Raw genomic sequence first — 57,671 nt, 5'->3', positions numbered from 1 at the left:
TATAAAAGATGTAATAATTGACTCGCTAGCTTTATCAGGTTTAAATTCAAAAGGCAAAAAGCCTGCTTTTAAATTTTTAAACGATATAATTCCGGCCTCAATAGGCATTCCATTCGCCAATTCTTGATACATAAAAGCATACGCTAAAACCTGAATTATTTTTTCGTTTTTAATATCCTCTGTCAAACCTTCCCATGACTTTAAAACCATGTTGCGTTTTTCTACTTTCCCCGTTTTATAATCCACAATTCGCAACTTCCCATTGCGTTCTTCAATGCGGTCGACATTTCCTTTTATAATAACCGGAAATGGCAAATCGGGGTGCAATAATTCTCTTTCGTATGTTTGCTCAAGCGCTATAATTTTAATCATCTCTCCATCGCGAATACTCTTTAATTCCAGATTTAAAAAATTGGTGATATTTCGTTTTGCAACTTCAAAAGCCAATAAATTTTTGCCTTTATTAATTTCACCTTCTTTGTAAACCAATTTAAACTGCTCTAGAACCTCTTTTTCTAATAAAGAAAAACACTGTTGAATCGCTTTTTCGGTTAATATTTGACCGATAAATGGTTCGAATAAAACCTTTAAAGATTCGTGAATGATGGTTCCTAACGTATTTAATGCGATATTTTCTTCCACTTCATCCACTTCTTTAATTTGCAAAATTCGTTGCAAATAAAACTGAATTGGATTTCGGATATAAGTGGTTAAAGAAGAAGGCGAAAAACCTTTTTTAGCAATTTCAAACAAACGTTCCATCACTTTTGATGTTTTAGAAATTACCATGGGAGAACTAGCTTCCTCGGGCAAATTGGGATATAAAAAAGTAGTTTTCAACGCATGATTTGGCTGTTTTTCGACTTCTAATTGGGTGATAAATCGGCTTTTTTCACCAGCATCAATACCGTCGCTTTCGGTGTTATACAAAAGATAAACATTAGAAGCGCGTTGTAACAAATGATAAAAATGATACGTATAAATGGCGTCTTTTTCCTTAAAAGTAGGCAAATCATATTCACGTTTAACATCATAAGGAATAAAGGAATTTTGCGATTTACCAGCAGGAAATTTCCCTTCGTTCATTGAAGTTATAATCACCGTATCAAAATCCAAAACACGGCTTTCCAGAACCCCCATTATTTGCAAACCATCCAGAGGTTCCCCTTCAAACGAAACTTCAGCTAACTCAATAACCTGTTTGTAAATAGTATAAAGTGTATCTATTTTATTAATGACTTGGTACTTGGAAAAATAAGTAGTTAGTTTATTAATCACTTTAAAAACAGAATAAACAAACGTTTTAAGTATAACATCATCTTTAGAATCGTTACTTAATTTTTCTTTAATCTGTAAGAGCAAATCCGAAATAGATTGTAATACCGCAACACAATCGGCATCCCATTTTTTAAAAAGGAGGATAAACATTTCTGAAGACCCCGTATATAATTCGGTAATTTTACGCTGTGTAATAAAGGTATAATTGTTTTTATTAATGAAATCTACAAGTGTTTGTGCTTGCGCGTAAGGTGCAACTAACGGATGATTCAAAACATCCAAAACATCTTTATAATAAAACAAATACGATGCATTATCTCTCGCCATAGCATTGGTATGCATCTTAAAAAACTTATTAACCAAAATCTGAACGGGATTATTCTTACTCGAATACCCCATCGTTATATTGAGTTTTTCGACACTATTAGGTAGCGAATGCAAAACAGGAAGTAGTAAATGCTCATCGCCTAATACTATGGCTGTTTTTTTTAAGGTCGCTACTCCAAATTCAGCAATCCGTTCCTTTACAATTGACCCCACAATTTTAGCTTGTCCAATCGTTTTAGGAGTTCCAATAACCTGAATGTTTTTAGGTTGAGCAAAATCATTCATAATCCATTCAAAAGGATGTGTTTTATACTGTTTCCACTTCGATTTGAATCGATTTATAAACAAACTCGCATCGTGTTGCGGATCATTTAAAAAAACCTGATCTATATCCCAATAAATGCTCGCTTTTTGAAGACCAATTAAATGCTGGATAATTTTTTCTTCTGCTGCATTTAAAGCATTAAAACCAGCAAAAAGAAAATATTTTTGTCCCAATTTTTCTGTAAATTGCTTAAGATTGCCAACTGCCTCCCTATAAATCAAACCTTGATAGCCTACATTATTACTCTTAAGATGTTCATACAATTGGTCATAATACAGTGGTAATAATTTCCAAAAATCAATATAATTCTCCAGTAATTGGGTTTTGTTTTCCACCGTAACTCCCCATCTTTTGATATCTTCAATATCTTTTAAATACGAAAGTATGTGCTGTGGATTTAGCAAATAGCGATCAATTTCATTAAAGTCTTGCAACAACATTTTTCCCCAATTCGCAAAAGACTCAAAAGTTTCTTGCCTTTCGATTGGAGTTATCTGAAGGTAAACCTGAAAAAACTCAAACAACAATTCGATAGAATCAATTGCCCGAATAGTTGCGACCTCTTGAACAAAGTCTTCTACACTGATTATTTTAGGAGCCAAAATATTAGACTGTATCTGCAAGGAAAGTGCTTCCATTAAAAAAACCTTTGCCCTTTTATTTGGCAAAACCACTACTAAATCAGCTAATTTATCGGCATGAAGTTCTAAAATTGTTTTTGCAATTTTATCTAAGAATCTATTATTTGACATAAGTATAAAAATAAAAAAAGCCATTCAATTAAGAATGGCTTTTTAAAATTATTTAAAACTGTATATTACAATTTTCCTTCATATTTAGAACCCACGTGAACAACTTCTGTTCTTCTGTTTTGAGCTCTACCAGCAGCAGTTTTGTTAGTTGCAACTGGTTTAGATGAACCATATCCTTTAGCAGATAAGTTTTCTGGATTGATTCCTCTTTCGATTAATGCATTCATAACAGCCTCAGCTCTTTCTTGAGAAAGTTTGTCATTGATTTTTGCAGAACCTGTACTATCTGTGTGTCCTTCAATACTGAATTTCGCGTTAGGATAGTTTTTCAAGATTTCTTTCATTGCATCTAATCTTTGTGGAGTTTGAGCATCACCTTTTTTGAAGGTAGCTTTTCCTGTATCAAAGTATACTGCTCTAGCGTTGATTTTAAGATCTTCTAAAGCTTCAGTAGTTACTTCAGGACATCCTCTGTTACTAGCTGGACCAGCTACTGTAGGACAGTCATCATCTTTATCAGCAATACCATCTTTATCAGCATCTAAGAAAGGACAACCTTGGTTTTCTTTAGGACCTGCTTCAGTAGGACATTTGTCATCTTTATCAGCGATACCATCACCGTCAGCATCTGGACAACCGTTTAATGCAGCTAAACCAGCAACATCTGGACAAGCGTCATCTTTATCAGCGATACCATCACCATCAGTATCAGGACAACCGTTTAACGCAGCTAAACCAAATACATCTGGACAAGCATCTGAAGCATCAACAATTCCATCACCGTCAGTATCAGGACATCCGTTGAATTGTTTTAAACCAGCAACATCTGGACAAGCGTCATCTTTATCGTAGATTCCGTCACCATCTGTATCTTTTCCTCCAAATTGGAAGATGATACCAGCAGTATGTTGGAAATGAGATGGAGCGTCTGGAGCACCAGCAGCATCTTCTCTATCACCAAAAGACCATTTGTAACGTGTAGCTAACTCAAGACCGATAGCATCAGTAAACCAGAAAGTCAATCCAGCACCTGGGTTAACTGTACCAAAGCTACTATCTCCGAAGAAAGTATAACCTCCACCAACAGATAACGAAGGATCGAACCATTTTGATCCAATTAATTCTTTGAAGCTATATTTAATAGTAGCATCAATTCCATAATACATTAAATCACCTGGATTTTCAACAACCATACCTCTACTGTCATGACCTGGCGCTGTTGGATCAAAAACAACAAATTTATCAATTTTATTAACCGACCCCATTAAACCAACAGAGAACCCAGACCCTACGTATCGAGACACGTTCAAGTAAGACAAAGAAGGAAGTATATTCCAGTTATCACTTACGTCGAATGGTTGAGAAAAATGTTGTTGGAACCAATTAACATGCTCTGGCCCAGCACTTGTTCTAGTATCCACGGCATTTACCCCAAAAGAGATAGCCCAGGGATTATTACTGTCCTGTGCGTGAGAAGAAAATCCCATCGCCATCAATACAGCAACTAAAAGTTTGTTAAGATGTTTCATACTTAATTTTTTTAATTACAATTTAGTTAATTATAAACAAAAGTAAGACGTAATTTTTTAAATACAAAGCAAAATGTTAAAAAAACTTACAAAATTTATCATTATTGCCTTACAAGCTCGAAATTAAGGAGTTACGCTTGTTTTTAACAATTCAAAACAAAAAGAGCTAAAGCAATTAAAAAAACACAATTAAAAACCTCTTTTCAATCAAAAAGAAAGAGATTTTAGCTTTTTTAAGACTTCCCAAGAACCATTTTACCTTGTTAAAACTCAAATCCTAAACTGTTAATTTTTAACAAGATAACCAATGACAAATTTAAACCCCTATCATAAAAAAACCACTTCAATATCTTCCCCAATATACACTAAAGCTTTTTCAACCACTTCGAACCCCATCAGCTCTATTACATCCGCGTATTCTAATAGTTGCGTATTGTATTTTGGATTTGGCTTACCTGTTTTATAATCTACCACATAAGCCTTTTTTAAAGAATCAAAAACCATACGATCTGGTTTTAAAATTTTTCCGTTTTGCTGAATTAACTCTTGTTCATTTAAAACCTGCATTTCATCATCGTAAAAAGAACTTAATCTAGGATGATAGATGATTTTATAAATCGTTTCTTTTACAATTTCTACTTGTTCTAAAATAATCAAACCCAATTCGAGTGCTTTATGCAGCGCCAAATCTACTTCACTTTTATATTTTATGAAGGACAAAATTTCGTGAATCACATTACCGTAAGCAATCGCTTCTCTTTGATGTGTCCCCCACATTAAAGCTTCTTTTTGAGCAATTTTCACTTTATTCAAATCAAAAACATCTTCGGTAAATGGAATAGTTTCTACATCTGAAATCGGATCGGATTTTGAGGAAATCCTGAAAAAAGCACCAAATTCGTACTCTAATTTATCCTCATCAAACTGTTTTTTTTGCTCTAAAAATCGAATAAAAAATGAAGCCATTGTATTCGGCCATTCGCCAGTTGACTTAGTTATAGTTTGCATTTGTGAAATAACATACAACTGTTCTTCAGCCCTTGTTAGTGCCACATATAAAACATTCACATTATCCAAAAGCTCTTCTTGCTTTTTTTGATGGTATAACTCAGAAGCCGAATCACCAAATTCAGCAACAGCACTTGTGTTATCAACCAAAAGTTTTGAAAATTCAAATTCCTCTTCATCTGCATCCAACCACAATTTATCTTTAGGTTTTTTGACATAATCTTCATCTGCAAAAGGCATGATCACTACCGGAAACTCCAATCCTTTCGATTTATGAATGGTCATAATTCGCACCGCATCATTTCCATCGGGAGACGGGATACTGAATTTGCGATTGTTTTTATGCCAATACACTAAAAAGTCCGCTATACCCGCTTGGTTTTTTATATCTTTTTCTAACACTAAATCTAAAAAAAACTGCACGTAGGCATTGTTCGAATGCGGTTTTACCACCTTTCGCAAAATCAAATCTACCGCCTCATATAGTGTTTTTTTTCGGATATCGGAAAATGAAAACGAAATCCCGTAACCCAATAACCAATTTTCGAAGACTACATCATCAGTGCATTGCATTCCTTCAGCAATAAAATCAGCCACTTCTTCAATCACAACAGCAGTTTGCCCTATATAATAAAGTAAATTTGCTTTTGCCTCTAGATTGGCTTTATTATGCAAGTATTCTAAAAAATGAATAATTACCCGAACTTCGGAGGCATTATTTATTAAAAGTGTTTCAGAGGAAATTAATGGGATTTTTTGTTCGGTTAAATAATTAGCAATAGCAACGCCTTGATCTTTTTTACGTGTTAAAATCACAATATCTTTATAATCAAAACCCTCTTTTTTTACTTTCTGAATGGTTTCAACCGTTTTCAACACATATCTTTCTACTTTATCCAACGTATCTTCTTCCGATTCGGTTTCGGACGAAGACAATTTCGGCAGAAAAGAAATATTTACATAACCTCCCTTTTTTGCATTATCTTTCTGAAAACTATGATTTTCATATAAATCTTTATAATCTGGATTATCGAAATGCCCCGAAAGGAAATTAAAAAAATCATTATTAAAATGAATCACCTCACTAAAACTGCGATAATTCGTATCCAAATGTGTTAGCTTTTTGTCGTTGTTGCTAAACGGATTCGAACTCTTACTCAACTCAATAAACTGTTCTGCTTTCCCACCCCTCCAACGGTAAATTGATTGCTTAGGATCTCCCACGATCATCAAAGTCCCTTTTTCTCCCGATTCGTCTTGACCTGCCAAAGCATTATCAATTAAGGGAATCAAATTCTCCCATTGCATTTGCGAGGTATCCTGAAATTCGTCGATGAAAAAATGGCGGTAGCGCTCCCCTATTCGTTCATAAATAAAGGGCGCGGGTTGGTTTTGAATTTCGCGATGGATTATCGCGTTAAATTCGGCAATAGACAAAACATTTTGTTCTTCTTGAATTTTACTTAGTTCGTTACTAACCGTATTCAAAAGCGAAAGTGGCGTAATATTTTTTAAAATAGCTTTATAAAAATGCACTTTATGAAACAAGGCATAAATCACCTTTAGTTTTTGCAACAAATCCGGAATCAAACTTTCGATAGCGTCTCTATCCGTAGCTGTTTTATTGATTTTAACATCTTCCACTTCGTGGTATTGTTTGTTTTTAGGATTAAATTTTCCATCAACAATACTTTGCAAATGTTTTGGAAAAAACCCACCAGAAAACGACTTTAGATCAATGTTATTTTTCTCCAACAACAGCATGGCTTCAGCAGCAATTGAAACGGTTTGTTTTTCAAATGCTGTGATTTGTGCATCAATCTTCGTTTTTACATCCACAAAATCTTCAATGGATTTCTCTTTAAAACTTAAAATCTCATTTCTGTTATTCTCATTAAAAATCAATTTTCCCGTTTCCAGAATTTCCCTTGACACATCCCAAGATTTATCATCATCAATTTTGGTCATTGTAAAATCAACTAAAAGTTTCGTCAATTTATCATCACGACCCGCTTGTGCAATTAAGGCATCAACCGCTTCAATTAACAAACTTTCGGTATCGAGCGTAACTTCAAAAGAAATTGGCAAATTCAAATCGTAGGCAAAAGCCCTAATTACGCGATGTGTAAATTTGTCTATCGTTGAAATATCAAAAGCCGCATAATTGTGAATGAGATGTTTGATGATTTGTTTTGATTTTAGCTGAATTTGTTCAACCGAAAGTTTAAGGTCTGGAGCCAAATCTCGCATCAAATCCAATGCTTTTGAAGAAGGCGTTTCTTTTGCAAATTCGTTCAAATTACCCACAATTCGGGTTTTCATTTCATGAACCGCTTTATTGGTAAACGTAATGGCCAAAATAGAACGGTAAGCATCATTTTTAGTTGATGAAAGAATAATTTTGAGGTATTCTTTAACTAAAGTATAAGTTTTACCAGAGCCAGCCGAAGCATCATAAATTGAAAAAGAAGGTCTTTGCATTATTTTTACATTTTATAACTGTAAAAATAAGACTTACAAAAGAGTATTTTGGAGAAAAAAATTATTTATTAAATGCTTTTTTATTAAAGACAATTAAAATTCCAACACCTGTAGATATGGCTACATCGGCCACATTAAAAATAGCATTGAAAAATTTAAATTCGTTACCCCCAACTATTGGCATCCAATCGGGGAAATAACCATCAAAAATGGGAAAATACAACATATCAACTACTTTTCCGTGAAACCAAGTGCCGTAGGGTGCATCCGAAAAAAGGGTTGCTAAATTGTGCGTGCTATCATCAAAGATAACACCGTAAAAAACCGAATCAATAATATTACCTGCTGCACCCGCAAAAATTAACGCAATGGCAGTAATCAGAAAAGTAGAGCTTTGTTTTTTAACTGAATCAGACAACCAATACGCAATACCAAAAACAGCAAAAATGCGAAAAACAGTTAAGATTAATTTACCATATTCACCTGGAATTTTAGTTCCCCAAGCCATTCCTTCGTTTTCTATAAATAAAATTTTAAACCAGTTAAAAACAGAAACCTCTTCGCCTAAAACAAAATTAGTTTTGATATAAATTTTAGAAAGTTGGTCAACTAATAATATGATAAAAATAAGCAAATACGCTTTTCGTAATGACATTTGAATAGTGTTTAGTGGCGCAAAAGTAACAATTTAATCAAAAAAAACGCTCCAAAAGGAGCGTTAAATATGGATTGGACAAAAAGGATTATCGTTGCATATTTTTAGCCTCGATACTCATTGTAGCGTGAGGCACAATTTTCAATCTTTCTTTCGAAATTAATTTACCTGTAACTTTACAAATTCCGTATGTTTTATTTTCTACTCTAAAAAGAGCATTTTTAAGGTCGCGAATAAATTTTTCTTGACGAATAGCCAATTGCGAATTTGCTTCTTTCGACATGGTTTCACTTCCTTCTTCGAATGCTTTAAAAGTAGGCGATGTGTCATCGGTACCATTATTTAAATCATTCATGTAAGCACTTTTTATCAAATCCAAATCGGCTTGTGCTTTCAGTATTTTATTTTGAATTATCTCTTTGAACTCTGCTAAATCAGCATCTGAGTATCGCGTAATTTCATCTACCATGGTTTATTATTTTGAAATTAATAACATCGTCTTTATCTCATCAAACTCAACTACCGTGCCGTTTTCTAACGCATCTAAGAAAACCAACTCTTCGGTTAAGGTTTCCGATTTTATATAACTCTCATTTTTCAAAATGGCTTCTTCTAAATTACCATTTCGTTTAATCTGAACTTTAATTTTATCTGTAACTTCAAATCCAGAATCTTTACGGATATTCTGAATTCGATTTACCAATTCTCTTGCGACACCTTCACTTTTCAATTCGTCTGTGATTGTAATATCCAGCGCTACTGTAATTCCGTTAGCATTTGCCACTAACCAACCTTCAATATCTTGAGATGTTATCTCTACATCCTCTATTGATAAAGTTACATCTTTTCCAGCAATTACAATATCTAGCGTTCCTTGCTTGTCTAATTGATTGATTTGCTCCGCCGAAAAAGCTTGTATTTCCTTAGAAATCAACCCCATATCTCTACCAAATCGAGGTCCTAAAGCCTTAAAATTAGGCTTAATTTGTTTCACCAAAATTCCAGAATCATCATTTAAAAGAACAATTTCTTTTACGTTTACCTCAGCTTTTACGAGGTCCGAAACCGCTTCAATTTGACTGCGTTGATCTTCGTCAAGTACCGGAATCATTACCTTTTGCAAAGGTTGACGCACCTTAATCATCTCCTTCTTACGAAGCGACAAAACCAGTGATGAAATAGTCTGCGCCTTCTGCATTTTACCTTCTAACGTTTTATTAACAAAGTTTTCAACGTATTTTGGGAATTCGGCTAAGTGCACACTACTGAATTTCTCTGTGTTTGTAGCTCCTGTAAGGTCACGATATAACTGATCCATAAAGAACGGCGCAATTGGCGCACTTAACTTACTTACCGTTAACAAACAAGTATATAACGTTTGGTAAGCCGCTATTTTATCTTGCGCATACTCTCCTTTCCAAAAACGACGACGACACAAACGCACGTACCAGTTACTTAAATTCTCCTGAACAAAGTCCGAAATAGCCCTTGCCGCTTTGGTTGGTTCGTAATCTTCGTAATACGAATCAACCTCTTTAATCAAAGTATTTAACTCTGAAATAATCCATTGATCGATTTCTGGTCGTTCGTTCATCGGAATTTCTGCTTCGCTATAAGTAAACCCATCAATATTGGCATATAACGAAAAGAACGAATAGGTATTATATAAAGTACCGAAAAATTTGCGTCGCACTTCCGCAATTCCTTCTATATCAAACTTCAAATTATCCCACGGATTCGCATTTGAAATCATGTACCAACGGGTTGCATCGGGACCAAATTCTTCTAAAGTTGTAAAAGGATCAACAGCATTACCTAGGCGTTTTGACATTTTTTGACCGTTTTTATCCAAAACCAACCCATTTGACACTACGTTTTTATACGCCACTTTATCAAAAACCAAGGTACCAATTGCGTGCAAGGTATAAAACCATCCACGAGTTTGATCTACTCCTTCGGCGATAAAATTGGCTGGAAAGTCTTTGTTTTCATCGATTTTATCTGTGTTCTCAAAAGGATAATGCCATTGTGCATAGGGCATAGCTCCCGAATCGAACCAAACATCAATTAAATCGGCTTCGCGTTTCATCGGTTTTCCTGATGGAGAAACTAACACCAATGCATCTACTACATTTTTATGTAAATCGACTAAATCGTAATTAGATTCAGACATATTTCCAATTTCGAAACCTTTAAAAGGGTTCTCTTTTTGAATTCCAGCTGCTATGGATTTTTCGATTTCATTGTACAATTCTTCAACCGAACCAATGAGGATTTCCTCTTGTTTGTCTTCGGTTCTCCAAATTGGCAACGGAATTCCCCAATAACGAGAGCGGGATAAGTTCCAGTCGTTAGCGTTTTTAAGCCAATTTCCGAATCGACCTTCGCCAGTTGCTTTTGGTTTCCAGTTGATCGTTTCATTCAACTCGAACATTCTTTCTTTCACCTCAGTTACTTTTATAAACCAAGAATCCAACGGATAATACAAAATTGGTTTATCGGTTCTCCAACAATGTGGGTAACTGTGAACGTATTTTTCAACCTTAAAGGCTTTATTTTCTTCTTTTAAACGAATAGCAATTTCTACATCCACAGAACGTTCTGGGGCTTCACCTTCGTTATAATATTCGTTTTTAACATATTTACCCGACAAATCACCTAAGTCGTTTACAAAACGCCCTTGTAAATCTACTAACGGAACAGGATTTCCATTGTCATCCAAAACTAACATTGGCGGCACTTCTGGAATTGCCTCTTTAGCCACTTTAGCATCATCTGCACCAAAAGTGGGAGCCGTATGTACAATTCCGGTACCATCTTCTGTAGTCACAAAATCACCCGAAATTACTCTAAACGCATTCTCTGGATTTTGATAAGGCAACACATAAGGCAATAATTGTTCGTAACGAATTCCTACCAAATCAGCTCCTTTGGTTTCGGTTAAAACTTGATACGGAATTTTTTTGTCTCCTGCTTTGAAGTTCTCAAAATCGGAAACTTCTTCAGAAGCAAAATATCCTTTACCAAATTGTTTTCCCACTAAATTTTTAGCCAAAACCACATTGATTGGTTCAAATGTATATTGGTTAAACGTTTTTAATAAAACATAATCGATTTTTGGTCCAACCGTTAAAGCAGTATTTGAAGGCAAAGTCCAAGGCGTTGTCGTCCAAGCTAAAATATGAACCGTTCCGAATCCTTGTAAAAAGTCTGGTAACTTTTCATCAATCGCTTTAAATTGCGCAACAATAGTTGTATCTGTAACATCACGGTACGAACCCGGCTGATTTACTTCGTGCGAAGACAATCCGGTACCTGCTTTTGGCGAATAGGGCTGAATGGTGTAGCCTTTGTACATCAAATCCTTATCGTAGATTTGCTTCAATAACCACCAAACCGTTTCCATGTATTTGGATTTGTAGGTAATATACGGATCTTCCATATCTACCCAGTATCCCATTTTTTCGGTCAAATCATTCCACACATCGGTGTAGCGCATTACGGTTTTTTTACAGGCTTCGTTGTATTCTGCCACCGTAATTTTGGTTCCAATATCTTCTTTGGTAATTCCTAATTCTTTTTCGGTACCAAGTTCAACAGGCAATCCGTGTGTATCCCAACCCGCTTTACGCTTAACTTGGTATCCTTTTTGAGTTTTATATCTACAAAAAATATCTTTAATAGCACGCGCCATCACGTGGTGAATTCCAGGCAAACCATTTGCAGAGGGTGGCCCTTCAAAAAACACAAAAGGCTCATTGCCTTCGCGAGTGGTTATACTTTTTTCAAAAATATTTTCTTGCTTCCAAAAATCAAGCACTTCCGACGCTACGGTTGGCAAGTCAAGTCCTTTGTATTCAGTAAATTTTGTACTCATTTTATCCTTTTCTTAATCGAGGTGCGAAAGTAATAAATTTATATCGAAAGTAGAAAATTGAAAGTCGAAAGTTACAGAAAGCGGACATTTTTGTCAGTAATAACAGTCTATTACGAAAAAACCTCTTTTAAAACTTCAAGTGATTTTGGTTTTTTGAATCCGTCTAAATGAAAGTGATAATAATCGATTAGTATTTTGAGCAACAATTGTCTTTCGATTACATGAAACACTTTTGAAGCATCATTCCATTTTAAAGTAATCAATTTTTTAAACAAATTGCTTTCGTGTTCGCTCAAAGTATCCGCGCTTTGAAAGTGACTAAAAACCCCTTCGTTCATTTCAAAAAAAGGAAAATCCAGATTAGAAAGATCAGGATAAAAACCAAAAAATTTTGTCATTTCTAGCATTACAATCAAATGAAAATTAGCAATTTCGTTGTGCTCATCTAACCATTTAAGGGTGTTTTCTAAAAAAACGAAAAGAGGCGTATTTTGTTCTTCTTCTTGAATAGAATGATGCAGTATTTCTGAAATAAATAACACCATTGTACTTTTAAAAATATCCGTATGAATGGATTGAAAAGACGTGGCAATTTTAAGTTCTTTGAAATGCTCTAGATTTCCTTTGTTTTTATGAACAGCTTCAATTTCCAAAACGGTCATAGGCTGAAAGTATGCTTTTTTTTGACTCGCTTTTTTTCCAGAAAAAGCATCGCGAACAAAATAGGATTTTAAACCAAAATCTTCGGTAAAACATTTTACAATCAGGCTTTTTTCCTGAAATTTTAAAGCCGAAATTACAATTGCTTTGGTTTTTACTTGCATTATAAATTAAAAAGATTGAAAGAGTGAAAGATTGAAAGATCAATTCTTTACATTAACGAATAATCATCAGTTTTTTTACTTTGGTTTCAGCTCCATCTTCGCATGCAACAAAAATCATGTACACACCCGAAGCGACTTTATGTTTGCCAAATGCGGTAGTATCCCATTCTATTGTTCCTCCTTCCGAAGTGGTTTCGTAAACTAAATTCCCTGAAATATCAGTAATTTTTACATTCGCTTTATCGATTAAACCCGCAATTTTCACTGTACCGGTAAAACCAGGCCGAACCGGATTAGGATAAGCATATAGATTGTTTAAATTATCGTTGGCTTGGGTTGCAGTACCTTTAAACGAAATCATTCCTTTGGCTGTGGCTAAAAAAACTTCGCCCGTTTTGGCATTTATTTTAATATCATTGATATTATTGCTTGGCAAAGGCGAATTATCAATTGTAAAGTGGTATAGTGTTTTTTGACCATTAGAAGAAACTAAAAACACCCCCGAATCAACAGTTCCAATCCATTTATTATTAGCACCATCCACTGCAAGTGCGGTGATAGACTGTTCGTACATTAATTCTTGAGCCAAACCGTCTTCTTCAATAATAATCGGGTTCGCTGTCAATTGATTTTGGGACTGAAAACTATTTACCGAACTTAAAACACGCAACCCCTTTGTTGTCCCAATCCATAATTGATTACGGTTATCCAATGCAATAGCACGTACATCCACGCTTGGTAAATTCCCTGTATCCTCCCCCGTAGTAATTTTTCTGAACAAATTTCCATTTTCCGAAAAACCCACTACACCATTTGTATTGGTTGCCAACCATTTCACGCTGTTTTTATCAATTACCATATTGGCATAACTAGTAGTTTCGGGATCACTCAATACCGAAGTCATGCTATAACTTTGCCAAGCACCATTGGCGCGCAAAACTTTCAAACCATTTTTAACCCAGCCGTTACCAATCCATAAATTACCCGATTTATCAAAAGCGGTCGCATTAACCCTAATATCAATATAATCGGGACCAAGTGCTGTAAGCGATTCTAACCCGCTATTGGTTTGATTGTATAAAATTTGCGGAACATCGTTTTCTACTTTCAACAAACCCGAGAAAAAAGAACTCGCATAGACCTGATTTTCATTGTTCGGATTTATGGTGATTCGGGTCATGGACTTTGCCTCTAAAACTTCGGAATAAGGAATATTCAACCATTTTCCTTCATTTAATTTGCTCAAACCATAAGTATCTAGCGGATACGGATTATAGGATGCCGTATAATCACCGTAAACCGCCCAAAGTGAATTTGGCACCACGTCTAAAGAAAAAATACTGTTTCGTTTGGGACCTTCGGGAGTAACATTTATAAACGGAGCCATCGCGGTCAAAGAAGATTCATACAAACCGTTTTCTTTTGTTCCGATGTAAATATTATCATTGACTAAAGTAGCACAAGTTAGACTAACATTCTCGGTACTTGAAAGTTCCGTTGAATTAATTTGGCGAATAACATTGAGTTGTCCTCCATACACATACAAAGTCCCCGATGTCGTAATTAAAAAACCCTCATTTACAGCCCTCACATCAGCGGCCGCTTGTGGTAAAGTTTGAAAAAAAGAAAATCCAGAAGCAGTATAACGCGATATATTGCCTGTATTTTCAACAGCAAGAAGTTGCGAATTGCTGGCCGCAACACCCACCCAGTTGCCCGGAATGACCACTGTCCATTGCAGATAATCAATTAAATTTGGATTTGAAAGAGTCGCTTTTCGAATACCATCGGTAGTGGCTGCAAAAATTTCATTTTGAAAAACTGCAGTTTGTTTTACGCTTATTTCGGCACCCGAATTTCCGATAAAATAAGTATCGCCAAATTGCAAGGTTTTTAAATTGAACTGTACAATTCCGAAATCACAAGACAAATAAAGCATTCCATTATACTCGGTAAAATGATTGATTTTTTTGGCCGTAACAGACAATTGTTTGTTGATGATATCAACTAGTTTAAGAATGGCGCCATCCGTTTGATTGACCACAATTAAAAGTCCGTTTTCATATCCGATAACTTTTTTCTGATAGGCTTCGCTGTAATAAAATGCAGAAATGGTTTGTCCAGACAATCCCTCAATAGTCGTAGTGGTTTCGAGTAGGTTTGTAGCTTGATTTTTCGAAAAAAAAGCGTTTTCAGAAGCGGCCAAAACTGCGGAAGAAGATTGCGAAATATCTTTAATTTCATTAAAAGAAAAATAGCCCTGCCAAAGCAATTTATTTTGCCCGAAAAAGCTTTGAACCAATAAAAGAAAAAAACACAGTAAAACCCTTGCTTTCATTATATAACTTCTGTTTTGAATGACAAATATAACACAAACAAAATGATACTGATTTTGTTCTTTTACAAATAAAAATGCCTTCCTTGACAAAAGCAAAGAAGGCAAGCTTAAAAATACAAAAACTAAACTAAACCTTGTGCCAACATAGCATCCGCTACTTTTACGAATCCAGCAATATTAGCGCCTTTAACATAATCTACATATCCATCAGACTCTTTACCGTAGTCCACACAGGCTGCATGAATATTCAACATTATATTTTGAAGTTTTTCGTCTACCTCTTCTCTTGTCCAATTCAAACGCAATGAATTTTGCGACATTTCCAACCCTGAAGTTGCCACACCACCCGCATTAGAAGCTTTTCCGGGAGCAAATAAAATTTTAGCCTTATGAAAAGCCAAAACCGCTTCGGGCGTAGACGGCATATTGGCTCCTTCGGCAACCGCCAAGCAACCATTGCTTATTAATTTTTCGGCAGCCGCCTCATCCAATTCATTTTGAGTAGCGCAAGGCAACGCCACATCGCAAGCTACATCCCAAGGGCGTTTTCCTTCAAAATAAGCAGCTTGTGGATATTGCTGAATGTATTCGCTAATACGACCTCTTTTTTCATTTTTCAATTCCATTACAAAAGCCAATTTTTCAGCATTAATTCCTTCAGCATCATAAATATAACCGTTAGAATCGGAAAGCGTAACCACTTTGGCTCCTAATTGAGTAGCTTTTTCAGTAGCATATTGGGCCACATTTCCAGAACCCGAAATAACTACTATTTTATCTTTTAAGGTTTGCCCTTTGGTTTGCAACATGCTTTCGGTGAAATAAACAGCGCCATAACCCGTAGCTTCTGGACGAATTAAAGAACCTCCAAACGCCATACCTTTACCAGTTAAAACTCCGGTAAATTCGTTTCGCAAACGTTTGTATTGTCCGAACAAATAACCTACCTCTCTACCTCCAACACCAATATCACCGGCAGGCACGTCGGTATCAGCACCGATATGGCGTTGCAATTCGGTCATAAAACTTTGGCAAAATTTCATGATTTCGTTATCCGACTTTCCTTTAGGATCAAAATCAGAACCACCTTTTCCACCGCCCATTGGCAAAGTGGTCAAACTGTTTTTAAAGGTTTGTTCGAAAGCTAAGAATTTTAAAATACTAAGATTTACAGAAGGGTGAAAACGAAGACCACCTTTATAGGGTCCGATTGCCGAATTCATTTGTATGCGATAACCACGGTTAACTTGAATAGTACCTGCATCGTCTAACCAATTAACTCGAAACATTATCACTCGCTCTGGCTCAATCATGCGCTCGAGTAACATTTTATTTTGATATTTTTTATTTTGATTGATAAATGGAATTACTGTTTCGGCTACTTCAAAAACAGCTTGTAAAAACTCGGGTTCGTGGGCATTTTTGGCCTTAACCCCTTCCATGAAAGCAGTAACATTTTGCGACATAAAATTAAAAGATATTGATTAAAGAAAACGTTTTCGTTGTTAATCACAAATATACCGAATAATGTTATTAAAATGAGTTGATTTAAGTATCCCCAAATGATTTATTTTATTGAAAGGAAACGAACCTAAAAAATAAAATATAGGTAGTAAAATAGAATTTTAAAACCATTCTTAGTAATTTTTTAGGGTTTTAGCTAATTATTTCAAAAAGTGTTTCATTTTCATATATTTGCCTAACAATTGACACCCGAATAAAATATGCGTAACCGTTTCGTTTGCATTTCTGCATCGCTTTTACTTTTTAGTCCTTTTGCCAAAGCACAATCTACCTTAGCACATGAAATTGGGGTTATTGCAGGACCTGTTGAATTTCGTTCGGATTTTGGTGAGCGCAATGATGCCTCAACGAATTTTGGAAACATGGGGTACAGTTTGGGTTTTGTACATTTTTTAAATTTCTCATACAATTCGAGACGCGAGACTTATTTTAACGAACATTTTAAAGTTCGCTCTGAAATATCTATAAACAAAACCAATTTAAAACACCACGGACAATGGGTTGAAGGCGACCCGAATCGTTTGGGAGTTCAGCAGTTGAAGGCAATGGGAGGTAAATCAACCGTTACGAATTTAGGCTCTCAATTGGAATATTTTCCGTTCATGAAAATTCATGATTTTGAGAATACGCTATACAGCTTTAGCCCTTATATTAGTGCCGGGTTGCAATTTAACTTTTACAAATCGGATATCTACTCTACTTTGGGAGAAATGGGTAGTCCTGAAGTCACTTTCCCTAAATATCTAGTTCCTTCTGACGGACATCCTTACGGATTTTCATCGGAAACAGGAGGCATTTGGTCGTTTGTTGGAGGAGCTGGTACGCACTTTAAATTATCCGAAATGCAAGATTTGCTTTTTGAAGCACGCTTTCAGTATTTTAGTTCGGATTGGGTTGATGGATTAAATCCGAATAAAAACACCTTTAAAGAAAATAAAAATAACGATTGGATGGTTTGGTTTACTTTTGGATATGTCTATTATTTAGATTAAACAAATAAATTCTATATACGTAAAATTCATTTTTAAAAAATATTTATAAAATCAAAAAGGCTGCCTCAAAAATCGAAGCAGCCTTTTTAAAACTAAATCATAACAGTAGGTTAAAACGTTATATTATTTATTTTTTGATAATCAATTTAGTTAAAACGCCTTGATTAGAAGTCACTTTTACTACATAAGTACCAGTACTCAAGCCGTTCATATCAATTGCGGATTGATTCCCTTTTTGCGATTTAACCAAAGCACCTCCTAAAGTATACACCTGTATTTGCTGAATTTCAGCATCTTGTAAATTGATATTCAACGTGTCTTGAACTGGATTAGGATAAACTGCCAAACTTGATTTAGAAACGGCATCAATTCCCAAAGTAGTTGTATTGTATGTTGTTTTAATGTAAAACAAATTAGTTGTATCCCCTTTAGTTATAGAATGCGTTCCTGCTGCTAAATTTGAAACCGTTACTATTCCGCCTGATGCTGTATAGTTGACTCCGTCTACTTTCACACGTTTGACAAAATCGCCATCAAAAACCAAAACCAAAGTACTTACCGCTGTGGTAGTAAAATCTATAGAAGTACTCGATTCCATCTTCAATCTTGAGGTTAAACTTAAACCATCATACGTAACCGAACCATTTGTTGAATTGATACTACCTGTTATAGAATAAAAACCACTCGTTTTACCACTAGCAGTAAAATTATGAACCATATCACCAGAAGGCACAGGAGTTGGGTTTACCGCATTCAAACTAATAGTACCCGTTTGGGCAACTGAAGTTCCAGCCGAACCAGTAGTACTCACACTGAAACTTACACTAGCAGTTGGAGTTCCCGAAATTGTGATGGTTTTGTTAGTTGTATTTTTAACAAATGTTATCCCATTGGCAGGCAATCCAGTTACGGTGGCATCGGTTGCATCACCTCCCCAAGTTAATACTGTTGTTTCGATAGCCTCATCGGTAACCACATCTTGCGAAAGACTTCCAGATGTCACCACTAATGTCTGCGCAGATGGCACTACAATTGTTTCGCCTTGTACCGCTTGTAAAGATGTTGTATAACCAGTTAAAGCTGCTTTTAAAGGTGCATTTACTGCATACGAAACATCATCAACCGCATTGTTAAAAGTCCATTTAAAGTCACCACCATTCAAACGCCCTGCATATTGCTCTACTTTTGTCTTAGCAACTTCTGGACTGTCTGGTGTATATTGATACATAACCGCCGAATTGGTATCGAAATTATTATAACCATTATTTCCATATCGGGATAAAACAGAAGCTGGCACTGTTTCCGAACGACTTGAAACTACGTACGCATCAAAATCGGTAGTAGCATCAATTTTTCCAGCAACTGTATACGTTGCATCGCCATAAGGAACAAAACGACTTTGCCCAACCATGTAGTTATTAAAGGCTTTAATTGACCCGCCATCCTCTTCAGAAAAAGTTGGGTAATTTTTATAATCATTAACCCCAGTTGATGGGTTGTACACATCCGATCCTTGCATAGAAGTCAACATTGGGTATTTACAGTTACGAAAATAATTGGCTTCCATAAACAAATCCGATCCTAGCGTAGAACCTGCACCATATTTTGAGTTTCCATCATAATAATTATTATAGATATGAGCCGAATAATAACGTACGCGTGGATGACGCGAATCGGAATGATCGTACCAGTTGTGGTGATAGGTTACATAACCCGGATCTGCTCCTTCACTTAAACCTAATAAATTACATTTTCCAGAATCCCAAAAGTGATTGTAAGAGAAGGTTACGTAATTTGATTTTTTACTATCCAAAGCACCATCTCCTTTTGCCTGATCAGCATCTCCTCCCGCATCTCCATAAAAGAAATCACAGTTATGTACCCAGACATACGCATTGTTCTGTTGTAATCCAATATTATCACCCTCACTGCTACTACAATTGATAGAACCAATATTTCGAATTTCAATGTTGGCCGCATTTTTTACACGAATTCCCCATCCATCTGCTGTAGCATCTTCACCTACCCCTTCAAAAGTGATATAACTAGAAGCTGTATTCGTATTTGTAATTCCATTTTCAATTACAATATCACCCCCAAGCAAGTACGAAAAGCCTTTCGTTTTTACTTGCCCAATCATACGAATAATCAAAGGTTTCGTTTCTTTTCCTTTTTTATATCCGTCTAAGATTGTCTGCAATCCTACACATGGATTTGTAGTGGCACCACTAACCGTTAAAGAAACAGTGTTCTTATTGTTTTCGGTTAGATACAAAATCACGGCATTTTCTTTCGGAGTTCCGTTTGCTTGGTAAGCCCCCGGAACTCTCCCCCCATTAAAAGCAAAACCCGAACGATCATGTGCTATTACATTTAAAGTTCCTGTAGTACTGCCTGCCGCTTCAGCACCTGAAATAACGGGTTTTACTGTAAGGGTATAACTTCCTGCAGCCAAACCCATCACATCGGCACGGAAATACGAACCGTAACTACGAATTAATTGATTGTCAATTTTAACATTGGTTTGCCCACCACCTGTATAATACACGTTGTAACTGGTTGCTCCTGTTACTGGTTCCCATTTGGCAAAAGCGGTTTCAAACCAGCCTCCCGATCCGGTAAATGTTACTGTTTGCGCCATTGATTTTACCGAAAGGAAAACCAAGGTCAAGATGAGTAAAGTTCTTTTCATACTTTTTTGATTTAAATAATAAGTTAAGTTTGGTTTATTGTCGATTATAAGATGTAATCGATTGCACGAATATATATCATTTTTTGATTTGATAAATAATTTTGAATTAAAAAATACATATCAAAAAAATAAACAATAATAAATGTGATATTCACAAATAATTCAGTTTATTATCATAAATTGAAAAATGAATCAAAAATCAAATCTTTCCTTGTATTAAATTCGAAAAAAACAAACCTAAAAGTTATTAATTTGATTTTTTTAAAGAATTAAAAATTTCAAAAAAAATCAAATATTCAACATAAAAAAAACAATAAAGTAAGAAAAATAGTAGTTATTAACTTTTAAGGAATAAAAAAAGCTCAGAAAAAACTGAGCTTTAAAGACTAAAAATATCCAAAAACAGCCTGATGAGGGGCTGAAGAATAAAAAAAATTAAAATAATCGCATCAATTCGAGCGCTTTAGAAATGGATTTTACCTGATCAAAAGTTAAAAGCAATCGCAAACCATTTACCGTTTGTTTTTCTTTCATTTTGCAAATCGAAGCATGTTGTTGTACAAATTGCAATACTTCTCTAAATTTAGCCGATTGGTAATAATCCGACTGTTGATCGGAAACAAAATAACCAATCATTTTGCCTTGTTTCATCACTAATTTTTCAATTCCCACTTTCGTAGCAATCCATTTTATGCGAATACTATTAAGCAGTGCAACGGCTTCTTTAGGCAAAGGCCCAAAACGGTCGATAAGTTTTCGTTCGTATTCTTGCAATTCTTGTTCTGTTTTAATAGCACCTAATTCGTTGTACAAAACCAAACGTTCCGAAACCGTGTTGATGTATTCATCTGGAAACAATAGTTCGAAATCGGTATCAATTTGCAAGTCTTTCACATATTCTTTGGTATCAATATTATTCTCTTCGGGATACAACTCTTTAAATTCATTTTCCTTGAGCTCTTCGATGGCTTCGTTCATGATTTTTTGATAGGTATCGAAACCAATTTCGTTGATAAATCCGCTTTGTTCTCCACCTAATAAATCACCTGCACCTCGAATTTCAAGATCTTTCATGGCAATATTAAAACCACTCCCTAATTCACTAAATTGTTCCAAAGCTTGCATTCGTTTTCGAGCTTCTTCGGTCATGGAAGAATACGGTGGGCAAATAAAATAGCAAAAAGCTTTTTTGTTACTTCTACCTACTCGACCTCTCATTTGATGCAAATCGGATAAACCAAAATTATTGGCATTATTAATAAAAATGGTATTGGCATTTGGCACATCCAAACCACTTTCGATAATTGTGGTGGCCACCAAAACATCAAATTCACCATTCATAAAAGCCAACATTAACTCTTCTAATTTCTTACCATCCATTTGACCATGTCCAATTCCAACTTTGGCATCGGGCACCAAACGCTGAATCATACCTGCCACTTCTTTGATATTTTCAATTCGGTTATTGATGAAATATACTTGTCCATTGCGCTCCAATTCATACGAAATAGCATCACGAATCAACTCTTCATTAAAGCCAACCACATTGGTTTCTATTGGATAACGGTTTGGTGGAGGTGTCGATATTACCGATAAATCACGAGCCGCCATCAACGAAAACTGTAACGTTCGCGGAATCGGTGTTGCCGTTAGCGTTAAGGTATCTACATTAGCCGCAATAGTTTTGAGTTTATCTTTTACATTTACGCCAAATTTTTGCTCCTCGTCTACAATCAACAAGCCCAAATCTTTAAAAACCACATTTTTATTCACCAACTGATGGGTTCCGATAATAATATCCAAAGTTCCCTCGGCCAATTGTTTTAAGGTTTCGGTTTTTTGTTTGGCTGATTTAAAACGATTCAAATACCCAATATTTACAGGCATATCCTTTAATCGTTCCGAAAAAGTACGGTAATGTTGGTACGCCAAAATTGTGGTTGGCACTAAAACCGCCACTTGTTTACTGTTGTCAACCGCTTTAAATGCCGCTCTAATTGCTACTTCGGTTTTACCAAAACCAACATCACCACACACCAAACGATCCATCGGTCGATCGCTCTCCATATCGGCTTTAACCTCTTGTGTCGACTTCACTTGGTCGGGTGTATCTTCGTAAATAAACGAACTTTCTAATTCGTTTTGTAAATAACTGTCGGGCGCATATTGAAAACCTTTTTCTAATCTGCGTTTGGCGTACAATTGAATTAAATTGAAAGCAATGTGTTTAACTCTCGCTTTGGTTTTTTGTTTTAAAACTTTCCAAGCGTTAGAACCTAATTTATAAATTTTTGGTGGAGCGCCATCCTTGCCATTGTATTTCGCAATTTTATGTAAGGAATGAATGCTCACATACACGATATCATTATCGGCATAAACCAATTTAATCGCTTCCTGCGTTTTACCTTCCACCTGAATTTTTTGCAAACCGCCAAACTTACCAATTCCGTGATCGATGTGTGTAACATAATCGCCAACAGCTAAAGTGGTAAGCTCTTTTAAAGTGATGTTTTGCTTTTTCGAATAGCCGTTTTTAATGGAAAACTTATGATACCGTTCAAAAATTTGATGATCGGTATAACAGCTTATTTGATGCTCTTCATCAATAAATCCTTGATATAAAGGCAGCACCACCGTATGGTATTGTTTGCGAATATTTTCGGAATTGGCCTCATCTAAAGTTTCAAAAATATCATGAAAACGCTTGGCCTGATTTTCGTTAGAACAGAGTAAATAATTTTTGAAGCCATTAAAATGATGCTCACTTAAATTATGCAACAACAAATCAAACTGTTTGTTGAATGAAGGCTGCGGCTGAATGTGGAATTCGAATTTCTTACTGCTTCTAAAAATGGGTTTTGAGGCCAATTCGATAACCGAAAAATCCAACGCTTTTTTTACAAATGTTTGCTGATTTAAGAACAAATGTTCTGGTCCAGCTTGTTTAATCTCGCCGCTTAATTTTGCAAAAGCTTCTTCGGCCTTAGCAAAAAGCTTATCCAATTGCGTTAAAAAATCTTCGGTATGTTGTAAAACCAATACGGTTTTTTCGGAAATATAATTCAAAAAACTTTCTCTGTTTTCTTGAATCAATTTGTTTTCCACATTTGGAATAATCGTAATTTTCTTTTGTGTGGCTACCGATAATTGGGTTTCGACATCAAAGGTTCGAATGGATTCGACTTCGTTTCCAAAAAATTCAATTCGGTAAGGATTATCATTTGAAAAGGAAAAAACATCCACGATACCACCTCGAACCGAAAATTCTCCAGGTTCGGTTATAAAATCCACTCTTTTAAATTCGTATTCAAACAGTACCTCGTTAATAAAATCGATTGAAATTTTATCGCCAACCGAAACTTTCAAGGTATTTTTATCCAATTCCTTTCGAGTAACTACTTTTTCAAAAAGTGCTTCTGGATAGGTAACAATTAAAGCTGGTTTTTTCCGAGAATTAATTCGATTTAAAACCTCCGCACGCAGTAAAACATTGGCATTATCGGTCTCTTCAATTTGATACGGTCTACGATAAGACGCCGGGTAAAACAGCACATCATTGTCACCCACAATTTGCTCCAAGTCGTTTAAATAATACGCCGCTTCTTCTTTATTTTGAAAAACAAGCAAAAAAGGCAATTCCGATTGTAAAAACAGAGAGCGGATTTGAAACGACAAGGCCGATCCCAATAAACCGCTCAAGTGCAATTTAATTTCGGTTTGACTCTGTAATAAATGTACTATTTGCCCGGTTTTGGGCGCGTTGTCATAGGTGTTATATAAGGCAGCTTTACTCAATTCGATGTTTTTAAAGGTATATTGGGTGTATCCGGAATCGCTCTAGCGGTATCTTTAAGCATTTGAATTAATTCGGATTCCCCTTCTTCTTTTGGTATTTTGTCCACTTCGACAATTTTATCCATTTGCCGTTGCAAAGACACCAATTCTTTGTTGATATCGCCAATTAAAAAAACCACTTTATCATCTGGAATTTTATCCAAATGAATAAATAAATTCATCATTTCGATTTTTGTCAACAGTACCGAAAGCCTGCTTTTTATGGCAGGATTATTAAACTGAGGTGGAATTGTAGTGGTTAAAAGATAGGTTTTTTTAACAATTGTAGTGGATTTTTTCTGAAAAGCTCCGATGGTTTTTTGCGGTTTTCCGCCTAATTCGGCCAAAAACGAACGCCACTCGTTCCAAGTAGATTGGGTTTCCAACGCTACTTCGTTAATTGGTTCGTTGTAAAAAGACCAATTTTTGCTAATGTTGGTAAAAATGACTTCTTTTCGTTTGGCTTCTTTTTGATTTTCGGCTAAACGTTTTTCGTTTGAATCTTGACAAGAAGCAAGTAATGCCAACAAAAAAAACAAACAGAATCTTTTGTAGTTCATGTATTTCGAAATTAGCTCACAAAGTTACAAAGTAATTTTACATTTCTGACCAATGAAAGGCCATGTTTAAACAGAGAAAAATCGTTAAATTTAAGTGAAACCTAGGTAATTGAAACGTATTTATACATTTCAAATAACCATTTCAGGAATTTCAGAAGCGATGATTAAATCGGCTTCGGTAGCATTAATGATGTGTTCTACAGAAACTCCCGGAGCGCGCTCTAGCAATTGAAAACCATTTGGCGTAACTTGTAAAACAGCCAATTCGGTAACTATTTTTTTTACGCAACCTACACCTGTTAGCGGCAAAGTGCATTTTTTCAAAATCTTGGATTCGCCCGCTTTATTAACGTGCATCATGGCTACAATAATATTTTCTGCCGATGCAACTAAATCCATGGCTCCGCCCATTCCTTTTACCATTTTTCCAGGAATTTTCCAGTTGGCAATATCCCCATTTTCAGAAACTTCCATAGCGCCTAAAATCGTTAAATCGACTTTTTTACTTCGTATCATGCCGAAACTAAAGGCCGAATCAAAAAAACTAGCTCCTGGCAAAGTCGTAATCGTTTGTTTTCCAGCGTTTATAATATCGGCATCTTCTTCGCCTTCAAACGGAAAAGGCCCCATTCCTAAAACACCATTCTCACTTTGAAATTCAACCGAAATATCAGCTCTAACGTAATTAGCTACTAAAGTGGGAATACCAATCCCTAGGTTAACAAAATAACCATCTTGCACTTCTTTTGCTATTCGTTTTGCAATTCCTATTTTATCTAACATTTTGTGGATGTATTAACTGTTTTTAGAACGAACCGTGCGTTGCTCGATTCTTTTTTCGAATTTAGCTCCTTGAAAAATGCGTTGCACCATAATACCCGGAATATGAATTTGATTGGGATCTAACATTCCGGCTGGTACTAATTCTTCTACTTCTGCAATAGTAATAGGGGCAGCTCCCGCCATACACGCATTAAAATTGCGAGCCGTTCCTTTGAAAATTAAATTTCCTGCCTCATCGCCTTTCCATGCTTTCACTATAGAAAAGTCGGCTTTAAAGGCTTCCTCCATGATATGCATTTTCCCATTAAACTCTCGCACCTCTTTGCCTTGAGCTACTTCGGTTCCGTAACCTGCTGGCGTAAAAAAAGCAGGAATTCCGGCTTGCGCTGCACGGCATTTTTCGGCTAAAGTACCTTGTGGTGTCAATTCAACTTCTAATTCACCCGAAAGCATTTGCCGCTCAAATTCGGCATTTTCGCCTACATAGGAAGAAATCATTTTTTTGATTTGCCTCTTTTGCAAAAGCAAACCCAAACCAAAATCATCTACTCCGGCATTGTTAGAAATACAGGTTAAATCTTTGGTTTCTTTAATAACCAATTCGGCAATCGAGTTTTCGGGAATACCGCACAATCCAAATCCACCAAATAAAATGGTCATTCCATTTTCAATTCCTTGAAGGGCATCTTGAACGCTAGTTACTTTTTTAGAAATCATATTACAGCATTTTGCTTTCTAAATTTACATAAATATTATGGAATCAAAAAATGAAGATTTCACAAAAAAGTACCTGCCATTATATTTGATTTTACAGAAAAGCAAAAAACAAAACTTTAAAAAAGCAAAAACCCACAACTTCTAAAAAATTGTGGGTTTTTAAATTTCATCTGAAACACTATAAAAAAGAAAGCTTACAATTCAAATTCATCTGTGTTTTGCTCTGGATTGATGGTGTCTTTTACTTTTTTAGGCACATAACAATCTACTTTTATAGAAAGATTGGCTGGTCGTTCAAAATTGCCTTTGGATACTTTTAGTTCTGGATCGGCATAACATTTTTTCATAAAATACCCCCAAACCGGCAAAGCGGCTGTTGCTCCTTGACCGTAGGTGATGCTTTTGAAACGTGCCGAACGATCCTCGCAACCTACCCAAACACCCGTAACTAAATTAGGTACCATCCCCATAAACCACCCATCCGACTGATTTTGTGTTGTTCCTGTTTTTCCCGCAATTGGGTTGGTGAACATGTAAGGATAACCCGTCCAGCGTTTATCGCCATTTCCGCCATATTGGGTACGCAAACGAGATCCAGAACCGCCTTCGGTAACGCCTTCTAATAATTTCACAACAGCAAAGGCAATGTCTTTATTTAAAACATCGTGTGATTCCGGAATTGGTTCGTAAATTACCTCGCCACTTTTATTTTCAATTCGGTTTAAAAATTGCGGTTTTACATACACACCTTGATTAGCAAAAGTACTGTAAGCCGCCACCATTTCTTCTACCGTAATATCTACTGCCCCTAAAGCAATAGAAGGCTGATTGGGAATATTCGTTTTAATTCCGAGTTTATGAGCCAAACTCACCACTGCTTCGGGGCCAGTGCGGTCGATTAATTTTGCTGAAATGGTATTGATCGAATTGGCTAATGCTTTTTTCAACGTCACCATTCCGACATACGTATTATTAGAGTTTTTTGGTGTCCAGGTTTCCGTAACATGATGACGTCCTACAGGAATCGTAAATGGCGCATCAATAATTGAATCGCAAGGAGACATATTAAGCTCTTCGATAGCCGTTGCATACACAAAAGGTTTAAAAGTAGACCCTACTTGACGCGCACCTTGTCCTACGTGATCGTATTGAAAATACTTGTAATTAATACCTCCCACCCACGCTTTTATACTTCCAGTTTGAGGCTCCATTGCCATTAATCCGGACTGCAAGAAATGTTTGTAATATCGAATAGAATCGGTTGGCGTCATCACCGTATCGCGCTCTCCTTTCCAAGTAAACACGCGCATTTTGGTTTTTACACCAAAAGATTTAATGATTTCGTCGTCTGTCTTATCAGCGCCTTTCATTACGTACCAACGATTAGAAGCCTTCATGGCTTGCATCATAATGCGGTTGGTTTCTTTTTCGGTAATATTCACAAAAGGCGCATTTTTATTGCCTTTTGATTGAATAAAAAATTCTTCTTGTAAGTTTGCCATGTGCGCTTCTACGGCTTCTTCGGCGTACTTTTGCATTCTCGAATCGATGGTGGTGTAAATTTTCAAACCATCTTTATAAATATCATAATCGGTGCCGTCTGGTTTTTTGTTTTCGGCAACCCATTTTTTCATGTAATCCCTAAGGTATTCTCTAAAGTAAGTGGCAGTACCTTCACGGTGACTTTCTAATTTAAAGTGCAACGTAATCGGTAAGGATTGCAAACTGTCTTTTTCGGCTTTGCTAATCATTTTTGCTTTTTGCATTTGCGCCAGTACCACATTACGTCGGTTTTTAACTCCAACAGGATTTCTAACCGGATTGTACAAACCTGAATTTTTGAACATACCGACCAAAATAGCCGATTCGTCAACTGTTAAGTCTTTCGGTTCTTTAGAAAAATAAGTTTGAGCGGCAGAGCTTACTCCAACGGCATAATTACCAAAATCGTACACATTGCAATACATGGCTAAAATTTCGTTTTTGGTGTATTGTCTCTCTAAACGAGTAGCAATAATCCACTCTTTAATTTTTTGTACAATTCGAAATGGCAAAAATTTAGAACCCTCGCCATGAAACAATTGTTTGGCCAATTGCTGCGTTAAAGTACTCGCACCTCCGTTAGTTCCTAAGGTGAAAACCGCACGAAGGGTTCCGCGGGCATCAATACCCGAGTGTTCGTAAAAACGTTCGTCTTCGGTAGCGACTAACGCATCGACCAAATTTTTGGGTAAATCCGAATATTTTAATTGCGATCTGTTGGTTTGAAAATACTTCCCAATAACCACGCCATCAGAAGAAATAATCTCGGTAGCCAAATTAGAATCTGGATTTTCTAAATCTTCAAACGAAGGCATTGGACCAAAAATTCCCCACGAAGCAAACAGGAAAAACGTGATGATTCCTAAAAGTCCGTAGCCATAAATTTTCCAAAACTTCTTCGTATAGTTTTTGTATTCGGTATTCGATTTTGCTGTATTGTTTTTTTTGGTAGCCATAAATGTAGTAATCTATTCTTTTGATTCAATTCTAAAACCAACATCTGTAATGCCTTGCAGTTCTTGTACTCCGGCCACTTTGCCCGATTCGCGAACTGCTTGTTTTATATGCACTTTATAATGTCCTCTAAACTTTACATTTTCTTTATAAAAAAGTTTGCTTTCTTTGATGTCCGAAAAGCCATTTCCCATAAGAGTCCCGTCGGGATTGGCCATTTGATACTCTAAAGTATCTACTTTAGTAAAACCATTTTCCATTTCGGTAGAGACAATTAAGAACAAATTGTTGTACGGAAAGTTGTTATTGGCTCTTAAATTCACAAACAAATCATACCTTTTGGTAGAGTCTAATTTTGGCAAATCAAAGGTAATTATACTGTCTTTATGCCATGCACTTCCAACCGATTGATAGGTATCAAACACTCTTTTTTTATCACAAGAAAAAAGCAGCACCGCCAAAAGAAGCAGTAGGATACTATTTTTTATTCTCATTTTTAGAATTCGTTATGGGTTTTTTAAACTCCTTATTTTTTCCTTCTGTGGGATTTTGGGAGTTGTTTTTATTTTTAGCCGGCTTGTTCGGGTTTTTATGCAATTTATTTGGATTCGAATGGCGCGCTTTTGGATTAGCATTCGGATTCGAATTCTGATTTGGGTTTTGGTTTGGATTGTTTTTGGCTTTAATTTCTGGTTTATTACCTTGCGGCACTAACACATTATCGCCTGTGTTTTTGCGTTTACGAGACGGTTTTTTCTTACGTTTTGGCTGATCAAAACGTGTTAAACTTTCTTGTCCCATAGCGTTATTGAAGTCTTTTTGAGGTTCGGCCTCGGTTTCAAGAGCATAATCTTCTAACGACGAAACTTTGTTTTTTAGTTTATTCTCGGCAATAATTTCTTTGACTTGATCGATTTTTAAAACATGCCAATTTGCAAAATTATTAGTGTATGCAAACCACATTAAACCCTTAAAAATATCTTGTTTTTGACAAATAGCATCTCCTTTTTCGGTGCTTAATTTTACATCATATTCCGGAAAATCCTTTAAGGCATCCAAATAAGTATCGAGTTCGTAATTCAAACAACATTTTAATTTTCCGCATTGTCCTGCTAATTTTTGCGGATTTAAAGAAAGTTGTTGGTAACGAGCGGCCGATGTGTTAACGCTTCTAAAATCGGTCAACCAAGTCGAACAACAAAGTTCTCTTCCGCAAGAACCAATTCCGCCCAAACGAGCTGCTTCCTGACGGAAACCAACTTGTTTCATTTCGATTCGGGTATTGAATTCTTTTGCAAAATCTTTAATTAATTGTCTAAAATCAACGCGGTCATTGGCTGTATAGTAAAACGTTGCTTTTGATCCATCGCCTTGAAATTCGATATCCGAAATTTTCATTTCCAACTTTTGCATAATCGCCAATTCGCGTGCGCGTACCTTCATTGGTTCTTCGCGCTCACGAGCTACCGACCAAATATCGATGTCTTTTTGCGTTGCTTTTCGGTAAATTTTAGGGATTTCATTAGCATCAGGATTAACGCCTTTTTTCTTCATTTGAATACGAACTAACTCGCCCGTAAGCGTTACAATTCCGATGTCATGCCCCGGAGAAGCTACTGTAGCTACAATATCTCCAATACTTAACGTTAGTTTTTCGGTATTTCTATAAAAATCTTTTCTTCCATTTTTAAAACGCACTTCCACGCAATCAAAAGGAGCATCGCCATTAGGCATACTCATATTCGAAAGCCAATCGAAAACCGTTAATTTGTTGCAGCTATCGGTGCCGCAAGTCCCATTATTTTTACAACCTTTAGGAGCGCCTCCGTCTGCGGTTGAACAACTTGTACATGCCATAATGTTATATGTAGTGTTACACAAAAGGTAACTTAAGTTCGTACTATCTTTAATCGGTAAAGATAGTATTTTTTAAAGTTAAGTTGCAATTTGTAAAAAGAGCGTTATCTCATAAATTTTTTATAAATAAGTAGCGATTTAACAAAATAAAGCTTCTTTTAAAAATTTCACCAACTTAATTTTCTATTTCAAGTTAAACCACATCAGCTTCTGCTTGTCAAACTATAACAAAACTTTATAGTTACTAGTAAATTCTTGAAATTAATCTTTGTAACTTTGCTGTTCATTAAAGTTAAACGTAAAAATAAAAAATATGTATCCAGAAGAAATGGTAAAACCAATGCAAGCGGAATTAACTGCTGCGGGTTTTCAAGATTTACATACTGCTTCCGATGTTGAAAATGCCATTAAAGCAGAAGGAACTACTTTGGTAGTTGTAAACTCGGTTTGTGGTTGTGCTGCAAGAAATGCGCGCCCAGGAGCAAAAATGAGTTTAGATGGAGCTAAAAAACCAGATCATTTGATTACGGTTTTTGCTGGTGTTGATAAAGAAGCGGTTGATGCGGCTAGACAACACATGTTTCCTTTTCCTCCATCATCGCCAAGTATGGCTTTGTTTAAAAATGGTGAATTGGTTCACATGTTAGAGCGTCACCATATTGAAGGTCGTCCGGCTGAATTAATTGCCGAAAACTTACAAGATGCTTACCAAGAATTTTGCTAAGCCGTAAAATTTTATAAATAAAAAAGGGGTTTTGTATTTGCAAAACCCCTTTTTTATTGGTCCATTTTTATTCATCCGAATCTTTTTCTTCTACATCTTTATAATCTGGATAAAGAAACTTGTTATACGGAAAACGTGTAATATGTATTTGCCGGACGGCCTCGTACACTCGTTCTCTAAATTCTTCAAAATTTTCTTTATTAGTAGCCGATATAAACAAGGCATTTTCGGCTCCTACTCGATTCATCCAAGTCGATTTCCATTCGCTTAGGGTATAATGTCTCGGTGTTTTTTCGGTCATTAAATCATCCTCGGCAATTGTAAGGTGTTTGTACGAGTCAATTTTATTGAAAACCATAATAGTTGGTTTGTCATTTGCTTTAATATCTTGCAAAATTTGATTTACCGAAGCAATATGATCTTCAAAATCAGGATGCGAAATATCTACTACATGCAACAACAAATCGGCTTCGCGAACTTCATCGAGAGTACTTTTAAACGATTCTACCAATTGTGTAGGCAATTTTCGAATAAAACCAACGGTGTCCGAAAGTAAAAAAGGCAAGTTTTTAATTACTACTTTCCGAACTGTGGTGTCCAAAGTAGCAAACAATTTATTTTCAACAAACACTTCACTTTTACCAATTGCATTCATTAATGTTGATTTTCCAACATTGGTATATCCCACCAAAGCCACACGAACCATGGCTCCGCGGTTGCTACGCTGAATTGCCATTTGTTTGTCGATTGTTTTGATTTTTTCTTTTAATAACGAAATCCGATCTCGAACAATTCGACGGTCGGTTTCAATTTCGGTTTCCCCCGGCCCGCGCATTCCAATACCTCCTTTTTGTCTCTCTAAGTGCGTCCACAAACCCGAAAGTCTTGGCAGTAAATATTGACATTGCGCCAATTCTACTTGTGTTCTTGCATACGAAGTTTCGGCTCTTTGAGCAAAAATATCCAAAATCAAATTGGTGCGATCTAGAATTTTACAATCTATAATTCGGGATATGTTTTTTTGTTGTGAAGGCGAAAGCTCATCATCAAATATTAAAGTTGAAATGTTATTTTCTTTTACATAATGATGAATTTCGTCAATTTTACCCGTACCCAAAAAAGTCTTCGGATTGGGTTTGTCCATTTTTTGCCAAAAACGTTTAATCACCTCTCCGCCGGCAGTAAAAGTTAAAAACTCTAATTCGTCTAAATATTCGGTAAGTTTTTCTTCATTTTGATTTTGCGTGACAATACCAACAATGGCTGTTCGCTCAAAATTTAATATTTCTTTTTCTAACATAGCTATAAATAAGCTACAAATTTAAGCAATTCTGACCACTAAAAAACAGCTTTAAGAGTTAAGTATCAAAAACAAAAAATCCAATTGCTTTAATTAAAAAACAATTGGATTTTTGAACTATTTTAAAATAACACTACTCGTAATAATAGGTGGCATCAGTCACTACCAAACCATCCCCTTCAATTACATGGCTGGTTTGCGGGTAATTTTGCGCATTATACTTGAATTTTTTACTAATTGGAGTGTACTTATCCGAAGTCGCTTTAAACGTCAATTCATTGTTCTCAGAGATGGATTGAAAATCGAACTCTTCGTCATAAAACGAAATTAACGGCGTTATCACTTTGTAATGAACGCCAAAAAGATTTTGAACGATTAACAAATCGGCCGATCCTTTGTCATCATACGTAAACATTTTTATCGATTTATCGCCCACCAATCCAGTATGTCGGGTTACATTTCCGTTATTATAAGCGTATTCCGTTTTTCCGATAATTTGCTTGTTTCGGTCGCGGAGCACACGGCGCGCAATCAATCCATTTTCTACCACATATTCTACATCTTCAACCAATTGTTGGTGGCTATTACTTCGTTTTGCTTCAGCTTTAATTCGAGCACCTTCATAGGTAAATTTGACACTTTTGGTTACATATTCATTACCTTCTTGGTATTTTTTACTAAATTGAAGAATGCGCCCATCTGGATCATATTTAAAACCCGTCACTTCTTTCCAGTCACTTCCAACCCGTTCTTTGGTTGTTTTGTTTAGGAGTCCGTTTTCATCATAAAAAAAATGCTGAATAACATCCGAAGTTTTCACTGAAGCCAATTTTCCTTCTTTAAAAAGGATGTCTTTGTTGATGATTTCGCCGTTTTTGGACGTTTTGTAGAATTTTTGAACGACTTTAATCTGTTTTAAAACAGGATACTGCGCATGCGCAATAGATACAGCCCACAAACAAAGGGCCGCTAAGTAATTTTTTAGCATAGGATTACATTTAGATTTGGAATTGCCAAAATACAAAATTCATCCCAAGACAAAAATTTTACAAAAGAAAAACTACAATTTTAAGTATTTTATCATCAATGCAACAAAAATTTCATGAACCAAAACCCAAATTTATTTCGTTTTAGAATGCATCCATTTATTCATATAATCCAACACAATTGGCGAAAAAGTTTGTTCAATTGTTGCATATTCACTAGGCAAACCCGTTTCGCATTCTTGAAATAAATGATTGGTATTAGCAAATTCATGTGTTGTAAAATCTTTATTATTTCCTTTTTGCAATGCTTTTTCAATAGCGTTCAAATTTTCTTTTGACGGAACCTGTGTATCTTTCGCTCCATTAATTGCCAAAACAGGACACTTCACTTTTTCAAGTGTAAGAGCGGGATTGTATTTTAGAAAATAGCGCGCCCAAGGGCTCGTTAATTGTTGAACATGCGCTGTTATAAATTGCTCTTTATTCATTCCGTTTGGCACTTCTGTAATAACAGCTTCTAAATACTTTTGCAGTTCCTTTTTTAATTGCTCCGTATTTTGCGAATCCATAACCATTTGATAAGCTTTTTGGTTGATTTGAGCCGTTTTTTCAATTTCAGATTCTGATTTTCCTGATGCTTTGGAAATAGCGCTTTGCTGTAACAACAACAATTCATCTCCTGGAATACCGGTTCCTGCCAATAAAACTATAAAAGCAACCTCTTTTGTATTTACCGCCACCATAGGAGCTATAATACCTCCCTCACTATGCCCAATTAAACCAATTTGTTTGGAATTAATTTCTTTTCTTGTTTTTAAATAAGAAAGTGCGCTTTCCACATCTGTGGCAAAATTGGCCGTTGTTGCCGATGCAAAATTTCCAGTTGAATTGCCAACCCCACGATCATCAAATCGTAAAACTGCAAAACCGCTTTTGGTTAAATAATCGGCAATTACTAAAAATGGCTTGTGTCCTGCTAATTCTTCATTTCTGTTTTGGGGACCGCTCCCCGAAATTAGAATCACAGCCGGAAAAACACCGTCATTTTTAGGCAAAGTCAACGTTCCAGCTAACGAAATGTTTGCTTTAGCATTCGTAAAGTTTACATCTTCAGCGAAATATGAATAAGGCTTTATGGGTTCTTGCGATTTTTTGGACTCTTTTTTCTCAATGGTTTTTTTCGATAAATTCAAGGGGAATTCTTGCCCTGATTGTTTAAAAACACCGATAATTTCATCGCCTTTTAATTCGCCTAGATACAAAATGGGTCCCACTTCAAATTTAATTTGCGGTTTTTCGAAAGTAGTTTTAGTCACTGGAATTCCATTGGCATTTTGATCAGGACTATCCATCGTCGATTTTAAACCCGCCTCTGTTTGAGTTACATTAAAAACCAATCGCAACTCTGCTCCTGGAACTTTTAACAAACCGTTCCATTTTCCCGTGATTTCCTGCGCATGCACCGGAATGAGATAAACAAACAAACTGAAAAACAAAACCGAAAAGATCTTCATAAAACTTTAAAATTAATGACGTATTTTTCTCTCAAAGATACAGAAATACCTATGCAGAAGTTATTTATTCCCAAAAATCTGAACATCGTCCAGCTGAAACGTACCATCTAAAGCCAAGTCTTTTCCGGAGCCATTGTATTTAAAGGCAATGTTTATGGTACCGGTATACGAAGACAAATCAATTGAGCCGCTACCCACAAATTGATACCACGGTGTTGCTTGAGTGGGTAACTTGGCTTGCAAAGGAATCCAAGTCGCTTTGGCAACGTTTAATCCATCAAAATTAGTTGAAACTAAAATTTCGAGTGAGTTTAATGGCGAATCGACATCTAAATGATGTTGAGCCGTTCTAAAAGTCAACACTTCTTTTTTGTATACATCCATATCAATTTTAGGGGTAATTAACCAAGCTGCATTTAAAGCATTTTTGGTCGAAGCAATATTAAATTCCGTGCAACCGTTGCCTGATTTTACGATTCCTTTCCAAAATTTAGTTCCAATTTGCGCGATATTGGCCCATCCCGGGAGTTTTAAAGTCACGTTATTTTCGACCGTTTGAAAATCTTCGGTAAAAAAGGGAACCGAACGTCCGTCGGTAATTTTAATATCGGCTTCATTACGCGCCAACAATTGATAATCGGCACCAAATTTTGTTAAAACACCCCTAACTGTTCCGCTTCCTTCGGGTACAATTGCACCCGCAAAACGGGCGTAGCTACTGGTTCTAAAAATCAAATGATTGCCTGTTTTATCTAGCAACTTCCAATTGGTAGCTCCGCCAACATCATTCAATTCTTCGTAAAAATGCCTGCCCAAAGCTAGATCTTCAAACTGAACTTCGTCGATTTCGACCAATGTATTTAAATTGGCATCATTAGCTACCGATTCTATAGAAAATTTTCGCACTAAATTCTCTTCGGTAACCGTTACACAAGAAGCATTTAAAACTTTTTTAATGTCGTTTTGCGCCACTCTGCCGACTGCCGCTTCTCCGTAACTGTTTACATACAAACTACCAATTCGCAAGCCTCCAAAATAAATATCCGTGAACTGATCTTGTAATTTCACATATACTTTATTGCCAACTCTGTAATTTACGTAGGTATTTGAAGCATCGACGCCGACACTAAATCCGCGAACGGGTTCTCGTTCGGATGGCAAAGTTTGTAAATGAATCGTTTTAAAAAAATTGCCCGATTCATCACTCGAAACCACATACGCCTGAATTACATCATCAAAAAGATATTCTTTAGCCGTAGCCGAACTTTGATTTTGAATGTCGCTCACTGTTTTGGTAACCACTAAATCGGGTTGTGTACAGGTTAACTCGGGAATTTGTGGTTCTTTAGAGTCGCAACTCATTACCAACCCAATCCAAATTAAGCTTGTTATGAAACTACCTTTTTTCATTTTATTCTGAATTATATTTTAAAAACTTACACTCATATTCACAAAATAGGTTCGGCCATAACCATAATAATATTTTGGTCCAAAAGAGGGATTTTCGCTGCTCACATCCTGATTCAATTCTCTAAAATTAGCATTTCGGGATTGTTCAAAACCACCCGTTTTGTAAACCTTTCCTAAAAGATTATTGACACTACCAAACAAGCCAACATAATTGGTTTTAAACCGCCATGATTTTCCAGCAACAAGATTTAAAAGACTTATGGCAGGCAATTTTTCTTGTTTAAGTAATTCACTAGCTCGCTCTTCGGTAGCTTCTGGAAAAAGATAGCCATTCACTGGATTTTTAAAAAACATTTTGGTTCTCGAAATAGGAGCCACCTCAACATATCTTTCATCCAAATAATTGCCATTTACGCCAATCCACCAATAATGCGGATCGCGGTATTCGAAACCCAAAGAAACAGCTTGTTGCGGAGTTCCGGCTACTTTGTAATTTTTTAAAACACTGCTACCAAAATCAAAAACGGGATTGGTGTTTTGTACCGAAGCTTGTGCGTCGTTTACCAATTTAACATTCGGATTATTCGCGAAACGGTATTGTCCATAATTGGCTGCCAGTATTGTTTTAAAGGTTGGACTAATTTGATACTCAAAACTTAGCTCGGCACCACAATACTGCTTCTGAATGTTACTGAGTGTTTGTCCAACAAAAGCATCGGTATTGTTGTGGTTAAATCCTTTTTCGAAAATTCCTTCTGCATAAAAAAAGGAAACATTTGTCCCATTTTTAAAATCCGAAAAATAAGCCGTGGCTCTGGTTTTCAATTTTGAAGCATGATAAACATAACTGCATTCGGCGCTACTAATGGTTTCGCTATCTATTCCTTCCACCACTGCATTATTCAATCGTGCATTCGGAAAAACATTTTGAAGTGTTGGTGCTTTGGTAGCATAATATCCGTTGACCAAAAACCATTGTTTACCCGATATTTTAAAGGTTACGCCACCCTTAAAGCCGAAATTCTCAAAATGTAAGGAAGCACTTTTTCCTAAAGAAGTGGTGGGATAAAGTCCGTTTTGAAACAATCCTTCACGTTGGTAATGGGTCACCGAAAAAGTTTGCGCGAGGTAAAAATCAATTTTCTTATACGTAAAACTAAATTGCGTAAACGCATCCGCAACAAGCGCTTGTAAATTGTAATTGTATCCGTAAATTTCATTCTCTTTGACCTTGCGATTGGGTTCTTGTAAATTGGATTGGGACTGATCGCCGGTGTAAAAGGCATCGATGTCTTCAAAAGGTGTTCCGCCCAACAAATCGGTTAAATATTGAAAATTATGCGATTTCAATTTCTTAAAAGATATACCTGCGTTAGCAGTAATCTGATCGGTTAATCGAGTATATACAGCCGAATTAGCCGAAAACAAAGCATCTTCTACCCGATCTTCATACAGCACATAATGACTTTTGCTGGGTTGATAACCAACAATGCGTCCATCGGCATCGGTAATGGTTTCTTGATTGGCTTTATACAAACTTTCCCAGTCAATTTGGGGTTGAGTCAAAAAAGCTTGTTTGCTTTTTTCTGCTTCGGTATAATTAGGCAGAAAATCACCGGAATACTCGCCATTATCAGATCCATACATAGACAAATAATAACTCGGTAAATTTCTGTAATACGTTGGGTCGGGACTATTCGCATTTTGATAATCAATCGCACTATTTGAAATACGCCCCCATTGGTAGGACACGGCCGAATTTAGTTGTGTTTTTTCATTTATTTTAAAATAATGATTTAACATTATCACTGGCTCACTCACTGTTTTAACGCGTGCATTTCGGATTTTGCCATTTTGCTCACCCCAATACGAATTGTATTTAGAGTTTGTTAACTGGGTTACTTCCTCGGTGTTGGGCGAATTTTTAGCTCTTTCGTTGGGCGTGTAAAATCCAGTAAAATTTAAAAATTGTTTACGGTTTATTTTTTTCTCAATACTAAGAAAAAAGGATTCGGCATTGTATTGGCTTCCATCGAAATAAGCTTGATTACCATATCTTTTACTAGCTGCAATGGCATAAGCCCAACTACTTTTATTACTACCCGAAGCATACGAAGCCATAGCACGCCAATTGTAATTGGTATTGCCTCCCGAAAAAGACAAGCGAGTCCCTTTCCGATACATCGAAGCACGAGTGGTTATAGCTTGAGTACCCAAAACTCCTCCAAAGACATACGGTGAAGTGGTGGTTCCTAAGGTAAATTCTTGGTTGCGCAATACATCATTTAATCCGCCCCAATTGTTCCATTGCGGACGGCCGTCGTATATCTTGTTCATCGTCACGCCGTTTAAAAGCATGGACGCATTTTCGCTGTCTAAACCGCGAATTCGAAAACGAGCTTGTGACCAATTGAAAGCCGAAGCCTGTAAAAAAACATCGCGAGAAGATTGCAACAAACTGGATGTATTTTCGGAAGTAGAAGCATCCTCATTTAAATCGGAATCGTCTAAAACAATCCAATTATTTTGCAGTTCGGAAACGACATTTTCTTCTAAAGATAAAATACCCAAATCGATTGTTTTGGAATTTGCTAAGGTAATTGGCAGTAACAATTCTTTATACCCTTGGCTTCTTACAGCTAATAATTGCTTCCCTCCGAAAGGTATTTTCAATTCAAATTTTCCTTCTGGATTACTCAGTTCCGTAATGTTGCTGTTTTGAATAGAAATTACCGCAAACGAAAGGGGTTTTTGACTGGTTTTAGTGATGATTTTTCCAAAAATACGATACTCTTCTTGCGCCGAAGAATGTAAAGAAAATAGAACAATAAAAATGAAAAGTAGTTTTTTATCCATTTACCGAAAACTGTTTAGTTAAAAGAATGCTTTAGCCATTTTTAAAAAAAGACTAAAGCATTTCAAAAAATCAGTTTTGGAAATTTATGCGCTACATTGCTCAACAACAATTTTGAACAAAAAGCAGGCAAATATAATTAAAAAACAATATAAAAGTATTTTCTTACAAAAATTATTCAATTGCTTTTATTCTCGAAACCATAAACGCAATTAAAAAACCAAATATTCCGATAAAAGCAAACGAAAATTGCAAGCCAAAAGCATCGGCAATATGACCAATTACAGGAGGTCCCATTAAAAAACCAAGAAAACTTACACTCGAAACCACCGTTAAAGCATCGCCTGGAGCCACCGTAGGATGTTTACCGGCCACGCTATATAAAGTAGGCACAATGGTCGAAACGCCCAAACCAACTAACATAAAGCAAAAAACACACGGAATTAAATACGGAAAAATAACCGCTGTAAGCAATCCGGTTGAAACCATAATACCACTAATTTGCAGGACTTTTTTTCTTCCAAATTTAGAAGTCATTTTATCGCCTAAAAATCGACCGCTTGCCATCATAATCATGAACGAAGTATAACCCAAAATCACTAACGACTCGGGTGCTTTTACAATTTCTTTAAAATATACGCCACTCCAATCAAACATAACCCCTTCACTCGCCATCGAACAAAATCCGATTACGCCCAACCAAAGCAAAGAAGCATCGGGTTTTGAGAAAAATTTCCCCTTTTTAGTGAGTTTCCGATCTTGCGCTTTTATTAGAAATTTGAAGTTCGAAATAATTAAAAGCAATACAACAGAAGCCACAATGCAGAAATGAGTAAATGGGTTTAAATCTAAAATTCCCATACCCAAACCAATTAAAGCTCCTATAAAACCCGCAAAACTCCACATGCCATGAAACGATGACATAATGCTGCGGCGGTATAATTTTTCGGCATATACACCCTGTGTGTTTACAGCAATATTGGATAAATTAGCAAATACACCAAATAAAAATAAGGCTATGCAAAGTGTAAATGGCGAAGTAGCCAAACCAATATTTATGAGCGCCAATGCATACAAAAGAACTGATAAAATTAGAATAAAATGGCTACCGTATTTGGTTACAATTTTACCCGAAAAAGGCATAATTGCCAATTGCCCTAGCGGAATCGCAAACAAAATACTTCCTAATTCGCCTTCGGTTAAATCTAAAGTGGTTTTAATATCCGGAATTCGACTCGCCCAAGAGGCAAAACACAAACCTTTTCCAAAATAAAATGCGTTTACTGCCCAACGTATTCGTAACAAATAGGAGGCTTTAACTCCCGCATAATTTTTTTTTATTTTGCCTTTAGGTCTAAAACGTCCGAGAAAATTTAAGTAAAACACGCCAATAATTTTAGAATGAAATATCAAAATTAACCAATTTATGCGCGATACTTTCTTAAAATTGGCAAATTCAAAAATTTACAACGTTGTATGTTTATAAGTTAATCACTTTTTGCGTCGCATTACTTTCGATAGCAGCTTCAATAATTCGCATTACATTCACGCCGTCTTGCGCGGTAACCGGAACTTCGGAATTTTGAGTGATAGCGTGGTATAACCCATCAAACAAATCATAATAATTACCTTGTAAAGTCGGAATTTTTTCGCGAATCACGTTACCCTCTTTTTCGGTATGCAAAAAACCTTGCAACGCTTCAGGCTCTGTTCCCCAATCTTCCAAATTTGGTTTTTTATCTAATTTCAATTCATCTTCTTGAATATCGCCACGCGGTTTTAAAAAAGAACCTTTTTTTCCGTGTAAGGTAAATGCAGGATGAGGTTCTCGGACAAAAAAACTGGCTTTGAGTCGCATTCTGAAATTCTGATAAAACAAGGTCAAATCAATCCAATCATCAACCACTGAATTTTCTCTGGTAATGCGAATATCGCCGAAAACCGCTTTAGGCAACCCAAACAAACAAAGCGCTTGATCAATTAAATGCGGACCTAAATCTTTTAAAATTCCGGCTCCTTCATTCACCGTTTCTTTATGGACTTTCGGGCTCAAGATAGGATTGTATCGATCAAAATGGAATTCGGCTTCTACCAATTCGCCCAACGCATTTTCTTGCAATACTTTTTGAACAGTTTTAAAATCACTATCCCAACGGCGATTTTGGTACACGCAGAGTTTTAGGTTTTTTGATTTTGCTAAATCGGCCAATTCTTGCGCTTCGGCAACCGTTGTGGTGAATGCTTTTTCGACCAAAGCATGTTTACCGGCCTCTAAAACTTTTTTGGTATATTCGTAATGTGTGGCCACAGGCGTATTAACTACAACCAAGTCTATCGAATCGTCTTGTAAAATAGCGTCTAATGTATCAAAACTCTTGACTTCAGGATAATCGTTTTGGATTAGTTTTTTAGAACGTTCCCATGAACCTACCAATTCAAAACCGGGATGTAGTTGCAAAAAAGGAGCGTGGAAAACTTTGCCTGACATTCCGTAAGACAAAAGTGCCGTTTTTATTTTTTTCATAATTGAGGTAAAAGGATAAAATTTGCGTTTATTTGGCTCTTTCGTATTGTTTAGGCCACTGAATATCGTCGTTTAAAAGAGCGGCAAAATCCAAAGGTAAATTCGGATTACGCAACGATTCTCGTCCAAACATAATCAAATCCGCTTGGTTTTCTTGTAAAATAGTTTCGGCTTGTTGGGCTTCGGTAATTAACCCAACGGCACTGGTTTTTATGTCTGCTCCTTTTTTGATATTTTCTGAAAAAGAAACCTGATAATTAGGTCCTACCGCAATTTTTTGGTGCGAAACCAATCCGCCAGAAGAAACATCAATTAAATCAACACCTTTTTGCTTGAGAATGGCTGCCAATTGAATAGATTCTTGCAAATTCCAACCGCCTTCTGCCCAATCCGAAGCCGAAATACGAACAAATAAAGGCAAATCCAAAGGCCATTCGGTTTGAACGGCTTCAACAATTTCTAGAGTTAATCGGATTCTATTTTCAAAACTTCCTCCGTATTTATCGGTTCGCTCATTCGATAAAGGCGATAAAAACTGGTGTAACAAATAACCGTGTGCGGCATGAATTTCCAAAACCTGAAAACCAGCATCGACCGCTCTTTTGGCCGCTGCTTTAAAATCGGTAACTACTTTTTGTATTCCGTTTTGGTCTAAAGCGGTTGTTTGTTCTTCATCATGATATCCGATAGCACTTGCCGAAACCGTTTGCCATCCACCTTGAGTCTTATCTAATTTTTTATTGCCTTTCCATGGAGCCGACACACTAGCTTTTCGACCGGCATGGGCAATCTGAATTCCTGGAATGGCATTTTGAGAAAGGATAAAAGCGTTTATTTCTTTTAATTTCTGAACATGCTCGTCTTTCCAAATACCTAAATCTTCGGGCGAAATTCTTCCTTCGGGCGAAACGGCAGTTGCTTCTTGAATAATCAACCCGGCGCCACCAACAGCCCTGCTGCCCAAATGAACCAAATGCCAATTGTTAGCAAAACCATCTTCTGCCGAATATTGGCACATAGGCGAAATGACAATTCTATTCTTGAAAGTGCGATTTTTAATAGTAAGGGGAGAAAATAATAAAGAAGCCATAAATGTAACTTTTTGTGTGGTGAAGCTACCAATTGTGTCTGATAGCGTTAAAAAAGTAAAGTTACAGTATCTCAATAAAAGTAGAAATCCAAATGTTTATTAATTAACAAACATTTAAAACCTTATGTATTATATTGCGCTGTCAAATAAAATAGAAACGTTACTTTTGTGCGTTAAAATATGAACTAAAATTACAAAATGGATATAGTTATCAAGCTCTCACAATTTTTATTGAGTTTATCATTACTGATTATTTTACACGAATTAGGGCATTTTATTCCGGCTAAAATGTTTAAAACTAGAGTCGAAAAATTCTATTTGTTTTTTGATGTTAAGTTTTCTCTTTTGAAGAAAAAAATTGGCGAAACAGAATACGGAATTGGATGGTTACCCTTGGGTGGTTACGTAAAAATTTCGGGCATGATTGACGAAAGTATGGATAAGGAACAAATGGCTTTACCACCTCAACCATGGGAATTTCGTTCTAAACCAGCTTGGCAACGTTTAATTATTATGCTGGGTGGTGTTACCGTAAACTTTATTTTGGCTTTTATTATTTATATCGGTATGGCGTTTGCTTACGGTGATACTTTTGTAAAAAATGAAGATATTAAGGACGGTTATGCTTTTGAACATCCTGCTATGCTTAAAGCCGGGTTTAAAACCGGAGATAAAATTATTTCGATTGATGGCCAAAAAGTAGAAAACTTCGATAGCGATTTGAATATGAATATCGTAATGGCTAAAAATATTGTTGTAGAACGAAACGGAAGTCAACAAACCATTACGATGCCAACCGATTTTGTTGACCAATTATCCAAACACGAAAAGGGATTGTTAGTAAGTTTCCGTATGCCTTTTGCCATTAGCGGTGTAGAAGAAGATTCTCCAAATACGGCATTACAAGCCAAAGATTTGGTATTAAGTTTAAACGGACAACCAATTCGTTATTTTGATGAAGCCGAACCAATTTTAAAACAAAATAAAGGAAAAACCATTCCGGCAAAGGTATTACGCGATCAAAAAGAAACAAACGTAAATGTCATCATTAATAAAGAAGGAAAATTGGGTGTTAGTGTTGGTAGCCTTGGATTGGCTTCATTAGAAAAGTTAGGTTATTACAAAGTAAGTACAAAAAATTATAGCTTCTTAGAATCGATTCCGGTAGGAATTCAAAAAGGGAAAGACCAATTAGTAGGCTACGGAAAACAATTGAAAATGATTTTTAACCCCGAAACTAAAGCCTACAAACAAGTTGGTGGTTTTAAAGCAATTTTTGATATTTTCCCAAATACTTGGAGTTGGGAAGTGTTTTGGAATATTACCGCTTTGTTATCGATTATGTTGGGTGTCATGAATTTATTACCCATACCGGCATTAGATGGCGGACACGTGATGTTTTTATTATATGAAATCGTAAGTGGTAAAAAACCGAGCGATAAATTCTTAGAAAATGCACAAATGGTTGGTTTCGTATTGCTTATCTCTCTATTATTATTTGCAAACGGAAACGATATTTACAAAGCCGTAATTGGCAAATAAAAATAGTTGTAAAAAAGAAGTCAAATATTTTTGATAAAGTAAAAATTCAATTATATTTGCACTCGCTAAAAAGAACAGCAACTTCCTCCTTAGCTCAGTTGGTTAGAGCATCTGACTGTTAATCAGAGGGTCCTTGGTTCGAGCCCAAGAGGGGGAGCAACTTTTTAGCAAAATACATACCTTTAAGGTAATTCCTCCTTAGCTCAGTTGGTTAGAGCATCTGACTGTTAATCAGAGGGTCCTTGGTTCGAGCCCAAGAGGGGGAGCTTAAAAAAAGACTTTACAGCAATGTAAGGTCTTTTTTTTTGCATTAATTCCAACACTACAATTTGGAGCATCAAAAAGTTATTCACAACCGACAACAAACGCTTACACCCGACTATACTCACTTAACAACCGATTCCTCTTAAAAAACTTTTGAAACTTTGCCATGTTGAATCGAACGAATCGTTTCTATTTTTATAAACCTTTTAAATTTTTACACGCCATGAACACATTAAGAAACAGAGTGCAGCTAATTGGTCATTTAGGCCAAGAACCAGAAATAAAAACATTCGACGGCGGTCGAAAACTAGCTACTTTTTCGCTTGCTACTAACGAAACGCACACCAATGAAAAAGGAGAAAAAACAACACAAACCGAATGGCATAACTTAGTAGCTTGGGGCAAAATAGCCGAAATAATCGAAAAATTTGTACCTAAAGGAAAAGAAATTGCTATTGAAGGCAAACTCACCCATCGCAGTTTTGAAGATAAGTCGGGCACAAAACGTTATGTAACCGAAGTAGTGGTAAACGAACTGCTTTTATTAGGATCCAAATAAGTTTAAATCAATTTTCTAAAACAACAACAAACCTCTTTTTCACCTAAAAAAGAGGTTTGTTTAATTACAAATAGCCCCTAATTCAAAAATAAAAAGACCAAAAACTTGAAAAACAAAGTGAAGTTAGTATTTTTATGCTAGTATTTTCTTATCAAAAATTTCAAAACTTGATTTATGAAAAAAATAGCTTTACTCATCATCTTAGTCTTTTCATTCGCAAATGCAATTGCTCAATCCGACACTTTAATCCTTAAAAATAAAGATGTAATTGTGGGAAAAATCAAATTAATGACGAATGGCGCTTTACAAATAGAAACCGATTACAGTAAAGACGATTTCAAAATAAAATGGAAAGAAGTCATAGCAGTGAACTCGACCACCTCACATATGATTAATTTAAGCAATGGAGAACTCCTTAACGGAAGTATTCAAACTGATTCCAAAACACAAAAAACCTACATTACCAATTTACAAACCCAACAAAAAAAAGAAGTAGATCTTTTTAATATCGTATATATTAAATCGGTAGATGATGGTTTTTGGGATCGATTAGATGCCAATTTTGATGTGGGTATAAAACTAACTAAAGCCCAAAACTTACAACAACTCAGCATCAATGCTGGTTTAGGCTACACCGCTAGAACTTGGTTTGCCTCTGCATCGTACCAGCGCATGCAATCCGTACAAGATGACATTGATCCTATTCGAAGAGTTGATACCGATGTGAGTTATATTAAACTTTTAAAAAATGATTTTTTTATTCCGCTCTCGGTAACCACACTTTCGAATACAGAACAAGACATAGACCTGCGTGTACTTTCAAAAGGCGGTTTTGGTAAATATATTGTACATAGCAATAAAAAATATTGGGGTGTTGCAGCAGGTCTTTCTTATAACCACGAAAAATACACCATAGAAAGCAGTGCCAACGAAAGTTTAGAAGCTTTTATAGGAAGTGATTTAAACATTTACGATGCAGGCGATTTTAGCATTCAGTCTAAATTAACGGTATTCCCAAGTTTGACAGAAAGCAAAAGGATTCGTACCGATTTTATGCTAGATACCAAATACGATTTACCTTTGGATTTTTACATTAAATTGTCGTTTGTATACAACCACGATAGCAAACCAAGTGCGGACACCTCCAAAAATGATTATGTGTTTCAAACCGGTTTTGGTTGGAAATTGGATTAAAAAATATCCGCACAACTAAACACTTCTTTTAACCTAACCCCTTTGTCTGTTTCTTGTACTGTTATGATTTGATTGTACGCATCGTGCTCTAAAAACAAATGATAGTTATTAGTGGCTGCTGCCTTTAAAAACGACTCTTTTTCATTTAAAGTCAAAAGCGGCCTAGTATCATAACCCATAACATACGGCAATGGTAAATGCCCCACTGTAGGAAGTAAATCGGCACAAAACACGATGGTTTTATCTTTATACTGAATATGCGGTATCATTTGTTTTTCGGTATGACCATCAACGTATAAAATTCCGAAATCCAACTCTTCCGAAAAACCAAATTCTTGTTCAGGCCGGTTTAAAAAGTGTAATTGTCCACTCTCTTGAATTGGTAAAATATTCTCTTTTAAAAACGATGCTTTTTCACGCGCATTTGGTTCAATTGCCCACTGCCAATGCTTTTCGTTTGTCCAAAATCGCGCATTTTTAAAGGCAGGCTCAAGACCTGTTTTATCTTTATTCCATTGCACACTTCCCCCACAATGATCAAAATGCAAATGTGTTAAAAAAACATCGGTAATATCATCTCGATGAAAACCATATTTGGCCAGAGATGTGTCTATCGAATGATTTCCCCAAAGCGAATAATAACTAAAAAACTTATCCGATTGCTTGTTTCCCATTCCGTTGTCAATTAATAACAAACGATTACCATCTTCGATCAGCAGACAACGCGCCGCTAAATCGATTAAATTATGTGCATCAGCCGGATTGGTTTTACTCCACAAAGATTTAGGAACCACTCCAAACATAGCGCCACCATCGAGTTTAAAGTTACCCGATTCAATTGCATATAACTTCATCTTACTTTGATTTGAAATTCTACTAACAAATCTAGAAAAATAAAGAGGTGTTTCCGAATAAAAAAAAGATTAAAACTATTACTGAATGGTCAAGCTAGAGCTTCCTATCAAATTGGTATTGTCAAAAATTTTCAAAAAGTAGGTTCCTTTACCGAAACGTTTTTCATACGGATTTAAAAAACCAAAAGCCGTTACATCTTTATTTTGATAATTAACATCCATTGCAAAACTGTAAATCAACTTCTTTTTATCGGCCAAAATTACTGATGCCCGCTCGCCTAAAATCAAATTGTTTTGATCAATAATTTGCACAAAATACGATTTAACGCCTGCTTTGGCTAACGCATTGGCTTGCACCAAAAAACTAACAACCAATTTATCTATTTTACTAGATTTATCTGTAATCATGGCATCATCGGCTTTTTTTTGTTTGATACCAAGCAATTTAAAATCTTTTAAAATCAAATTCTCTGCTTTTTCTACCTTAGTAATTAATTCTTCTTTTTGCCGAATCAGAGTATCTTTTTGCAAACTTTGATGGTACATTTTTACATTTTGCGTTTCAATTTCCGAAAGCAAATTTTTATTCTGCGACTTCAATTTTTTAATTTCGGCCGCACGAATATCCATAGTAGTTTGCAATTTACGGTACCGAATTAAGAAATTACTCAATTGTTGTGGACTCAAATTTTCGGTATTTTTAATCTCTTGCATTAACAACTCCACATTATTTTTTTCAACTGCCAATTCGGCTGCCAACGAAGTGTTTTCTGAAATTGCAATCTGATAAGACGCTTTTAAAAGATATAAAGAATCCAGGATTTTTTCTTTTTGGGCATTTACCGCCTGATATTCTTTTTTAAAATGCGCTACATCCTTCTTAAAATGAGAACGCATGGTGAATATACTCACTAAGTAAATAATAAAAGTAGCACCAAATAGAATTAAAATGGTTTTAGAAAAGGTTTTCATAAGATTTGGTTTGTTTTGGCAAAAATAAATCCTGTGAAGCAAAAACTATCACGTATAAATACGTATCTATTAAAAAATATTTAAGCATAAAATGAAAAAAAAGACATTTTTTACCCAAAAAGAAAAAGCAAGTTTAAAAAATTAACATTCTGACCAGTAAACAAAACATTCTTAAAAACCCGTGTTGTGTTTATTACAGAAAATTAAAAACCACGTCTGTTTTTAAAACGTTAAAATAAAATTTGTCTATCAGTGCATTTGTTATAATAATGCAAAGCACTATGAAAAAAAGATTTTTAAACACTATCTTTGCAGTCAATTTAGATGTAATCAATACAACAATGATAAAGGTTTCTGATACTGCCAAAAAGAAAATCATCGATTTAATGCAAGACGATGGTTTTGATGCCGCACAAGACTATGTACGAGTTGGTGTAAAAAGCGGTGGATGTTCTGGTTTGTCTTACGATTTAAAATTTGACAAAACCAAAGGAGATGATGATAAAATTTTTATAGATAATGACATTAAGATTGCCGTTGAGAAAAAATCGTTTCTGTATCTAGCCGGCACTATCTTAGAATATTCGGGTGGTTTAAACGGAAAAGGTTTCGTTTTTAACAATCCAAATGCAAGTAGAACTTGCGGATGCGGAGAGTCATTCTCTTTATAAAAATTAATTATAAAGATTTAAAAATTTAATTATTTAAAGATTAAAAAAATCAAGAATAGTTAAATAAAAATCTTTATAAGTTTAAAACACATTTACATAAGAATTAAATTCTATAATTAGAATCAATAAATGATTAAAAATTTCAAGAAGTATTTCAATCTTTAAATTTTTCAATCTTTAAATTTAAACAATGAGCAAATACACTGAAGACGATTTAAAAATCGAACTCGAAACCAAAGAGTACGAATACGGATTTTATACCAATATAGAATCGGAGACGTTTCCTATTGGTTTAAATGAAGAAATTGTTCGTGCTATATCGTTAAAAAAAGGAGAGCCAGCATGGATGACCGATTGGCGTATTGAAGCCTTTCGCGCGTGGGAAACCATGATTGAGCCAGAGTGGGCAAATGTACATTACGAAAAACCTGATTTTCAAGCTATTTCGTACTACTCCGCTCCTAAAGCTGTAGACCCAAACAAAACGTTAGACGATGTTGATCCTGAACTTTTAGAAATGTATAAAAAGTTAGGAATTTCCGTAGACGAACAAAAAATGATGAACAATGTTGCCATGGATATCGTGGTAGATTCGGTTTCGGTCGCTACTACTTTTAAAAAGACATTGGCCGAAAAAGGCATTATTTTTTGCCCTATTTCAGAAGCAATTCAAGAACACCCCGAGTTAGTTCGTAAATATTTAGGAACGGTTGTTCCGCAAAAAGACAACTTTTACGCCGCGTTAAACTCAGCCGTTTTTTCGGATGGAAGTTTTTGCTACATTCCAAAAGGTGTAAAATGCCCTATGGAATTATCAACTTATTTCCGTATCAACCAAGCCGGAACTGGGCAATTTGAAAGAACTTTAGTAATCGCAGACGAAGGAAGTTATGTTTCGTATCTAGAAGGATGTACTGCACCAAGTCGTGATGAAAACCAATTGCACGCCGCTGTGGTAGAATTAATTGCTTTGGATGATGCCGAAATTAAATATTCAACCGTTCAAAACTGGTTCCCAGGAAATAAAGAAGGTAAAGGTGGAGTTTACAACTTTGTAACCAAACGTGGTTTATGCGAAACCAATGCTAAAATATCTTGGACACAGGTTGAAACAGGATCTGCCGTAACTTGGAAATACCCATCTTGTGTATTAAAGGGAGACAACGCAATTGGTGAATTTTACTCTATTGCTGTAACCAACAACCACCAACAAGCAGACACTGGAACCAAAATGATCCATTTGGGTAAAAACACCAAATCGACCATTATTTCTAAAGGAATTTCGGCCGGAAAATCGCAAAACAGTTATAGAGGATTAGTACAAATTAGCCCGAGAGCCGAAAACGCACGTAACTTTTCTCAATGTGATTCGCTTTTGATGGGTAATAATTGTGGTGCACATACTTTCCCGTATATCGAAAGTAAAAATCCATCAGCTAAAATCGAACACGAAGCGACAACCAGTAAAATTGGTGAAGATCAAGTTTTCTATTGCAACCAACGTGGTATTCCAACTGAAAAAGCCATTGCCTTAATCGTAAACGGTTTCAGTAAAGATGTATTAAACAAATTACCTATGGAGTTTGCAGTAGAGGCTCAAAAATTACTGGAGATTTCTTTGGAAGGTTCTGTTGGATAATAATTAAACGCTTTGCTATGGACATCATTTTAAAAAACGTAAAGAAAAAAGATTTTCCAGTTTTAAAATCGCTGGCAAAATCATTGGGTTTTGAAATTGTTGAAAAAGAAGAGAAACCCTACAATCCTGAATTTGTTAAAGAAATTTTAGAAGGTCAAAAAGACATTCGTGAAGGACGTGGCATAAAAATGACTATTGAGGAAATAAAAGCTTTATGCAAATAATATTTACTCCGAAAGCTAAGAAAGATTTCGATTTTTGGGTCAAATCGGGTAATAAAAATATTTTGAAAAGAATCAATTCCTTGATTGATGATATACTCCTTCATCCATTTCATGGAATAGGAAAGCCCGAACAACTAAAACATAAGCTTTCTGGAGTTTGGTCAAGAAGAATTGACAAAGAACACCGATTGGTTTATGAAATTAAAGATGAAAATACAATAGAAATATTAAATATCCTTTCCCTGAAAGGACATTATTAATAAACAAAAGACAACACAATGTTATCAATAAAAAACCTTCACGCCTCAATTGGCGATAAAGAAATCCTTAAAGGAATCAATATAGAAGTTAAAGCGGGTGAAGTGCACGCAATCATGGGGCCAAACGGTTCTGGAAAAAGTACCTTATCGGCTGTTATTGCTGGAAATGAAAATTTTGACGTAACAGAAGGGGAAGTTTTCCTTGATGGCGAAGATTTAGCCGATTTAGCTCCAGAAGAAAGAGCGCACAAAGGAGTTTTCTTATCGTTCCAATATCCTGTTGAAATCCCAGGGGTTTCGGTAACCAACTTTATGAAAACAGCTATCAACGAAACTCGTAAAGCTAATGGTCAAGAAGAAATGCCAGCCAACGAAATGCTAAAAGTAATTCGTGAAAAATCAGAATTATTAGAAATTGACCGTAAGTTTCTATCGCGTTCGTTAAACGAAGGCTTTTCGGGAGGAGAGAAAAAAAGAAATGAGATTTTTCAAATGGCAATGTTAGAGCCAAAATTAGCCATCCTTGACGAAACAGATTCAGGTTTAGATATCGATGCGTTACGAATTGTGGCTAACGGAGTAAATAAACTAAAAAGTGAGAAAAACGCAATTATCGTAATTACACACTACCAACGTTTACTCGATTATATTGTTCCGGATTTTGTACACGTTTTATACAAAGGAAAAATTGTAAAATCAGGCGGAAAAGAATTGGCTTACGAATTAGAAGAAAAAGGATACGATTGGATTAAAGCCGAAAACTAGTTTACAGTTGAAAGTTAAAAGTTTTCACAACTCACAACTCACAACTCACAACTCACAACTATTAAAAATGGATTTAAAAGAAAAATTAATAGCGTCTTTCATGGCATTTGAAGAACGTGTCGACGTACACAGTCCTCTTCATGACATTAGAACGCAAGCTTTAAAAAACTTCGAGAACAAAGGATTTCCAACTAAAAAAGAAGAAGCGTGGAAATACACTTCTTTAAATACAGTTTTGAAAAACGATTTTACCGTTTTCCCTAAAAAAGAAAGTGCAATCGAATTCAATCAGGTAAAAAAATACTTTATCCATGAAATTGACACGTATAAAGTAGTTTTTATCGATGGGGTTTTTAGTTCGCATTTATCATCAACTACCCACGACGGAATTGACGTTTGTTTGATGTCATCTGCTTTGACCAAGCCTAAATACAAAATGGTTATTGATCGCTATTTTAATCAAATTGCCAGCAAAGACGATAGTTTAACATCTTTAAACACGGCATTTGCATCAGAAGGCGCTTTCATTAATATTCCACCAAAAAAAGTAGCCGACAAACCCATCGAAATCATGTATTTATCGACAGGTAACGAAGCGGCGCTGATGGTTCAACCTCGTAACTTGGTTATCGTTGGCGAAAATTCGCATGTACAAATTATCGAACGCCACCAAAGTTTGAATCAAAATCCGGTTTTAACCAATTCGGTAACCGAAATTTTTGCTCAAAAAAGGGCTATTGTTGATTATTACAAAATTCAAAACGATAGCAACGAAGCCAATTTAATTGACAATACTTATGTTTCGCAACAGCAAGAAAGTCACGCTTCGGTACATACCTTTTCATTTGGAGGAAACATTACACGCAATAACTTGAATTTTTATCATTTTGGAGAGCATTTAACAAGCACCTTAAATGGAATTTCAATTATTGGCGAAAAACAACATGTTGACCATTATACTTTGGTAAACCACGCACAACCAAACTGTGAGAGTTTCCAAGATTATAAAGGTATTTTTAACGATCGAGCAACAGGTGTTTTTAACGGAAAAGTTTTTGTTGATAAAATCGCTCAAAAAACCAATGCGTTTCAACAAAGCAACAATATTTTATTAAGCGATAAAGCTACGATCAATGCAAAACCACAATTGGAAATTTTTGCAGATGATGTAAAATGCTCACACGGGTGTACTATCGGGCAATTAGACGAAACCGCAATGTTTTACATGCAATCTCGTGGAATCCCGAAAAAAGAAGCCAAAGCACTTTTAATGTATGCCTTTTCAAATGCTGTAATAGAAAGCATCAAAATTCCAGAATTAAAACAACGAATTACTAAAATTATCGCCATGAAATTAGGGGTTAAATTAGGATTTGATTTGTGAAAAATGGAATAGTATATAATTGAAAAGGCGCTAAAGTTACATGCTAAACTTTGCGCCTTTTCTCTTTCTTAAAAGCAATACGGCAATAGAATTGCCTCAAAACAATTTTAGATTTAGTACCTTTGTAACTGGATTTTTTCTAAATAAATTATGTTAGACATTCACCAAATAAGAGCCGATTTTCCGATATTGAATCAAAAAGTAAACGGAAAACCATTGATATATTTTGACAACGGAGCTACTTCTCAAAAACCAAAAGTGGTGATTGATGCTATTTCTAAATATTACAATGAAATAAACGCCAACATTCATCGTGGGGTTCATACATTGAGCCAATTAGCCACAGATGCTTACGAAGAAGCGCGTTTGAAAGTTCAAAATCACATTAATGCCAAACACAATTACGAAGTATTATTCACTTCGGGAACAACATTCGGCATAAATTTAGTTGCCAATGGATTTGCTTCTATTTTAAAATCGGGGGATGAAGTTATGGTTTCGGCTTTAGAACATCACAGCAATATTGTGCCTTGGCAAATGTTATGTGAAAAAACCGGCGCGACCTTGAAAGTGATTCCTATGAATGAAAATGGCGAATTAATTCAAAGTGAATACGAAAAATTATTATCCGAAAAAACCAAAATCGTTACGGTAAATCACATTTCAAATGCATTGGGAACGATTAATCCTGTAAAACAAATGATTGCCAAAGCACATCAAGTAGGCGCAGCCGTTTTAATTGATGGGGCTCAAGCGGTTCCGCACTTAAAACCCGATGTACAAGATTTAGATTGCGATTTTTATGCGTTTTCTGGCCATAAAATGTGCGGTCCAACCGGAACCGGTATTTTATATGGAAAAGAGGAATGGCTTAACAAATTACCTCCTTACCAAGGCGGAGGCGAAATGATTAAAGAAGTTACGTTTGAAAAAACTACTTATGCCGATTTGCCGCATAAATTTGAAGCCGGAACCCCACATATTGCTGGAGGAATCGTATTAGGAACGGCAATTGATTATTTGAATAAGCTTGGTTTTGAAAATATTCAGGAACTCGAAAACGAACTATTAGCATACGGAACCAAACGTTTATTGGAAATTGAAGGTTTAAAAATTTACGGAACCGCGCCGAAAAAAACTGCCGTTATTTCGTTTAATATTGAAGGAATTCACCCTTACGACATTGGTTCTATAATTGATAAATTAGGAATTGCCGTTCGAACTGGGCACCATTGCACACAACCCATCATGAATTTTTACGGCATTCCAGGAACGATTCGAGCTTCTTTTTCTTTTTATAACACGAAAGAAGAGATTGATTCGATGGTGGAAGCTCTTAAAAAAGCCCAATCTATGTTAAGCTAATTTGTTCATCATGCGATTTTTATCTCTTTTCATTTGCATCATTCTATTCACCACTAGTTGTGCGAGTCAAAAACACCCAAAAATGAAAGAGGTCACTATCGAATATGAAGCGCAATCACGAGGTTTTTTTCAGAAAATAGTTATCCAAAATAAATTGGCTTTAATCACCAATAATCGAACGAAAAAAACCAAATCGATTGCATTAAGTAAAACGGACTGTAAGAACATCACAGCAGCTTATAACGAACTTAATCTAGAGAATTTAAACACGTTAAAAGCGCCAACCGAAAAACGATTTTACGACGGAGCTGCAATTGCTCATCTTACCATAACAGAAAATGGAAAAAAGTATGAAACACCTGCTTTTGATCATGGATTTCCGCCGCAAGAAATAGAAAAATTAGTAACTTTAATGGTTACTTTAAATACAAACAACACAAATTAATGACGATACAAGAAATACAAAACGAGATTGTAGACGAATTTTCAATGTTTGATGATTGGATGCAACGTTACGAATACATCATCGAACTCGGAAAAACGCTACCCTTAATTAAAGAAGAATACAAAATAGACGAAAATTTAATAAAAGGATGCCAATCTAAAGTTTGGTTACAAGGCGAACAAAAAGACGATAAAATTGTTTTTACAGCCGATAGCGATGCCATTTTGACTAAAGGAATTATCGCTATTTTAATTCGTGTTTTGTCTAACCAAAAAGCGAGCGATATTTTAGACGCTGATATGAATTTTATTGACGAAATTGGATTAAAAGAACATTTATCGGCCACACGGGCCAACGGATTGGTTTCGATGATAAAAAACATCAAAATGTATGCTTTAGCATTTGATTCAAAAAACAAAAATTAAAAAAAATGGAACAAGAAATAGACACTAACGAATTGGGCGAATCAATCGTAAAAGTTTTAAAAACAATATACGACCCCGAAATTCCCGTTGACATTTACGAATTGGGCTTGATTTACGACGTAATGGTAAACACCGATTACGAAGTTAAAATTTTAATGACATTAACCTCTCCAAACTGTCCGGTTGCCGAAAGCTTACCAAGGGAAGTAGAGGAAAAAGTCAAAAAAATTGAAAACATCAAAGATTGTGAAGTAGAAATTACATTCGATCCGCCATGGAGTAGAGATTTGATGAGCGAAGAAGCGAAATTAGAATTAGGAATGCTATAATATTAAGTTATCAGTAAACAGTTTTAAGTGAGCAGCTCATAAACTGACCACTTAAAACTGAATACTGAAAGCTACACAAAAATATGGACGAAATTGTAAACAAAGTCGCCAACAGCGTACTCGAAGTTTTTGATTTGGAAGATTATTACCCGAAGGGAATTCGAACCCAGATTGATTTATCACAGTGGTTGATCGAAGGTTTTTTATTAAAAGAAAAAAACTTTAGAGAAGATCTTAAAAACCACGATTGGTCACAATATCAAGACCATTACATTGCGCTAAACTGCAGCACCGATGCTATTATCCCGGCTTGGTCAACGCTATTAATAACCACGCATTTGGTTCCTTTTGCCAAAAAAGTGGTAAATGGCACGCTTGAAGATTTGGAAGCCAGTTTATATGAAAACCTATTACCAGAAATTGATTTTTCGGTTTACCAAAACAAACCTGTAATTATCAAAGGATGCTCTAAAAAACCCGTTCCTGTTCGTGCCTATCTTTTAGCCATACAAAGATTACAACCCTTTGCCCGAAGTATTATGTATGGCGAAGCATGCTCGGCTGTACCACTTTACAAAGAAAGCAAGAAATAATTTACACTTTGCATTAAGAAACAATTAACACTTTAAGGCTTTTTAGTATCTTTGTCTTACAAAAATACAATAACCTTTAAATTTGTTTCTAATGAAGAAGTTCTTAATTGCACTTTCACTACTAACATGTGCAAACTTTATACAAGCGCAAAATACCGAAAAAGAATTAGCTAAAAATACCGAAGCAGCTGTTAAGAAATTAGCAGATACCATTCCGAATGGCTGGACCAATAAAGGAAACATTTCTTTTTTATTCAATCAATCTAATTTCAACAATTGGGTTGCTGGAGGTGAAAACAATATATCGGGGAATTTAGGAATCAACTATGATTTTAATTATAAAAAAGACGATTTAAGTTGGGATAATAAAATCTTAGCTTCGTACGGACTTTTGCAATCGGACAATGCTAATTTTGAAAAAAAGACCGATGACCGTTTGGAATTCAATTCTATTTTAGGAAAAAAAGCATTTGGTGAATGGTATTACTCTTTGTTTTTAAATTTTAGAACGCAATTCTCAAAAGGATACGATTATGGAACAGATGAAAATGGTGCCGAAATCAGAACGTACAACACCAACTTCATGTCTCCAGGTTATTTGACATTTAGACCTGGTTTATACTGGAAAAAACACGAAAATCTTCGCGTAAACTTTGCGCCTCTTACTTCTAAATTCACTTTTGTTGATAGCGATTTCACTTCAGTTCCCGGTTATATTGATGGCGATTATTTTGGAGTTGATTATACCAAAAGCATGCGATACGAACTGGGTTTCTATGCCTCTGCATATTACAAATTTGAAATTATGAGCAATGTAACCTTCGAAAACATTCTGAATCTGTATTCAAATTATTTAGAAGACCCTCAAAATGTAGATATAGATTACACCTTAAATATTGTAATGAAAATAAACAAATACTTATCTGCCAACCTTC

At 35.7% G+C, this 57,671-nt stretch carries 44 protein-coding genes and 2 tRNA genes (2 of these 46 running past the window's edge); 19 read left to right on the top strand and 27 right to left on the bottom strand.

Annotated features, from left to right (window positions below; all coding sequences use genetic code 11):
* The 9 genes from I5M07_RS07995 to gdhA all read right to left on the bottom strand — a co-directional run.
* Positions 1-2,682, bottom strand: partial view of a PD-(D/E)XK nuclease family protein gene (locus I5M07_RS07995; RefSeq protein WP_200105692.1) — the 5' portion only. The gene continues 81 nt to the left of window position 1, outside the view; the window shows 2,682 of its 2,763 coding nt (coding positions 1-2,682); the start codon lies at positions 2,680-2,682; its stop codon lies off the left edge, out of view.
* Positions 2,683-2,747: 65 nt separating this feature from the next.
* Positions 2,748-4,211, bottom strand: coding sequence for an OmpA family protein (locus I5M07_RS07990; protein WP_200105691.1), 1,464 nt, complete (start codon positions 4,209-4,211; stop codon positions 2,748-2,750).
* Between the two features lie 327 nt (positions 4,212-4,538).
* On the bottom strand, positions 4,539-7,700 hold the full coding sequence (locus tag I5M07_RS07985) for a UvrD-helicase domain-containing protein (protein ID WP_200105690.1): 3,162 nt from the start codon (positions 7,698-7,700) through the stop codon (positions 4,539-4,541).
* Between the two features lie 61 nt (positions 7,701-7,761).
* Complete coding sequence (locus I5M07_RS07980; RefSeq protein WP_200105689.1) at positions 7,762-8,355, bottom strand: lipoprotein signal peptidase; 594 nt, start codon at positions 8,353-8,355, stop codon at positions 7,762-7,764.
* Between the two features lie 88 nt (positions 8,356-8,443).
* On the bottom strand, positions 8,444-8,824 hold the full coding sequence (locus I5M07_RS07975; RefSeq protein WP_200105688.1) for a TraR/DksA family transcriptional regulator: 381 nt from the start codon (positions 8,822-8,824) through the stop codon (positions 8,444-8,446).
* Between the two features lie 6 nt (positions 8,825-8,830).
* Positions 8,831-12,232: an isoleucine--tRNA ligase gene (gene ileS / locus I5M07_RS07970; protein WP_200105687.1), complete on the bottom strand. Its 3,402-nt coding sequence runs from the start codon at positions 12,230-12,232 to the stop codon at positions 8,831-8,833.
* Between the two features lie 110 nt (positions 12,233-12,342).
* Positions 12,343-13,056: a DNA repair protein RecO gene (recO, locus tag I5M07_RS07965; protein ID WP_200105686.1), complete on the bottom strand. Its 714-nt coding sequence runs from the start codon at positions 13,054-13,056 to the stop codon at positions 12,343-12,345.
* 52 nt (positions 13,057-13,108) lie between these two features.
* Entirely contained in the window at positions 13,109-15,394 is a 2,286-nt protein-coding gene (gene porZ / locus I5M07_RS07960; RefSeq protein WP_200105685.1) for a type IX secretion system anionic LPS delivery protein PorZ, read from the bottom strand.
* Positions 15,395-15,516: 122 nt separating this feature from the next.
* Entirely contained in the window at positions 15,517-16,860 is a 1,344-nt protein-coding gene (gene gdhA / locus I5M07_RS07955; RefSeq protein ID WP_200105684.1) for an NADP-specific glutamate dehydrogenase, read from the bottom strand.
* Positions 16,861-17,118: 258 nt separating this feature from the next.
* Here gdhA and I5M07_RS07950 point away from each other — a divergent pair, with 258 nt between their 5' ends.
* Entirely contained in the window at positions 17,119-17,910 is a 792-nt protein-coding gene (locus I5M07_RS07950) for a THC0290_0291 family protein (RefSeq protein ID WP_200105683.1), read from the top strand.
* 127 nt (positions 17,911-18,037) lie between these two features.
* Here I5M07_RS07950 and I5M07_RS07945 read toward each other — a convergent pair whose 3' ends face one another.
* The 8 genes from I5M07_RS07945 to I5M07_RS07910 form a co-directional block, all read right to left on the bottom strand.
* On the bottom strand, positions 18,038-20,602 hold the full coding sequence (locus tag I5M07_RS07945) for a pectate lyase family protein (protein WP_200105682.1): 2,565 nt from the start codon (positions 20,600-20,602) through the stop codon (positions 18,038-18,040).
* Positions 20,603-21,037: 435 nt separating this feature from the next.
* Complete coding sequence (gene mfd, locus I5M07_RS07940) at positions 21,038-24,397, bottom strand: transcription-repair coupling factor (RefSeq protein ID WP_200105681.1); 3,360 nt, start codon at positions 24,395-24,397, stop codon at positions 21,038-21,040.
* Complete coding sequence (locus I5M07_RS07935) at positions 24,394-24,996, bottom strand: hypothetical protein (RefSeq protein WP_200105680.1); 603 nt, start codon at positions 24,994-24,996, stop codon at positions 24,394-24,396. The genes mfd and I5M07_RS07935 overlap by 4 nt, the downstream gene beginning before the upstream one ends.
* Positions 24,997-25,125: 129 nt before the next feature.
* Positions 25,126-25,779, bottom strand: a complete 654-nt coding sequence (locus I5M07_RS07930; RefSeq protein WP_200105679.1) for a 3-oxoacid CoA-transferase subunit B — start codon at positions 25,777-25,779, stop codon at positions 25,126-25,128.
* A 12-nt stretch (positions 25,780-25,791) separates the two neighbouring features.
* Positions 25,792-26,496 carry a CoA transferase subunit A gene (locus I5M07_RS07925; protein ID WP_200105678.1) on the bottom strand — a complete coding sequence of 235 codons (705 nt, stop codon included), beginning with the start codon at positions 26,494-26,496 and terminating at the stop codon, positions 25,792-25,794.
* Between the two features lie 194 nt (positions 26,497-26,690).
* Positions 26,691-28,994 (bottom strand): penicillin-binding protein 1A, encoded by a 2,304-nt coding sequence (locus tag I5M07_RS07920; RefSeq protein ID WP_200105677.1) that lies wholly within the window; start codon positions 28,992-28,994, stop codon positions 26,691-26,693.
* A gap of 12 nt (positions 28,995-29,006) precedes the next feature.
* The gene (locus I5M07_RS07915; RefSeq protein WP_200105676.1) at positions 29,007-29,486 is read right to left on the bottom strand and encodes a gliding motility lipoprotein GldH; all 480 of its coding nucleotides are present in this window, start codon (positions 29,484-29,486) and stop codon (positions 29,007-29,009) included.
* A complete protein-coding gene (locus I5M07_RS07910) occupies positions 29,470-30,849 on the bottom strand; it encodes a PSP1 domain-containing protein (RefSeq protein WP_200105675.1) in 1,380 nt (459 codons plus the stop codon). The genes I5M07_RS07915 and I5M07_RS07910 overlap by 17 nt, the downstream gene beginning before the upstream one ends.
* Positions 30,850-31,162: 313 nt before the next feature.
* On the opposite strand from I5M07_RS07910, the gene I5M07_RS07905 reads away from it, so the two are divergent.
* Positions 31,163-31,573, top strand: a complete 411-nt coding sequence (locus tag I5M07_RS07905; RefSeq protein ID WP_200105674.1) for a BrxA/BrxB family bacilliredoxin — start codon at positions 31,163-31,165, stop codon at positions 31,571-31,573.
* Between the two features lie 67 nt (positions 31,574-31,640).
* Here the strand turns inward: I5M07_RS07905 and hflX are convergent, their stop codons facing one another.
* The 8 genes from hflX to I5M07_RS07865 all read right to left on the bottom strand — a co-directional run bounded on the left by hflX (position 31,641) and on the right by I5M07_RS07865 (position 43,251).
* Positions 31,641-32,873 (bottom strand): GTPase HflX, encoded by a 1,233-nt coding sequence (gene hflX, locus I5M07_RS07900; protein ID WP_200105673.1) that lies wholly within the window; start codon positions 32,871-32,873, stop codon positions 31,641-31,643.
* Positions 32,874-33,006: 133 nt separating this feature from the next.
* Positions 33,007-33,861 carry a hypothetical protein gene (locus I5M07_RS07895; RefSeq protein WP_200105672.1) on the bottom strand — a complete coding sequence of 285 codons (855 nt, stop codon included), beginning with the start codon at positions 33,859-33,861 and terminating at the stop codon, positions 33,007-33,009.
* Between the two features lie 132 nt (positions 33,862-33,993).
* Positions 33,994-35,373, bottom strand: a complete 1,380-nt coding sequence (locus I5M07_RS07890) for an alpha/beta hydrolase family protein (protein WP_200105671.1) — start codon at positions 35,371-35,373, stop codon at positions 33,994-33,996.
* A 60-nt stretch (positions 35,374-35,433) separates the two neighbouring features.
* Entirely contained in the window at positions 35,434-36,783 is a 1,350-nt protein-coding gene (locus I5M07_RS07885) for a DUF5689 domain-containing protein (RefSeq protein WP_200105670.1), read from the bottom strand.
* A gap of 18 nt (positions 36,784-36,801) precedes the next feature.
* Complete coding sequence (locus tag I5M07_RS07880; protein WP_200105669.1) at positions 36,802-39,639, bottom strand: carboxypeptidase-like regulatory domain-containing protein; 2,838 nt, start codon at positions 39,637-39,639, stop codon at positions 36,802-36,804.
* 172 nt (positions 39,640-39,811) lie between these two features.
* Positions 39,812-41,023 carry an MFS transporter gene (locus tag I5M07_RS07875; protein ID WP_200105668.1) on the bottom strand — a complete coding sequence of 404 codons (1,212 nt, stop codon included), beginning with the start codon at positions 41,021-41,023 and terminating at the stop codon, positions 39,812-39,814.
* Between the two features lie 94 nt (positions 41,024-41,117).
* On the bottom strand, positions 41,118-42,161 hold the full coding sequence (locus tag I5M07_RS07870; RefSeq protein WP_200105667.1) for a Gfo/Idh/MocA family oxidoreductase: 1,044 nt from the start codon (positions 42,159-42,161) through the stop codon (positions 41,118-41,120).
* 28 nt (positions 42,162-42,189) lie between these two features.
* Positions 42,190-43,251 (bottom strand): NADH:flavin oxidoreductase/NADH oxidase, encoded by a 1,062-nt coding sequence (locus I5M07_RS07865; protein ID WP_200105666.1) that lies wholly within the window; start codon positions 43,249-43,251, stop codon positions 42,190-42,192.
* A gap of 198 nt (positions 43,252-43,449) precedes the next feature.
* On the opposite strand from I5M07_RS07865, the gene rseP reads away from it, so the two are divergent.
* The 5 genes from rseP (at position 43,450) to I5M07_RS07840 (ending at position 46,810) form a co-directional block, all read left to right on the top strand.
* Positions 43,450-44,793, top strand: coding sequence for an RIP metalloprotease RseP (gene rseP, locus I5M07_RS07860; protein WP_200105665.1), 1,344 nt, complete (start codon positions 43,450-43,452; stop codon positions 44,791-44,793).
* Between the two features lie 83 nt (positions 44,794-44,876).
* A tRNA-Asn gene (locus tag I5M07_RS07855) sits at positions 44,877-44,950 on the top strand.
* A 35-nt stretch (positions 44,951-44,985) separates the two neighbouring features.
* Positions 44,986-45,059: transfer RNA gene (locus I5M07_RS07850), tRNA-Asn, on the top strand.
* A 221-nt stretch (positions 45,060-45,280) separates the two neighbouring features.
* Entirely contained in the window at positions 45,281-45,616 is a 336-nt protein-coding gene (locus I5M07_RS07845) for a single-stranded DNA-binding protein (protein ID WP_200105664.1), read from the top strand.
* A 174-nt stretch (positions 45,617-45,790) separates the two neighbouring features.
* On the top strand, positions 45,791-46,810 hold the full coding sequence (locus I5M07_RS07840; protein WP_200105663.1) for a DUF481 domain-containing protein: 1,020 nt from the start codon (positions 45,791-45,793) through the stop codon (positions 46,808-46,810).
* Here the strand turns inward: I5M07_RS07840 and I5M07_RS07835 are convergent.
* Together I5M07_RS07835 and I5M07_RS07830 are read right to left on the bottom strand one after the other, a co-directional pair.
* Positions 46,807-47,664 (bottom strand): MBL fold metallo-hydrolase, encoded by an 858-nt coding sequence (locus tag I5M07_RS07835; protein ID WP_200105662.1) that lies wholly within the window; start codon positions 47,662-47,664, stop codon positions 46,807-46,809. The two genes, I5M07_RS07840 and I5M07_RS07835, sit on opposite strands and share 4 nt — an antisense overlap.
* A 78-nt stretch (positions 47,665-47,742) precedes the next feature.
* Positions 47,743-48,636: a hypothetical protein gene (locus I5M07_RS07830; protein ID WP_200105661.1), complete on the bottom strand. Its 894-nt coding sequence runs from the start codon at positions 48,634-48,636 to the stop codon at positions 47,743-47,745.
* Between the two features lie 341 nt (positions 48,637-48,977).
* Between I5M07_RS07830 and I5M07_RS07825 the strand changes: the two genes are divergently transcribed.
* The 12 genes from I5M07_RS07825 to I5M07_RS07770 form a co-directional block, all read left to right on the top strand.
* Entirely contained in the window at positions 48,978-49,307 is a 330-nt protein-coding gene (locus I5M07_RS07825) for a HesB/IscA family protein (protein ID WP_200105783.1), read from the top strand.
* 190 nt (positions 49,308-49,497) lie between these two features.
* Entirely contained in the window at positions 49,498-50,946 is a 1,449-nt protein-coding gene (sufB, locus tag I5M07_RS07820; RefSeq protein ID WP_200105660.1) for a Fe-S cluster assembly protein SufB, read from the top strand.
* 17 nt (positions 50,947-50,963) lie between these two features.
* Positions 50,964-51,170, top strand: coding sequence for a DUF2683 family protein (locus I5M07_RS07815; RefSeq protein WP_200105659.1), 207 nt, complete (start codon positions 50,964-50,966; stop codon positions 51,168-51,170).
* Positions 51,161-51,430, top strand: a complete 270-nt coding sequence (locus I5M07_RS07810; protein ID WP_200105658.1) for a Txe/YoeB family addiction module toxin — start codon at positions 51,161-51,163, stop codon at positions 51,428-51,430. The genes I5M07_RS07815 and I5M07_RS07810 overlap by 10 nt, the downstream gene beginning before the upstream one ends.
* A gap of 18 nt (positions 51,431-51,448) precedes the next feature.
* The gene (gene sufC / locus I5M07_RS07805; RefSeq protein WP_200105657.1) at positions 51,449-52,195 is read left to right on the top strand and encodes a Fe-S cluster assembly ATPase SufC; all 747 of its coding nucleotides are present in this window, start codon (positions 51,449-51,451) and stop codon (positions 52,193-52,195) included.
* 67 nt (positions 52,196-52,262) lie between these two features.
* Positions 52,263-53,579 carry a Fe-S cluster assembly protein SufD gene (sufD, locus tag I5M07_RS07800; protein WP_200105656.1) on the top strand — a complete coding sequence of 439 codons (1,317 nt, stop codon included), beginning with the start codon at positions 52,263-52,265 and terminating at the stop codon, positions 53,577-53,579.
* Between the two features lie 150 nt (positions 53,580-53,729).
* Complete coding sequence (locus I5M07_RS07795) at positions 53,730-54,944, top strand: aminotransferase class V-fold PLP-dependent enzyme (protein WP_200105655.1); 1,215 nt, start codon at positions 53,730-53,732, stop codon at positions 54,942-54,944.
* A gap of 82 nt (positions 54,945-55,026) precedes the next feature.
* Positions 55,027-55,389, top strand: a complete 363-nt coding sequence (locus I5M07_RS07790; protein ID WP_200105654.1) for a hypothetical protein — start codon at positions 55,027-55,029, stop codon at positions 55,387-55,389.
* Complete coding sequence (locus I5M07_RS07785; RefSeq protein ID WP_200105653.1) at positions 55,389-55,814, top strand: SufE family protein; 426 nt, start codon at positions 55,389-55,391, stop codon at positions 55,812-55,814. The genes I5M07_RS07790 and I5M07_RS07785 overlap by 1 nt, the downstream gene beginning before the upstream one ends.
* A gap of 5 nt (positions 55,815-55,819) precedes the next feature.
* Positions 55,820-56,143 carry an SUF system Fe-S cluster assembly protein gene (locus tag I5M07_RS07780; protein WP_200105652.1) on the top strand — a complete coding sequence of 108 codons (324 nt, stop codon included), beginning with the start codon at positions 55,820-55,822 and terminating at the stop codon, positions 56,141-56,143.
* Between the two features lie 83 nt (positions 56,144-56,226).
* Positions 56,227-56,736: a DUF2480 family protein gene (locus I5M07_RS07775; protein ID WP_200105651.1), complete on the top strand. Its 510-nt coding sequence runs from the start codon at positions 56,227-56,229 to the stop codon at positions 56,734-56,736.
* 91 nt (positions 56,737-56,827) lie between these two features.
* Positions 56,828-57,671, top strand: partial view of a DUF3078 domain-containing protein gene (locus I5M07_RS07770; RefSeq protein WP_200105650.1) — the 5' portion only. The gene runs 86 nt beyond the window's last position; 844 of the gene's 930 nt are visible here — the first part of the coding sequence; its start codon is at positions 56,828-56,830; its stop codon lies off the right edge, out of view.

Origin of the sequence: Flavobacterium agrisoli, from assembly GCF_016522065.1 — a bacterium.
GTDB lineage: Bacteria > Bacteroidota > Bacteroidia > Flavobacteriales > Flavobacteriaceae > Flavobacterium > Flavobacterium agrisoli.
Note: the sequence above shows the minus strand (reverse complement) of the source record. Positions and strands in the feature narration are given on the sequence as shown.

Excerpts from the sequence above, each read along its gene's own strand:
- I5M07_RS07790 (WP_200105654.1), top strand. The coding sequence starts at position 55,027 with ATGAAAGAGGTCACTATCGAATATGAAGCGCAATCACGAGGTTTTTTT.
- I5M07_RS07910 (WP_200105675.1), bottom strand. The coding sequence starts at position 30,849 with ATGGCATGTACAAGTTGTTCAACCGCAGACGGAGGCGCTCCTAAAGGT.
- I5M07_RS07810 (WP_200105658.1), top strand. The coding sequence starts at position 51,161 with ATGCAAATAATATTTACTCCGAAAGCTAAGAAAGATTTCGATTTTTGG.
- I5M07_RS07830 (WP_200105661.1), bottom strand. The coding sequence starts at position 48,636 with ATGAAAACCTTTTCTAAAACCATTTTAATTCTATTTGGTGCTACTTTT.
- I5M07_RS07775 (WP_200105651.1), top strand. The coding sequence starts at position 56,227 with ATGGACGAAATTGTAAACAAAGTCGCCAACAGCGTACTCGAAGTTTTT.
- I5M07_RS07980 (WP_200105689.1), bottom strand. The coding sequence starts at position 8,355 with ATGTCATTACGAAAAGCGTATTTGCTTATTTTTATCATATTATTAGTT.
- I5M07_RS07835 (WP_200105662.1), bottom strand. The coding sequence starts at position 47,664 with ATGAAGTTATATGCAATTGAATCGGGTAACTTTAAACTCGATGGTGGC.
- I5M07_RS07795 (WP_200105655.1), top strand. The coding sequence starts at position 53,730 with ATGTTAGACATTCACCAAATAAGAGCCGATTTTCCGATATTGAATCAA.
- hflX (WP_200105673.1), bottom strand. The coding sequence starts at position 32,873 with ATGTTAGAAAAAGAAATATTAAATTTTGAGCGAACAGCCATTGTTGGT.
- I5M07_RS07845 (WP_200105664.1), top strand. The coding sequence starts at position 45,281 with ATGAACACATTAAGAAACAGAGTGCAGCTAATTGGTCATTTAGGCCAA.
- I5M07_RS07825 (WP_200105783.1), top strand. The coding sequence starts at position 48,978 with ATGATAAAGGTTTCTGATACTGCCAAAAAGAAAATCATCGATTTAATG.
- I5M07_RS07930 (WP_200105679.1), bottom strand. The coding sequence starts at position 25,779 with ATGTTAGATAAAATAGGAATTGCAAAACGAATAGCAAAAGAAGTGCAA.
- I5M07_RS07920 (WP_200105677.1), bottom strand. The coding sequence starts at position 28,994 with ATGGCTACCAAAAAAAACAATACAGCAAAATCGAATACCGAATACAAA.
- I5M07_RS07905 (WP_200105674.1), top strand. The coding sequence starts at position 31,163 with ATGTATCCAGAAGAAATGGTAAAACCAATGCAAGCGGAATTAACTGCT.
- I5M07_RS07880 (WP_200105669.1), bottom strand. The coding sequence starts at position 39,639 with ATGGATAAAAAACTACTTTTCATTTTTATTGTTCTATTTTCTTTACAT.
- I5M07_RS07935 (WP_200105680.1), bottom strand. The coding sequence starts at position 24,996 with ATGAACTACAAAAGATTCTGTTTGTTTTTTTTGTTGGCATTACTTGCT.
- I5M07_RS07890 (WP_200105671.1), bottom strand. The coding sequence starts at position 35,373 with ATGAAGATCTTTTCGGTTTTGTTTTTCAGTTTGTTTGTTTATCTCATT.
- I5M07_RS07885 (WP_200105670.1), bottom strand. The coding sequence starts at position 36,783 with ATGAAAAAAGGTAGTTTCATAACAAGCTTAATTTGGATTGGGTTGGTA.
- I5M07_RS07785 (WP_200105653.1), top strand. The coding sequence starts at position 55,389 with ATGACGATACAAGAAATACAAAACGAGATTGTAGACGAATTTTCAATG.
- I5M07_RS07990 (WP_200105691.1), bottom strand. The coding sequence starts at position 4,211 with ATGAAACATCTTAACAAACTTTTAGTTGCTGTATTGATGGCGATGGGA.
- I5M07_RS07865 (WP_200105666.1), bottom strand. The coding sequence starts at position 43,251 with ATGGCTTCTTTATTATTTTCTCCCCTTACTATTAAAAATCGCACTTTC.
- I5M07_RS07925 (WP_200105678.1), bottom strand. The coding sequence starts at position 26,496 with ATGATTTCTAAAAAAGTAACTAGCGTTCAAGATGCCCTTCAAGGAATT.
- gdhA (WP_200105684.1), bottom strand. The coding sequence starts at position 16,860 with ATGTCGCAAAATGTTACTGCTTTCATGGAAGGGGTTAAGGCCAAAAAT.
- I5M07_RS07985 (WP_200105690.1), bottom strand. The coding sequence starts at position 7,700 with ATGCAAAGACCTTCTTTTTCAATTTATGATGCTTCGGCTGGCTCTGGT.
- I5M07_RS07915 (WP_200105676.1), bottom strand. The coding sequence starts at position 29,486 with ATGAGAATAAAAAATAGTATCCTACTGCTTCTTTTGGCGGTGCTGCTT.
- I5M07_RS07815 (WP_200105659.1), top strand. The coding sequence starts at position 50,964 with ATGGACATCATTTTAAAAAACGTAAAGAAAAAAGATTTTCCAGTTTTA.
- porZ (WP_200105685.1), bottom strand. The coding sequence starts at position 15,394 with ATGAAAGCAAGGGTTTTACTGTGTTTTTTTCTTTTATTGGTTCAAAGC.
- recO (WP_200105686.1), bottom strand. The coding sequence starts at position 13,056 with ATGCAAGTAAAAACCAAAGCAATTGTAATTTCGGCTTTAAAATTTCAG.
- I5M07_RS07840 (WP_200105663.1), top strand. The coding sequence starts at position 45,791 with ATGAAAAAAATAGCTTTACTCATCATCTTAGTCTTTTCATTCGCAAAT.
- I5M07_RS07895 (WP_200105672.1), bottom strand. The coding sequence starts at position 33,861 with ATGCTAAAAAATTACTTAGCGGCCCTTTGTTTGTGGGCTGTATCTATT.
- I5M07_RS07945 (WP_200105682.1), bottom strand. The coding sequence starts at position 20,602 with ATGAAAAGAACTTTACTCATCTTGACCTTGGTTTTCCTTTCGGTAAAA.
- sufC (WP_200105657.1), top strand. The coding sequence starts at position 51,449 with ATGTTATCAATAAAAAACCTTCACGCCTCAATTGGCGATAAAGAAATC.
- sufB (WP_200105660.1), top strand. The coding sequence starts at position 49,498 with ATGAGCAAATACACTGAAGACGATTTAAAAATCGAACTCGAAACCAAA.
- I5M07_RS07975 (WP_200105688.1), bottom strand. The coding sequence starts at position 8,824 with ATGGTAGATGAAATTACGCGATACTCAGATGCTGATTTAGCAGAGTTC.
- ileS (WP_200105687.1), bottom strand. The coding sequence starts at position 12,232 with ATGAGTACAAAATTTACTGAATACAAAGGACTTGACTTGCCAACCGTA.
- rseP (WP_200105665.1), top strand. The coding sequence starts at position 43,450 with ATGGATATAGTTATCAAGCTCTCACAATTTTTATTGAGTTTATCATTA.
- I5M07_RS07780 (WP_200105652.1), top strand. The coding sequence starts at position 55,820 with ATGGAACAAGAAATAGACACTAACGAATTGGGCGAATCAATCGTAAAA.
- I5M07_RS07950 (WP_200105683.1), top strand. The coding sequence starts at position 17,119 with ATGCGTAACCGTTTCGTTTGCATTTCTGCATCGCTTTTACTTTTTAGT.
- sufD (WP_200105656.1), top strand. The coding sequence starts at position 52,263 with ATGGATTTAAAAGAAAAATTAATAGCGTCTTTCATGGCATTTGAAGAA.
- I5M07_RS07870 (WP_200105667.1), bottom strand. The coding sequence starts at position 42,161 with ATGAAAAAAATAAAAACGGCACTTTTGTCTTACGGAATGTCAGGCAAA.